Origin of the sequence: Mucilaginibacter myungsuensis (assembly GCF_015222005.1) — a bacterium.
Classification (GTDB): Bacteria; Bacteroidota; Bacteroidia; order Sphingobacteriales; family Sphingobacteriaceae; genus Mucilaginibacter; species Mucilaginibacter myungsuensis.
Window position 1 is genome coordinate 692,058 of record NZ_JADFFL010000001.1, and the last position, 57,671, is coordinate 749,728.

General features: G+C 45.6%; 52 protein-coding genes (2 of these 52 cut by a window edge). 34 read left to right on the forward strand and 18 right to left on the reverse strand.

Going from position 1 to position 57,671, the window contains the following annotated elements; all coding sequences use genetic code 11:
* From asnB to IRJ16_RS03055, 33 genes are all read left to right on the forward strand, one after another.
* A protein-coding gene (gene asnB, locus IRJ16_RS02895; RefSeq protein WP_194110008.1) for an asparagine synthase (glutamine-hydrolyzing) crosses the window boundary here: on the forward strand, positions 1-1,418 show its end. The gene continues 1,513 nt to the left of window position 1, outside the view; the window shows 1,418 of its 2,931 coding nt (coding positions 1,514-2,931); the start codon falls outside the window, past its left edge; its stop codon occupies positions 1,416-1,418.
* A complete protein-coding gene (locus tag IRJ16_RS02900) occupies positions 1,408-2,271 on the forward strand; it encodes an ABC transporter permease (protein WP_194110009.1) in 864 nt (287 codons plus the stop codon). Before asnB ends, IRJ16_RS02900 begins: the two co-directional genes overlap by 11 nt.
* The gene (locus tag IRJ16_RS22820) at positions 2,271-3,521 is read left to right on the forward strand and encodes an ABC transporter ATP-binding protein (protein ID WP_228079761.1); all 1,251 of its coding nucleotides are present in this window, start codon (positions 2,271-2,273) and stop codon (positions 3,519-3,521) included. Before IRJ16_RS02900 ends, IRJ16_RS22820 begins: the two co-directional genes overlap by 1 nt.
* Positions 3,521-4,540, forward strand: a complete 1,020-nt coding sequence (locus tag IRJ16_RS02910) for a class I SAM-dependent methyltransferase (protein WP_194110010.1) — start codon at positions 3,521-3,523, stop codon at positions 4,538-4,540. The genes IRJ16_RS22820 and IRJ16_RS02910 overlap by 1 nt, the downstream gene beginning before the upstream one ends.
* A gap of 16 nt (positions 4,541-4,556) precedes the next feature.
* Positions 4,557-5,453, forward strand: coding sequence for an exostosin domain-containing protein (locus IRJ16_RS02915; protein WP_194110011.1), 897 nt, complete (start codon positions 4,557-4,559; stop codon positions 5,451-5,453).
* Positions 5,454-5,455: 2 nt separating this feature from the next.
* The gene (locus tag IRJ16_RS02920; RefSeq protein WP_194110012.1) at positions 5,456-6,394 is read left to right on the forward strand and encodes a glycosyltransferase family 2 protein; all 939 of its coding nucleotides are present in this window, start codon (positions 5,456-5,458) and stop codon (positions 6,392-6,394) included.
* A complete protein-coding gene (locus tag IRJ16_RS02925) occupies positions 6,391-7,242 on the forward strand; it encodes an alpha-1,2-fucosyltransferase (RefSeq protein WP_194110013.1) in 852 nt (283 codons plus the stop codon). The genes IRJ16_RS02920 and IRJ16_RS02925 overlap by 4 nt, the downstream gene beginning before the upstream one ends.
* Before the next feature lie 4 nt (positions 7,243-7,246).
* Positions 7,247-9,034, forward strand: coding sequence for a methyltransferase, TIGR04325 family (locus tag IRJ16_RS02930; protein WP_194110014.1), 1,788 nt, complete (start codon positions 7,247-7,249; stop codon positions 9,032-9,034).
* 60 nt (positions 9,035-9,094) lie between these two features.
* The gene (locus IRJ16_RS02935; protein ID WP_194110015.1) at positions 9,095-10,030 is read left to right on the forward strand and encodes a glycosyl transferase; all 936 of its coding nucleotides are present in this window, start codon (positions 9,095-9,097) and stop codon (positions 10,028-10,030) included.
* Positions 10,030-10,395 carry a sugar 3,4-ketoisomerase gene (locus tag IRJ16_RS02940; protein ID WP_194110016.1) on the forward strand — a complete coding sequence of 122 codons (366 nt, stop codon included), beginning with the start codon at positions 10,030-10,032 and terminating at the stop codon, positions 10,393-10,395. The genes IRJ16_RS02935 and IRJ16_RS02940 overlap by 1 nt, the downstream gene beginning before the upstream one ends.
* Positions 10,388-11,488: a DegT/DnrJ/EryC1/StrS family aminotransferase gene (locus tag IRJ16_RS02945; protein ID WP_194110017.1), complete on the forward strand. Its 1,101-nt coding sequence runs from the start codon at positions 10,388-10,390 to the stop codon at positions 11,486-11,488. Before IRJ16_RS02940 ends, IRJ16_RS02945 begins: the two co-directional genes overlap by 8 nt.
* Complete coding sequence (locus tag IRJ16_RS02950; RefSeq protein ID WP_194110018.1) at positions 11,489-12,376, forward strand: glycosyltransferase; 888 nt, start codon at positions 11,489-11,491, stop codon at positions 12,374-12,376. It abuts the gene before it with no gap.
* Between the two features lie 17 nt (positions 12,377-12,393).
* Positions 12,394-13,155: a glycosyltransferase family 2 protein gene (locus IRJ16_RS02955; protein ID WP_194110019.1), complete on the forward strand. Its 762-nt coding sequence runs from the start codon at positions 12,394-12,396 to the stop codon at positions 13,153-13,155.
* On the forward strand, positions 13,148-14,197 hold the full coding sequence (locus IRJ16_RS02960; RefSeq protein ID WP_194110020.1) for a glycosyltransferase family 10 domain-containing protein: 1,050 nt from the start codon (positions 13,148-13,150) through the stop codon (positions 14,195-14,197). The genes IRJ16_RS02955 and IRJ16_RS02960 overlap by 8 nt, the downstream gene beginning before the upstream one ends.
* A gap of 13 nt (positions 14,198-14,210) precedes the next feature.
* Complete coding sequence (locus tag IRJ16_RS02965; protein ID WP_194110021.1) at positions 14,211-15,185, forward strand: glycosyltransferase family 2 protein; 975 nt, start codon at positions 14,211-14,213, stop codon at positions 15,183-15,185.
* Between the two features lie 3 nt (positions 15,186-15,188).
* Positions 15,189-16,331 (forward strand): glycosyltransferase family 61 protein, encoded by a 1,143-nt coding sequence (locus IRJ16_RS02970; protein WP_194110022.1) that lies wholly within the window; start codon positions 15,189-15,191, stop codon positions 16,329-16,331.
* Positions 16,332-16,335: 4 nt separating this feature from the next.
* A complete protein-coding gene (locus IRJ16_RS02975) occupies positions 16,336-17,316 on the forward strand; it encodes a hypothetical protein (RefSeq protein WP_194110023.1) in 981 nt (326 codons plus the stop codon).
* On the forward strand, positions 17,313-18,260 hold the full coding sequence (locus IRJ16_RS02980) for a glycosyltransferase family 2 protein (RefSeq protein WP_194110024.1): 948 nt from the start codon (positions 17,313-17,315) through the stop codon (positions 18,258-18,260). Before IRJ16_RS02975 ends, IRJ16_RS02980 begins: the two co-directional genes overlap by 4 nt.
* A gap of 38 nt (positions 18,261-18,298) precedes the next feature.
* Positions 18,299-19,297: a glycosyltransferase gene (locus IRJ16_RS02985; RefSeq protein ID WP_194110025.1), complete on the forward strand. Its 999-nt coding sequence runs from the start codon at positions 18,299-18,301 to the stop codon at positions 19,295-19,297.
* A 12-nt stretch (positions 19,298-19,309) separates the two neighbouring features.
* On the forward strand, positions 19,310-20,536 hold the full coding sequence (locus IRJ16_RS02990; RefSeq protein ID WP_194110026.1) for a glycosyltransferase family protein: 1,227 nt from the start codon (positions 19,310-19,312) through the stop codon (positions 20,534-20,536).
* Positions 20,537-20,541: 5 nt separating this feature from the next.
* The gene (locus tag IRJ16_RS02995; RefSeq protein WP_290246537.1) at positions 20,542-21,807 is read left to right on the forward strand and encodes a glycosyltransferase family protein; all 1,266 of its coding nucleotides are present in this window, start codon (positions 20,542-20,544) and stop codon (positions 21,805-21,807) included.
* Positions 21,804-22,973 carry a glycosyltransferase family 4 protein gene (locus tag IRJ16_RS03000; protein WP_194110028.1) on the forward strand — a complete coding sequence of 390 codons (1,170 nt, stop codon included), beginning with the start codon at positions 21,804-21,806 and terminating at the stop codon, positions 22,971-22,973. Before IRJ16_RS02995 ends, IRJ16_RS03000 begins: the two co-directional genes overlap by 4 nt.
* Positions 22,951-23,811, forward strand: coding sequence for an FkbM family methyltransferase (locus tag IRJ16_RS03005; RefSeq protein WP_194110029.1), 861 nt, complete (start codon positions 22,951-22,953; stop codon positions 23,809-23,811). Before IRJ16_RS03000 ends, IRJ16_RS03005 begins: the two co-directional genes overlap by 23 nt.
* The gene (locus IRJ16_RS03010; protein WP_194110030.1) at positions 23,804-25,213 is read left to right on the forward strand and encodes an exosortase Y-associated Wzy-like protein; all 1,410 of its coding nucleotides are present in this window, start codon (positions 23,804-23,806) and stop codon (positions 25,211-25,213) included. The genes IRJ16_RS03005 and IRJ16_RS03010 overlap by 8 nt, the downstream gene beginning before the upstream one ends.
* Positions 25,210-26,340, forward strand: a complete 1,131-nt coding sequence (locus tag IRJ16_RS03015; protein ID WP_194110031.1) for an XrtY-associated glycosyltransferase XYAG1 — start codon at positions 25,210-25,212, stop codon at positions 26,338-26,340. Before IRJ16_RS03010 ends, IRJ16_RS03015 begins: the two co-directional genes overlap by 4 nt.
* Positions 26,341-26,381: 41 nt before the next feature.
* On the forward strand, positions 26,382-27,254 hold the full coding sequence (locus tag IRJ16_RS03020) for a glycosyltransferase family 2 protein (protein ID WP_228079771.1): 873 nt from the start codon (positions 26,382-26,384) through the stop codon (positions 27,252-27,254).
* On the forward strand, positions 27,235-27,798 hold the full coding sequence (gene xrtY / locus IRJ16_RS03025; protein WP_194110032.1) for an exosortase Y: 564 nt from the start codon (positions 27,235-27,237) through the stop codon (positions 27,796-27,798). Before IRJ16_RS03020 ends, xrtY begins: the two co-directional genes overlap by 20 nt.
* Entirely contained in the window at positions 27,785-28,336 is a 552-nt protein-coding gene (locus IRJ16_RS03030) for a WcaF family extracellular polysaccharide biosynthesis acetyltransferase (protein WP_194110033.1), read from the forward strand. Before xrtY ends, IRJ16_RS03030 begins: the two co-directional genes overlap by 14 nt.
* 46 nt (positions 28,337-28,382) lie before the next feature.
* Complete coding sequence (locus tag IRJ16_RS03035) at positions 28,383-29,330, forward strand: glycoside hydrolase family 43 protein (RefSeq protein WP_194110034.1); 948 nt, start codon at positions 28,383-28,385, stop codon at positions 29,328-29,330.
* Between the two features lie 302 nt (positions 29,331-29,632).
* On the forward strand, positions 29,633-30,271 hold the full coding sequence (locus IRJ16_RS03040; protein WP_194110035.1) for an START domain-containing protein: 639 nt from the start codon (positions 29,633-29,635) through the stop codon (positions 30,269-30,271).
* Positions 30,272-30,345: 74 nt separating this feature from the next.
* Positions 30,346-30,723 (forward strand): transmembrane 220 family protein, encoded by a 378-nt coding sequence (locus tag IRJ16_RS03045; RefSeq protein ID WP_194110036.1) that lies wholly within the window; start codon positions 30,346-30,348, stop codon positions 30,721-30,723.
* 74 nt (positions 30,724-30,797) lie between these two features.
* Complete coding sequence (locus IRJ16_RS03050) at positions 30,798-31,301, forward strand: RICIN domain-containing protein (protein ID WP_194110037.1); 504 nt, start codon at positions 30,798-30,800, stop codon at positions 31,299-31,301.
* A 25-nt stretch (positions 31,302-31,326) separates the two neighbouring features.
* The gene (locus IRJ16_RS03055) at positions 31,327-32,769 is read left to right on the forward strand and encodes a PQQ-dependent sugar dehydrogenase (protein WP_194110038.1); all 1,443 of its coding nucleotides are present in this window, start codon (positions 31,327-31,329) and stop codon (positions 32,767-32,769) included.
* Here IRJ16_RS03055 and IRJ16_RS03060 read toward each other — a convergent pair whose 3' ends face one another.
* The 10 genes from IRJ16_RS03060 to clpB all read right to left on the reverse strand — a co-directional run bounded on the left by IRJ16_RS03060 (position 32,770) and on the right by clpB (position 44,173).
* Entirely contained in the window at positions 32,770-33,273 is a 504-nt protein-coding gene (locus IRJ16_RS03060) for a hypothetical protein (protein WP_194110039.1), read from the reverse strand. It lies immediately after the preceding gene.
* Positions 33,274-33,413: 140 nt separating this feature from the next.
* Positions 33,414-34,751 (reverse strand): RIP metalloprotease RseP, encoded by a 1,338-nt coding sequence (rseP, locus tag IRJ16_RS03065; protein WP_194110040.1) that lies wholly within the window; start codon positions 34,749-34,751, stop codon positions 33,414-33,416.
* Positions 34,752-34,770: 19 nt separating this feature from the next.
* Complete coding sequence (locus IRJ16_RS03070) at positions 34,771-35,940, reverse strand: 1-deoxy-D-xylulose-5-phosphate reductoisomerase (protein ID WP_194110204.1); 1,170 nt, start codon at positions 35,938-35,940, stop codon at positions 34,771-34,773.
* Between the two features lie 19 nt (positions 35,941-35,959).
* Entirely contained in the window at positions 35,960-36,484 is a 525-nt protein-coding gene (locus IRJ16_RS03075; RefSeq protein WP_194110041.1) for a hypothetical protein, read from the reverse strand.
* Between the two features lie 13 nt (positions 36,485-36,497).
* Positions 36,498-37,988 (reverse strand): GH3 auxin-responsive promoter family protein, encoded by a 1,491-nt coding sequence (locus tag IRJ16_RS03080; RefSeq protein WP_194110042.1) that lies wholly within the window; start codon positions 37,986-37,988, stop codon positions 36,498-36,500.
* A gap of 9 nt (positions 37,989-37,997) precedes the next feature.
* Positions 37,998-38,711 (reverse strand): glycerophosphoryl diester phosphodiesterase membrane domain-containing protein, encoded by a 714-nt coding sequence (locus tag IRJ16_RS03085; protein WP_194110043.1) that lies wholly within the window; start codon positions 38,709-38,711, stop codon positions 37,998-38,000.
* 9 nt (positions 38,712-38,720) lie between these two features.
* Positions 38,721-39,692, reverse strand: coding sequence for a glycosyltransferase (locus tag IRJ16_RS03090; RefSeq protein WP_194110044.1), 972 nt, complete (start codon positions 39,690-39,692; stop codon positions 38,721-38,723).
* Positions 39,693-39,795: 103 nt separating this feature from the next.
* On the reverse strand, positions 39,796-40,764 hold the full coding sequence (locus IRJ16_RS03095; protein WP_194110045.1) for a glycosyltransferase family 2 protein: 969 nt from the start codon (positions 40,762-40,764) through the stop codon (positions 39,796-39,798).
* Positions 40,765-41,020: 256 nt separating this feature from the next.
* Complete coding sequence (locus IRJ16_RS03100) at positions 41,021-41,350, reverse strand: Ig-like domain-containing protein (protein WP_194110046.1); 330 nt, start codon at positions 41,348-41,350, stop codon at positions 41,021-41,023.
* Between the two features lie 225 nt (positions 41,351-41,575).
* A complete protein-coding gene (gene clpB / locus IRJ16_RS03105) occupies positions 41,576-44,173 on the reverse strand; it encodes an ATP-dependent chaperone ClpB (RefSeq protein WP_194110047.1) in 2,598 nt (865 codons plus the stop codon).
* Positions 44,174-44,641: 468 nt separating this feature from the next.
* Between clpB and IRJ16_RS03110 the strand changes: the two genes are divergently transcribed.
* The gene (locus IRJ16_RS03110) at positions 44,642-45,703 is read left to right on the forward strand and encodes a sensor histidine kinase (protein ID WP_194110048.1); all 1,062 of its coding nucleotides are present in this window, start codon (positions 44,642-44,644) and stop codon (positions 45,701-45,703) included.
* Here the strand turns inward: IRJ16_RS03110 and IRJ16_RS03115 are convergent.
* From IRJ16_RS03115 to IRJ16_RS03150, 8 genes are all read right to left on the reverse strand, one after another.
* The gene (locus IRJ16_RS03115; protein ID WP_194110049.1) at positions 45,693-46,445 is read right to left on the reverse strand and encodes a YdcF family protein; all 753 of its coding nucleotides are present in this window, start codon (positions 46,443-46,445) and stop codon (positions 45,693-45,695) included. The genes IRJ16_RS03110 and IRJ16_RS03115 overlap by 11 nt on opposite strands.
* Positions 46,446-46,459: 14 nt before the next feature.
* The gene (locus tag IRJ16_RS03120) at positions 46,460-46,660 is read right to left on the reverse strand and encodes a YqaE/Pmp3 family membrane protein (RefSeq protein WP_194110050.1); all 201 of its coding nucleotides are present in this window, start codon (positions 46,658-46,660) and stop codon (positions 46,460-46,462) included.
* 129 nt (positions 46,661-46,789) lie between these two features.
* Positions 46,790-47,713 carry a PepSY-like domain-containing protein gene (locus IRJ16_RS03125; protein ID WP_194110051.1) on the reverse strand — a complete coding sequence of 308 codons (924 nt, stop codon included), beginning with the start codon at positions 47,711-47,713 and terminating at the stop codon, positions 46,790-46,792.
* Positions 47,714-47,901: 188 nt separating this feature from the next.
* The gene (locus tag IRJ16_RS03130) at positions 47,902-48,246 is read right to left on the reverse strand and encodes a hypothetical protein (protein WP_194110052.1); all 345 of its coding nucleotides are present in this window, start codon (positions 48,244-48,246) and stop codon (positions 47,902-47,904) included.
* 33 nt (positions 48,247-48,279) lie between these two features.
* Entirely contained in the window at positions 48,280-48,462 is a 183-nt protein-coding gene (locus tag IRJ16_RS03135) for a hypothetical protein (RefSeq protein ID WP_194110053.1), read from the reverse strand.
* Positions 48,463-48,520: 58 nt separating this feature from the next.
* Positions 48,521-50,512, reverse strand: a complete 1,992-nt coding sequence (locus IRJ16_RS03140) for an OmpA family protein (protein WP_194110054.1) — start codon at positions 50,510-50,512, stop codon at positions 48,521-48,523.
* Between the two features lie 12 nt (positions 50,513-50,524).
* The gene (locus tag IRJ16_RS03145; protein ID WP_194110055.1) at positions 50,525-51,520 is read right to left on the reverse strand and encodes a PorP/SprF family type IX secretion system membrane protein; all 996 of its coding nucleotides are present in this window, start codon (positions 51,518-51,520) and stop codon (positions 50,525-50,527) included.
* Positions 51,517-57,671, reverse strand: the 3' portion of a protein-coding gene (locus tag IRJ16_RS03150; protein ID WP_194110056.1) for a gliding motility-associated C-terminal domain-containing protein. Its footprint extends 4,882 nt past the window's final position; only the last 6,155 of its 11,037 coding nucleotides appear in the window; its start codon lies off the right edge, out of view — the gene reads right to left on this strand; its stop codon occupies positions 51,517-51,519. Before IRJ16_RS03150 ends, IRJ16_RS03145 begins: the two co-directional genes overlap by 4 nt.

Sequence of the window (57,671 nt, forward strand, 5' to 3'; positions counted from 1 at the left end):
TTAATAACCTTTCGCCCGATATCCGCTTCGATAGTGAAAAACCTAAGCGCATTTTGGCCGAAGCATGCGAGGGTTTACTACCCCGCGAGATATGGGACCGCCCAAAAATGGGTTTCTCTTTCCCGCTGCAGCAATGGATGCGATCGCATAAGCAAATAAGCAACCCGGATCACTATAAAGGCGCATTCACACAGAACATCATAAAACAATTTCAGCATAACCCGCGCATACATTGGTCAAAAGTTTACGCGTTGTATCAACTCAATAACTTATCGGCTATCGGTGATAAATACGAGCAAAAAAAGATATCACTTTTATCACTCCAAACATTCAGCGGCACCGGTGGTATCCAAAAAATGACGCGCACCATGGCAAAGGCGATCGGCGAATTGGCGACCAAACGCCGATGGGATCTTACGCTATGGTCGGGATATGATAAGAATGACGACGTTAACACCGCCTACATTAAACCAGGTAATTTTAGAGGGTTCGGAAAGAACAGGGCGTTATTTGCTGCTAAAGCAATAGTGGCCGGCTCATCCGCAGATACGGTTATCCTGACACACATTAATTTAGCGCTGGTAGGTGTGCTTACAAAGCTACTTAGCGGTAAGACAAAGATATGGTTGATAGCACATGGCATTGAGGTGTGGCGTCCGCTTAGCGGTATTAAAAGACAGCTATTGAAAAGCTGCGACAGAATTATTTGTGTAAGCGAATTTACTCGTCAACAATTGATAGACAGACATGGTGTTGATGCAGCCAAATGTGTAGTACTCAACAACGCGTTGGATCCGACCATAAAACTACCTGCCGATCTTAAAAGATCAGAATACCTGATGCAACGATACAGGATATCCCCGACGGATAAAGTGGTATTTACCTTAACAAGGTTAGCTTCGTCTGAGCAATACAAGGGTTACGAGCAGGTGATACATGCGGTAAGCTTGCTAAAGAACAGCTTCCCCGATATAAAGTACATCCTATCGGGCAAATATGACAGCATAGAAGCAGAACGGATAAAACAACTCATAGCCCAACATCATGTGGAGCAAAAGGTGATCCTGACCGGCTATATTGATGAAACCGAACTGGTGGACCATTTTACAATGGCTGATGTGTTTGTTCTGCCCAGCAAAAAAGAAGGTTTCGGTATTGTGTTTATAGAGGCTATGGCTTGTGGCACACCGGTTATCTGCGGTAACGAAGACGGCAGCGTGGACGCCATACGTAATGGCGAATTGGGCAAAGCAGTTAATGTAGATGATGTGGATGAACTAAAAAACGCTATCGCCGATATTTTAGCTTCGCCGATGGATACCAAAGACCGCAAAAAACTACAGCAAAAATGCCTGGAACATTTCAACGCGGCGGCGTATCAAAATAAACTTGAAGAGTTACTGATCAATGACCGATAACAGCGACCACCGGGAGTGGGATATGGAAATAACAGCGAGCAGCAGTCTGCTGGATCTTAAACTGCGCGACGTTTGGCAATACCGGGATCTGCTTTATCTGCTGGTGAGGCGCGATGTAGTTTCGTTTTACAAACAGACGGTGCTTGGGCCGGTGTGGTTTTTTGCCCAGCCTATAATCACTATTATTTTCTACAGTTTTATAGGGAACCTGGCAGGTATATCAACAGGAGGCGTCCCCCGGCCGTTGTTTTACCTTGCGGGTACTATCATTTGGAACTACTTTGCCGATTGCCTTACCAAAACATCAACGGTGTTTAAAGACAACTCGGGACTGCTGGGCAAAGTCTACTTTCCTCGCCTGATCATGCCATTGAGTTTGATCGCATCTAACCTCATCAGGTTCACGGTGCAGCTGATCTTGTTTGTAATATTGCTGGTATTTTACAGCTTTAAAAGCGGGCATATCACCCTGAATATATACGCGCTGATGTTCCCCATACTTGTACTTATTATTGCCGCTCAGGGCTTGGGGATCGGTATGCTGATATCGTCGGTAACTACTAAATATCGAGATCTGGCTTTTGTGGTGAGCTTTGGAGTGCCACTGTTGGTTTATACCACAACCATACTATTTCCATTGAGCGAAGTTTATACAAAATACCCAGCCTACAGTTGGGTGGTGGAGTATAACCCTGTAACGGCGATCATCGAATTTTTTAGATATGGCTTTTTAGGCGAGGGCACCAACGACTGGTGGCTATTGGCCTACAGCGTTGCCTTTACCCTGGTGGTAGCGTTTGCAGGCATTATAGTTTTTAACCGCGTTGAACGAAACTTTGTAGATACCGTTTAATGAGTAAGGTTATTAAAGTAGAGAACCTATCCAAAGCCTATCAATTAGGCAATTTTGGCACAGGTACCATATCACGCGATCTGGAACGTTTTTGGGCACGCCTGCGTGGCAAAGAAGACCCTTTTTTAAAGATCGGCGAAACTAACGACCGAACCACCAAGGGTGAAAGTGATATAGTATGGAGCCTTAAAGACATCAATTTTGATATTGAGCAAGGCGATACAGTAGGCATCATTGGCCGTAACGGTGCAGGCAAAAGCACTTTGTTGAAAGTATTAAGCAGGGTTACCTCTCCTACTTCAGGCTCGGTAAAACTGAAAGGCCGTGTTGCCAGTTTGCTGGAAGTAGGCACCGGTTTCCATCCAGAGCTGACCGGCCGCGAGAACGTTTACCTTAACGGCGCTATATTAGGCATGCGCCGCGCCGAGATCAAACGCAAGTTTGATGAGATAGTAGATTTTTCGGGCGTGGAACGCTATATTGATACACCGGTAAAACGTTATTCGTCGGGTATGTATGTCCGCTTAGCGTTCGCGGTAGCGGCACACTTGGAGTCGGAGATATTGATCGTAGATGAGGTATTAGCCGTTGGAGACTCTGAATTCCAGGCAAAATGCTTAGGCAAAATGGGCGACGTAAGTGTGGGCGAAGGCCGTACCGTATTATTCGTAAGCCATAACATGGGCAGCATCAGGCAGCTTTGCAAAAATGCCATATTGCTGAATAACGGACAGTTACTCACTCATGCCTCTGTCGACGAGACCTTATCGCTTTACTTAAAGTCTAACATTGCAAATGGCTCTTTAAAAGACTACAAGCATCAGGGGCCACTCGCTAACATGATCACTTTTGAAGAGTGTGCCGTTAATAAAATAGTTAATAAAGAAGCGGTATTTGCACCGTCAGAAGAGTTATCTGTATCGATAAAATACCGCTGCACTACAGTCGTACCAAAGTTCAGACTTTCGCTCAATTTTTATAAAGATTCTTTGCTACTGTTCACGCTACACAATAAATCATGGCCGGCAGAATTAAAGGCGAGTGAATACCAGGATGAGTTCACAATTCCTGCCTACCTGTTACGCCCCGGCAACTACACCCTGGGATTAGGCGGGCACGATGGCGACCCTATAAGTGATGGCCGCGAGTGGATATTTATCAACGAAGCTTATTCCTTCGCCATTACCAACGAGTGGAACGAATTGAATGATTTTTCGGGCAAAGGTTTAATAAACATTCACCCGCGTTAATGACATATAGTTACAGCAAGCATACAGCAACCTGCCCTATCTGCGGTAATAGCGACAACAAGTTATTATACAAGATCAGTTCGGATGAGGCGGCTGCCCAATGTATGGTGGTGCAACCGGCATGGAGAAAAGCAGACGCTCAAGTAAAAGCGGCTAAAAGTATTGAGCGGCTTTGGGGAGGTAAAACAGCGTCGGTAGTAGGATGTACAAAATGCGGAGTGGTGTTTGCTGACCCTTTTGTGAGTGGTGATGCCGAATTTTATAACGTGGTCACACATTCGGATAACAGCGTAGACTACAACAAGATCCCGCTGAACTGGAAATGGGAATTTGACAAAACGTTCAATACCTTATCAAGCCTTTACAAGAACGGGCAGAATATTCAATTGTTAGAGATTGGAGCCAGTATTGGGGATTTTGCTATCGGCGCATCAAAATTGATACCCAAAGAGAATATTTTATGCTTGGAATATTCGGAAAAAGCGGTTGAAAGAATTAAAAATGTTGGCATTAAAGCGATGTCTGATGATTTTCGGGAACTAAAAGATCGGCCCGAGCATATCGCAAAATACGATGTGATCTGTCTTTTCCAGGTTTTAGAACACCTGGACCGGATGGACGACACCTTCGAGACCTTTAACAAGCTGATCAAACCCGGCGGGCATTTATTTATAGGGGTGCCTAATGACAAGAACATTAAATTTAACGAACTGAACGGAGGGTTATTGGACATCCCCCCTAATCACCTGATCAGGTTTAATAAACACAGTTTCAAACTTTTGGGTCAAAAGTATAACTGGCAGTTAAAAGAACTGTGCGTGCAACCTTACACCCCGTTGGACGTTATGAAGACGGTGATGTATTCTCAGTCGTTGAAAAGATCCCAATACCCGCCGGTCGAAAGAAGGATGCTGTACCGAACGCGAGAGTATTTGCAGATAAAGAAATTACGTTTACGCTCGTTCCTTTTGCATAAACAATTGGGTGAATGTACGTGGGTACACTACCAAAAACCATAGCCGATCATTTTATAAAATGACCATATATATATTACCTGTTCCCGCCATTCTACAGCCCGAGCCTAAAGGGTTCAGGTATCCGGCCCATAATGATGATTTTGGCATAGAACAGGATATGCTGATCTGGTTACAAAAACAAAAGCATCTGTTAACCAACGACCCGGCTAAAGCCGACCGCCACTATCTGCCGGTCTTTTGGACCCGATGGCATATCAACCATCAGTTTGCAGCAGGCGGTGTTGGTTTGCCCGAACTTCAGGCCGAGGTAGATAAGGTAATTATTGATGATAGCAAAACTTTTACCATAACCCAGTTTGATGGGGGTACTTTGTTAGATATTGGCAAAACGGTAGTGTTTACAGCGGCCCGCACTATTAACTCGGGGATAGACGCCCCGATCATTTGTCGGCCACATCGTAAACCGTTGATACTGCCTTCAAAAAAATACTTGGCATCGTTCAACGGGTCTTTTTATACTCATCCTATCAGGGATGAAATGAACGAAAAGTTGTCCAACCGACCCGGGGTTTATATGGGGGGCATGTTGCCTACCCGGTTTTACAAACGTTGGTTTTGGGCCACCAATTATAACCTCAATACCATGGCATCTTACATCGCCCTGGCTCCCCGGGGTACAAGTTGTAGTTCGTTCCGCTTTTTCGAGGCCATGCAGTTGGGCGTTGCGCCTTGCCTGATCGGAGATGTGGACGTTAGGCCATTCAAAAACTTTATCCCCTGGGACGATATCAGTTACTACTCCCCTACCGTAGAAGCGCTTGAAAAGCTACTCGACACTGTAACTGAAGAGGAAGCGCTTGAAAAAGGTAAAAAAGCCTACCAATTTTGGAAGAACGACCTTTACTATCAAAAATGGTGTAAATACGTGATCAAAGAATTGGAGTTACTGTCTTAAACATGGCTGCAAATCGCATTAGTTTTTTCATCCCAGCCTATAATTGCGCCGCTACTATTGCCGAAAGCGTGGCATCCATCATGGCGGATAATTTTACCGATGGGGATGAACTGATCATTGTGAACGACTACTCAACGGATAACACCGCGCAGGTACTGGCCGAATTGCAAAGTAAATATCCTACCATCAAAGTAATAGCCCATAAGCGCAATAAAGGTGGCTCTGCCGCCCGTAATACCGCGGTAGAAAATGCCGGGCATGACCTGTTATTTTGCCTCGACTCGGATAATGTATTAGCGCCCGGCAGTATAGCGCTATTGAAAACGTATCTACTGAATAACAATGCTGATATAGCAGCCTTTCAGCATCAGCACTTTTTTAAGGACGATAAAACCAAACCGCATTATATTTGGTCTATTCCTCCCGGCGAGTTGCCTTTAGAGAGCTATTTGCGGCGCGATAATACACCGGGGCAACATGGCAATTATCTTTTCACCAAACAGAGTTGGGTTAATGCCAAAGGTTACGCCGAAGGGATAGGCGCGTTAGATACCTGGAGCTTCGGGTTGCGGCAGGCCATCACGGGCGCTAAAACGATGATACTTAGAGATACATTTTACTACCATCGTTTAAGTGACGACTCTTACTGGATGCGGGAGAACGAGACAAAACTTTGGGCAAACTCCACCCGGGCTACTACGGCGCTGTTCCCTTTTTTCGATATTATCGACGAAGGTTTTATTGAATATATGCTTGGCAAAGGCAAGTACACCTGGTTTTATACCATGCAAAGCAAGCCGTTAAAATTAGTGCCGGAAGGGTCCAAACAAGCTTATTACGAAGATCTGCAACAACGTACCCACAATTTTATTTATCCTAAACCCACTTTAACAGCCCGTATAGTTAACAAGCTAAAACGGATGTTGAACATTAGCAAATGATAGCCATACGTTTAGAGGGGCGTTTAGGCAATCAGCTATTTCAGTACGCATTTATATATGCCACTGCAAAAAAATTGGGGGTTAAATTCTATATCGACCAAAGTGTTTGCCGAGTTATGATCGGCGAATACTTTCAGATCCCAACCGACGGCTTTAACTTTTTATCGCAAAAGGTATTTACCATCACGGGGTTTAAGAACTTATTTAGCCATCACTTAAAAAAAGGTTTCTACAAGCTGACCCAAAAGTTGTACCGGTTAAAACCGATTGTGTTCGATAGCAGCATGTCACCCAAACCTCAATTGCAACAGTGTGCTGACAACGGCTTCTATTTTGGCTACTTTCAGTCCGAAGCTTACTTCGAGAACAACGTGGCCGATATCCGCAAACTGTTCTGTATAAAAGAAAAATACCAGCGTATGTATGCCGAAGCCATTAAAGATCTCCCTTCGAATAAAAAAAAGGCAGTAGTACACATTCGTAGGGGCGATTATCTTACTTTAGATATCGGACTTCCGTCGAGTTATTATCATCAGGCCATTGAACGACTGAACGGGCCTGATATCTTGTTTGTTTTTATATCAGACGACCCGGACCATATAGCTACCGAGTTTAAGTATCTGGAGAACAAGTACGTGTCAGATAATTCAGAGATAGTTGATCTTCAACTGCTCATTAATGCTGATCATTTGATCTTATCGAACAGCTCGTACAGTTGGTGGGGTGCCTGGCTGAATACCAAAGATGACAAGACGGTGTACGCGCCAAAAAACTGGATGGCCTTTGGCAAGCAAAATGAATACCCTGTCGGCATATCAGCTAACTTAAATTATAATTGGTTAAGCTAAACCTATGAGTCTCGCCCCTATCGTATTATTCGCTTACGCCCGGCCAACCCATTTGCTTAAAACCTTAACGGCTTTAAAACAGAATGAATTGTTTGATGCGTCCGAGTTTTACATTTATTGCGACGGGCCGAAAGAGACGGCATCAGACATCGACCTGGAAAATATCCGTAAAACGAGAGAGGTCATCACCGATGGAAATTGGGGCGATAAATTGCATATCACTTTACGAGATCAGAATTTCGGGTTGCAAAAGTCTATTATAACCGGCGTCACCGAAGTCACTGCCTTGCACGGCAAGGCTATAGTTTTGGAAGATGATATTATCACGTCACCCTATTTTTTAAGATACATGAACGATGCGCTTGATACCTACTTTAATGATGACCAGGTATTAAGCATTGGCGCATGTAATTTTTTTGCCACCACCGACGATGTGCCCGAAACCTTTTTTGTACCTATCCCCGACTGCTGGGGTTGGGCTACCTGGAAAGACCGCTGGGATCTTTTTGAACCCAATGCTCAACTATTACTTACCAGATTAAGAGAGAATGGTCTCATTAATGATTTTAATTTGGATGGCGCCTACAAATTTGAGAGTATGTTGATAGATCAGATCCGGGGTAACGTAAGCTCATGGGCGATCCGTTGGCAGGCCCTGGCCTATCTGACCGGGAAGCTGGCTTTATATCCCCGCAGGTCTGTAACTTACAATATTGGATTTGATGAAGGGGCAACACACGGCGGGCCCGATATTTTTTCTGACCGGATAAAACTGGCAAAAGAACCCGTAGAGGTGACATTAACCGAGATCAGGGTTTTGCCACATGTCTTAAAAAAAATGTACGAGGGTTACAGCACAGTGGTCGTTCCGCCCATAAAACAGCGAACCAAAAGCGCGATCAAAAAGGTAATACTTGACGTGATGCCGCCAATGGCCAAACGGATCATCAAAAATATCCGCCCTAAATTGGCGCTTGGCTGGTGGCAAGGCAATTATGCTTCGTGGGAAGAAGCCAAGAAGCATTGTGTTGGTTACGACGATGACAGCATTCTAAAAAAAACACTGGATGCTGTGTTGAAAGTAAAGAACGGAGAAGCAGCCTATGAGCGTGATACCGTTCTGTTTGACAAGCCTGACCATAATTGGGCAATGCTGACCTACATGCTTAAAACCGCCACCGAAAACAAGGGTAAACTTAGCGTGCTCGACTTTGGCGGTGCACTCGGTAGCTCCTATTTTCAGAATTTGCCTTTGTTAAAAGGTGTTGATATTTTAGAGTGGAGCATTGTAGAGCAACCGCATTACATTAACGCAGGCAACGAGCATATTGCCGATAGCAACCTGAAATTTTATACCAACGTTGACGGTTGCCTTAAAGAAAGACAACCCAATGTGCTATTACTATCAAGCGTACTGCAGTACCTACCTGACCCGACCGCTATGCTTAAGATGTTACTGGACTTAAAAATAAAATATCTTATTATAGACAGGACACCTATTATCAAAGAAGGTAAGGACAGATTGACGATACAGACGGTGCCTGATTACATTTACAAAGCATCATATCCCGCTTGGTTTTTTAATGAGCGGGAATTAGTGAAAAGGATTGTTCCCCATTACAATTTAATGGCCGAGACAGACCCATACCCAGGTGTTAGTAATGATCTGGGGGATGGGGTACGTTCCTTTTACAAAGGATGGGTTTTTCAATTGAAACCCGATGTTGTTAGATCTGCACCGGTTGACCAAAGTATTATAAGCCGAGAGATAAAACGGTTAAACCCACAATAAAACTAACAGATATTGATCAATATTTGTACATTATTTAATAGCCGTTACCACGCTAAGGGCATGGCGCTTCATCATTCGCTGTTGGAGGTGGGGGCCGACTTTCATTTGTATATCGTAGCGTTTGATGATGCTTGCTTTGAGGCTCTGAAAGAAGCAGGATTAGCGCACACTACCGTAATTTCACTTACCGAACTCGAGAACAATAAATTACTCGCGGTAAAACAAGGCCGATCGGTAGCTGAATATTGCTGGACCTGCACACCATCCACAATTAGATATTGCATAGACAAATTTCAGCTGAATGCCTGCACCTATGTAGATGCCGATCTTTACTTTTATAAAGATCCGCAGCTACTGATCGATGAGATGGATGATAACGATGTGTTGATCACGCCGCATAATTATCATCCAAAATATGACCAGTCGGCTTTAGCAGGGATATATTGCGTACAATTTGTCCCTTTCAAAAATACCCCCAATGGCAACGAGGTGCTTAACTGGTGGGTAAATGCCTGTTTACAATGGTGCTACGCCCGCCACGAGGACGGCAAAATGGGCGATCAGAAATATCTTGATAGCTGGCCCTATATGTTTGATGGTGTTTATATATGTAACAACAAATACGCCGGTTTGGCCCCATGGAATGCTTTGAACTATGCTGAAGAAAAAGATGTAAGAGATAAGGCTATCTTTTACCATTATCACGATCTGCAATACCTATCTAACGGATCTTGGTTTTTAGGGGGATATGATATTCCTGATCACATTGTGGAACAGTTTTATAAACCTTACATCAGCTTATTAAAAGACATAGCCGCCGGATCGTCTGTTGTAAACAGTTTGAATATCGTTGATGCGGAAAAGTTCAACCTTATTACCACAAAGTATAAATTGGGAATATATAAGCTGGAGCTGCAGGCAGCATTTAAAAAATTCATCCATGCACTGTTCTTCATCAACCGAAGGCGGTTCTACAAGAATAATTTTATAAAATAATGGCCGGCATACTGGATCTTAAAACTTTTACCGACGACCGCGGCAACCTTACCGTGATAGAAAAATGTATCCCATTTGATATTAAACGCATTTTTTACATCTATGGCGTAGATGATTCGGTACGGGGCGGGCACCGCCATAAGCAGACCGTGCAAGCAGCTATCTGCATTAAAGGGGCCTGCGCTATCCATAACAACAACGGTATGGACACAGCGGAGTTCATCCTCGATTCGCCGTCAAAATGCCTGATCTTAGAAGCCGAGGACTGGCATAAGATGTACGATTTTACACCCGACGCTATATTAATGGTACTCGCCTCGACCAACTACGATGCCGACGACTATATTTTTGAACCCTATGCCTGAGATAGCTTACGAAGACCTGAAGAAAAGCAACCTGCCATTTATGGACGGGTTCGAGCAAGCGTATCGTGAGGTCGCTGCATCGGGCTGGTATATTTTAGGGCAACAGGTAAAAAAATTTGAAGATGCATTTGCCGCTTATTGCGGTGTCGGGCATTGTGTCGGTGTAGCCTCGGGATTAGATGCTATTATAATTTCACTGAAAGCCCTGGGCATCGAGCCAGGCGCAGAGGTCATTGTGCCATCGAACGCTTACATCGCTTCAATATTAGGGGTCATCAACGCCGGATGCGTACCAGTGCTGGCCGAACCGGATCCGAAGACCTATAATATAGATCCCGATAATTTAGCCAAAGCCATCACCCCAAAAACAAAGGCCATTTTGGCGGTGCATATGTACGGTAAGATGTGCAACATGAGCCGCATCGATCAAATAGCGCAGTCTAACGGTTTAAAAGTGATCGAAGACTGTGCACAAGCCCATGGCGCCATACACAAAGGAAAAAAAGCAGGCAATTGGAGTGACATAGCAGCGTTCAGCTTTTATCCTACAAAAAACCTTGGCGCTTTAGGCGACGGCGGGGCCATTACTACCAACGATGCCGAATTGGCAAAAAAGATCCGGTTCTTGCGTAACTACGGCAGCGATATCAAATATCATAACGAGTATATCGGTTTCAATTCGCGGTTGGATGAATTGCAGGCGGCATTCCTATCGCATAAATTAAAAAGTTTGGATGCCATTAATGCTTATAAAAGAACGTTGGCCGACATCTACAATAAAGAGCTAGACCCGCGTTTTATAAAGCCGGTAACAGAAGCCGACAATTTCGATGTATTCCATATCTACAACGTCCGCCATCCCGAACGGGATAAGTTGAAGGAATATCTGGCCCAACACGGCATTAAGACAGAAACACACTACCCTATTGCGCCCCATCACCAAAATGGATATAAACATTTATGGCCGGGCATGCAATTCCCGCTGTCCGAAGAGATACATGCCACTACCTTAAGTATGCCGGTATCTTACTGCCATACCGCTGATGAAATAAGGTACGTGTGTAAGATCGCTAACTCGTTCCCGTTATTGTAGATGGCTATCCAACTTTCTTATATCATAGCTACCCGCAACCGTCTCCCCTTTTTACAAATAACATTGGGGAGATTGATTAACATCTTACTGCCCGACGAAGAGATAGTTATAGTTGATGGCGACAGCACTGATGGCACACGGGAATATCTGCAACAACTGTTTAACGAGGGTAAGATACATCAGTACTTGTCCGAACCTGACAAGAACCAGGCACACGGCTGGAACAAGGCTTTCCTTATGGCAAAGGGGACGATCATTAAAAAGATCATCGACGATGATGTTTTTTGCTACGCAGCTATCAGGCAATGTAAAGATCACATGTTAGCCAACCCGGATGTAGATGTGGTAATATCTAACGATCTGGACAGTGTAGCTACCAACCATACCCAAATACAAGAAAGATCCCGGCTTAAGCATTTCGAGCAATGGAAAAATGGCATAACGCCGTCGTTCACTTTTAGCGATGTGCATATGCTTATCAAGCGTAGCTCACTACCGTATCTGGGTTTATACTATACCGGTTTTACGATGATGGACTATGAGTATGCTTTGCGCATCAGTTATCTGCAAGCCAATATTGTTTATTATACCGGCTACAACGCGCTTTCGGTCGCTCATCCGCAAACGGTAACTTCACAAGTAGATCAGAGGAAATTCACTGATCAGGGGCTACGCGCCAATCATTATTACGAATACCCCGGTGATGGTGCACAGATATCACTTTGGTCAAAGATCAAAATAGCCATGGGCAAACGTATTTTCAGGGCTAAACCTAATAATAACCCTGAACTAAAGGATATCGACCTGAATTCGGTTTATCAATATCACTACAACTATATCGATCAGTTAGCGGCCAGATCATCAGGCGAGTTTATTCGTAAACAGTAACGATCAGCTCACGTAACATGGGAACCAATATCGATATCATCATCCTCAGCTACGCTAAGACCGAGCAGCTAAAACAGATGACGCAAGATGGTATCAATAGCTTGTTTGCATCAGAAGATAAAGGGGAGATAAAGTTCAATGTAGTTGTTATCGAGTCTGAGAAAAAGTTGGGTAATTACCAATATCCGGGTACTAAGACAATATATCCCGATGTTTCATTCGGTTACAATAAATACTTGAACATCGGCATCAGAGCTACCAACAGCAGGTATGTTTGCCTAAGTAATAATGACCTGATCTACCACCCCGGCTGGGCGACAGCAATGCTAAAGGCTTTTGCTGAGCACCCGCAATTGGCATCTGCCAATCCGTATTCAGAGAATTTTGATTATGATGAACGTATAAAAACCGGACCGGATGTGGCATGGCGCCATAAAACCATGGCGATGAATGGTGTGTTGACCGGGTGGTGTATTTTTGTAAAACGCGACACCTTGCAAAAAATAGGCGAGCTGGATGAGCAATTCACTTTTTGGTATGCCGATAACGATTATGATCTTACATTGCGTAAGCATAAATTGAGGCACGCCCTGATAAAGCCGTCGTTAGTAACACATTTGTTTTGTCAATCGCACGATCTGCTTGATGATAGACACGAGGAGATGACATCGGGGCAACGCGCTGTATTTGAGCATAAATGGGCTAACCGATCAGTCTTAAAAAAGTCGGCAAATTTGGCCAAACGTGTGATCAGCATTGTATTTAAAACAAATGGCTAAGCCGGTCATCCGTTTAAAATTCCTCAACGGTCTTGTTTTCGATGACTTTAAAAAGGAAGTCTTCGACGTTAATGGCGTTTCCGACGTATATGATCTGCAAGAATCAACATCGCCCGACGTGGTGGTATTTGGGCCATATGGTAATGATCTGCCACCCAAAGGCGACTATACCCGTGTAGGCTACTATTGCGAGAATGTTGAACCTGACATGACTATTTGTGAATGGGCTTTTGGTGTACCACACGACGCCAAAGTTGGCCACCCGAAATATAAAAGGATACAATGGCATGGGATAGACCCCGATAGCCTGATAAAGGACAATTTGAATGGCGGAGAAGCATTATTAGCATCAAAAACCAAGTTTTGTAACTTTGTTTACTCCAATCCCGTACCCTATCGCGAGGCTTTTTTTAAGCAGCTATCAAAATACAAAAAAGTTGATGCGCCCGGCAAAAGTATGAACAACATGCCATCCATCGATAGTCAATATCAGGGCGGCAGGTACGACGTAAAAAGACAGTTTCTCACACCATACAAGTTTACCATCGCGTTCGAGAATTATGTATATCCGGGCTATCAGACCGAAAAATTGTACGATGCCATGCTGTGTCAAAGCCTACCGGTGTACTGCGGAGACCCTAACGTCGGCGAAATATTCAATACCAAGAGTTTTTTGAATGTGCCCGACTTTGTTCAGATAAATTATTCGCCCCAGGTACAGGCCTTAGAAAATGTGTCGCAAATGAATTTTATGGACATTTTGCCACAGTATCATCATTCGATGGCAGACAGGGCGAGACGCAAAACCAAGTCTATCGGTCGTTCATTAAAAATGAAATTACAATTCAATAAACTCGATTTTAGCGACCTGATCGATCGGATCATCCTATTAGATAAAGATCCCGAAAAATATATAGCCTATGCGCAGCAGCCATGGTTCCATAACAATACCCCCCCGGCAGATGCTTCGGCCAAAGAACGCTGGATACAAATATTTGAAGAAAGCATCGCGCTACTCGTTCAACTAACACATCAACTTTGATCAGAAACAAGTAATGCCAATTACCGAACCACTCGTTTCTATCATCATACCTGCGCACAATGCTGCTAAACATGTACGAGAGACGGTGCAATGTGCATTAGACCAGACCTGGCCCAATAAAGAAGTGATCGTAGTTAATAATGGCTCTACAGATGCTACTTTAGAAATACTTCAAAATATTCCCGGCATCAAGCTGATCGACAGCAAGGTCACCAGTGCTTCCGCCGCCAGGAACGTCGGGCTTGCAGCAGCCGAGGGCAACTATATCCAATTTTTAGATGCTGACGACCTGTTAAGTCCGGATAAAATAACTTCGCAAATAGCATGTTTGGATGGGACGAACGAGGTATTGAGTTTTTGCCCCGCCGTACTATTTAACGATGGCGAAGATCCCTTATCAATAGCGCCGGACAGCCATTGGTTTTCGGCAAAACAATATGAACCGGCAGATCTTTTAAAAAAGTTATACGCCGGCGAGGACCAGTTGCCGGGCTACGGCGGTTTTATAACGGTACACTCCTGGCTTACACCACGCGCGGTAATCGACAAAGCCGGACCATGGAACGAGGACCTGACCACCGATGATGACGGCGAGTTTTTTTGCAGGGTAGCCCTGGCAAGTAAGGGAATAAAATTTTGCGATAAAGGGGTCAATTATTATCGTAAGCATCAAAACGCAGGTTCGTTATCCACCCAAAAAACTTTAAAGAGTTTTGAAAGCACCGTGTTGGCCACTGATCTGAAGTATAAATGGTTGAAGGCCGCCAATGCCGATCCTATAATTGATAAAATATTTGCCCGTTTTTATTGGTGGACGGGCATCATGGCCTACCCTCGATTTAAAAACCTATCGACCAAATGCATCACTACAGCAAAAGGTTTGGGTTATGAAGGTGATAAATACGTTGGCGGGAAGTCCGGTCATTTGATCAGTAAGTTTTTGGGCTGGCGAATGGCCCGGCTGTTCAGTTATTATAAGCATAGTTAGATCTTGAGCCGTATTAAAGACATACTTAAGCAATTTCCGTTCATCTATCCCTCGGCTATAGTTAAGTCTTGCAAAGACTGGATAGACCGGCAAAATGCTGATGCAGGTGTCTATAAAGGTCTGCGCGGACATCAATACCGATTGGTCATTCCACCCGAAGACCATCAATTTGATCTGCCTGATCTGCAGGATGGTCGCGACGCTACAAAATTCAACGACAACGTTTTTTATAGTACACCTCCCGCCTATCTTTATTCCTTAAAGGACGTTTATTTATATAAACAAATGGGGCTGGTATTAAGCAACCGCAACGCTCTTTTTCAGGAATTCACCCATCATTTCGGGATCAGTTCTTTATCGAAGTTTCTACGGAAAAACCCTTTTTATACTTACGCAACCAATATTAAACGAATAGCTGGGACTGGAGCAGTATTGGTATCGCCCGAAAGCCATAATTATTACCATTGGTTATCTGACGTGCTGCCACGCATTAAACTATACCAGAGTGTGATGGGACATATCGATCACTATTGCATCTCTGCGGCCGTACCCGAAAAATTCCTGGCCATATTGCCGTCCTTTGGGATCCCGATGACCAAGATCTTACTGGTAAATGATCAGGAAAAACTGCATTTCAATACTTTGTATGTGGCATCGTTACCCGGCAGTGAAGGCCGCTCGCCTAAATGGGCGGTCGACCATGTTCGCGATAAGTTGATACCCTTAGGCACGGATCCCGTCATCGCCAATAAAAAGATCTATTTCAAAAGAGGTCCATCGGGTCAACGCAAACTTATTAATGAAGAAAACATTATCGGCCTGCTTCAACAACACGGGTTTGATGTTATCGACCCGGATGATCTAAGCATAACCGAGCAGATCAACTTGATGCAACATGCATCCGTAATTGTTAGCGTACACGGCGCGGCTTTGAGTAATTTGCTATTCGCGAATAAGGGGATATCGGTTATAGAATTCTTCTCGACAGACTATTTCCGTACCGATTGTTATTTTACCTTATCGCGAATGCTCGCGCTTAATTACCATTACATCAAAGGCAATAAACCGGCCAGCGCCAATTGGGGCGATATCGAAGTTGATGAAACTAAGCTTGCCGACATGCTTACTAAGATCGGTATATCATAACAGAATGTCCACGCCACGCAATATACTGACTATCGCTACCGGCAAAATGCTTTATCTGGATATGGCAATAAACCTGGCACGTTCATTCAGATGGTGGAATAAGGATAACGGCATAACTTTTCACCTGGCAACAGATATGCCTGATAATTTACCGGTCGACGTTGAGGATTTCGTCAGCATCATCAAACTCCGGCCGGACGAATTAGGAAAGGGGTTCTCGTCCAAGCTGCATTTAGATAAACTGGCCCCCGCCGGGCAAACACTTTTTATTGATAGCGATTGTTTGGTTTTTGGCGACCTTTCTAAGTTATTCACTTCCTTTAAAGGCAAAGCTGTATCGGTTTTAGGGAACTATATATCATCCGGCGAATGGTTTGGCGATATTGGCGCCATCTGTAAAAAATTTAAGGTAACGCAATTGCCCAAATTTAACGGCGGTCTGTATTACGTCGAAAGCGGGGAGCTTGCCAATACCGTGTACACCACCGCCCGTGAGTTGGAACAACAGTACGATGAGATAGGTTTTGTACGCCTGCGCGATCGACCAAATGATGAGGTGATCATGGCTTTAGCCATGCAGCTGCACGCTCAAACACCATTGATAGATGATGGCACAGTGATGAGCGATCCGCAAGCTTGCCCCGGAGGGTATAACATCGATGTGATAAAAGGCGAACGATGGTTACTTAATCCGCAGGCTCCTCACCCACTCCATCAAGGCTGGTATCCATTTGTAAGAGTAAGTCCGTTGATAGTACATTTCTTAGGATATTACACCATGCGCTATCCCTATCGCCGCGAAGTTTATCGCTTAAGTGCCGCGTCGACAAATAAGTCTTATTTGTTAAGTGGACTGTATGCTTTGCTCACTATAGAATATCCGGAACGGCTTGCCGATAGTTTTAAAACGATATTTCGTTCTACCTATCATAAATTGTTCGGGGTGCGCAAGATCAAAACTTCAGAAAGGGTCATATCTCAATGACAGATCAACAACAGGCAGATGTAACCGTAATTATCCCAACCTATAATAGGCTTTGGAGTTTGCCAAAGGCCATTGATAGCTGCAGAAAAACGACTTGCATCACCGAGATCATTGTAGTTGACGATGGCAGTACCGATGGTACTTGGGAATGGCTGCAACAACAACCGGATGTCAGGTCATTTTATCAGGAAAATCAGGGACAGACCTATGCTGCTAATTTTGGCACCAATTACGCCACCGGTAAATACATCAGATTTTTAGATAGCGACGACTTTTTGGTCGAAGGAGCCATTGATAAGCAATTTTTGAAAGCGGAAGAGACAAATGCAAACCTGGTCTACTCAGCTGTTGATATTTACGTTGAATCGACGGGTGAGGTTATCAACTTGCCCATCAAAGAGGCTTGGGAGGACTTTTTAGAAATACAATTGGGGAACGGTAACGGCAGCCATTATTTAGGGATGCTATTTAGTACCCATCTGGTAAAAAAAGTACCCCGCAGACCCGATCTTTCTTTCAGGGACGACAGGATGTTTTTGCTGGAATATGCTTTACTGGATCCCAAGATCGTGTGGGCCCAAGGTTGTGCAGGCCATTGGGTAAAACATACCGACCAAATGCAGGCCAATTATCAGGGGTTAAAAGCACAGGTCACAAACTGGCAGCATCTATACATTTATAAAAAGATTCTAAGTAAGCTGGCTGCTAACGGCAAACTAACGCAAGCCCGCAAAAATGCTGCCTGCACAGTGCTTTGGCCGCTGGCACATTGGATCGCTAAAGATAATATTAGCGAGGGCGTTGAGGTAGTTAACTGGATCTATGAACTTAACCCTGATTTCCAGATACCGGAGCCGGGCACTCTTGGGTTTATGTACAGATCATTGGGCTTTAAAATGACCGAGAAACTGCTGGGTTTACGAAGGTTAACATTATTCCGGTAAATTCTCAAACACTGCGTCGTCCCTTTTAGCTAACAAAATTGCAAAAGCCCTTAAACCTGTTCTATGCCGAACCCGATCCTGACCGTTGGTTCCTGATGGATCGTTATCTGCGGCAGATCATTCGCAGGATGGTAAGGGGCAAACAACGGCCGGGTGGCGTGATGATGGTTGCACTGAACCTGATGCAGGGTTTGGATAGATTAAAGATTCCCTATCGTTTTAACGATTATCGGTATATAGATAAACATCCTGACGAGATAGCCTGCATCATTGGTAAGCCGCAATTGTTAACGGAGCGTAAATGGAAGAACCCTGTTGTATTCGGTGCCGGCATATTCTCGCACCCTTCCGAAGAACCCGAACTGTTCAGTAAGTATCCGAATGTTAAACGCCTGTTGGTCCCGGGCGAATGGATGCGATCAATGTTCGAACCGTTCTACGGCGATAAAGTGCAGGCCTGGCCCACAGGTATCGATACCAAAAAATGGTCGCCGGTCGGCGCGGCAACTAAGGACACCGACTTCATAGTTTATGATAAGATCCGCTGGGAACGCGATAAACACGTTCCCGAACTGCTTGATCCTATACTTGAACAACTGCAAACAAGATCATTGAGCTATACCGTATTAAAGTATGGAAGTTACGAGCCGGAGCAATTGCTTTCGGCCGTTGGACAGGCAAAAGCCGCCATATTTTTATGCGAGCACGAAACCCAGGGACTGGCCTATCAACAAATATTAGCGGCCGGTCTGCCAATTTTGGCTTGGGACAGGGGCGGCTACTGGCAGGATCCTTATTACTATCCCGCAGTAAAATTTGGCCCGGTAAGCTCTGTCCCTTATTGGGATGACAGGTGCGGGATCAAATTCGGTTCGATAGCTAATTTTGACGAACAATTACAAAAGTTCATCAAATTACAAGATGAGGGAGCATTTTCTCCTCGCAATTTCATTACCGAAAATTTGAGTTTGGAAAAATGCGCGGCAGATTATGTTGACATCATTTCATCTTTAGAACAAGAATTATTGATACAGTAATTAGGATATCCCGTGCATCTGCATAAAAAGGTCAAAGTAGTTTTGGTTACCCCTACTCAACCATCCTTAAACCCAAGGTTGGTAAAAGAAGCCGATGCGCTGAACGAAGCTGGTTACGATGTTACCGTACTTTGCTGCTATTGGAATGCCTGGGGCGCGGCATCAGACGATGAAATATTGGCGACACGGGCCTGGAAAGTCATCCGCGTAGGCGGCGATCCTGTGCAAAAACGGATTACTTACTTTATCAGCAGGGTTTTACATAAGGTGTTCAATATCCTGACAGATAAATTCAGACTAACTGCATTTACGCACCTTGCGGTCGCGCGGGGAAGTTTATTTCTGATGCGCGAAGTGGCAAATCACAAAGCCGATCTTTATATCGGTCATAACTTGGGTGCTTTACCGGCCATTGTAAAAGCTGCTAAAAAGTTCAGTGCTAAATGTGGTTTTGATGCCGAGGATCTGCACCGATATGAGGCTACCTACGATCGTGGCCAGGCATCGTACAACCGTAACCGGTACTTAGAGGATAAATATTTCGGTGAGCTCAACTACCTTACAACAGCCTCGCCATTAATGGCGCAAGAATATGGTGAATTGTACCCGGATAAACGGCCGGTCGCTATTCTTAACGTTTTCCCTAAAGGACCAACTTTCGCCAAAAGTATCAATAATGGCGTGATCCGGTTATTCTGGTTTTCGCAGACCATCGGTCCGCACCGCGGCTTGGAAACTATCATTGAGGCATTGGCACTGTTGCCTGAGGCTCCACTGGAACTACATTTGTTAGGCGAAGGAAATATGTACGCCGACTACATTAAGGAGCTGATAAACGGTCGTCCCAATATCCATTTACATCACCCTATCCCATCAGATCAACTCATCACTTTTGCATCCCAATTTGACATTGGTTTGGCAGCAGAGTTGAATATCCCGCATAACCACGACATCTGCTTAGCCAATAAGATATTTACTTATCTGCAAGCAGGCCTGGCCGTTTTAGCAAGTGATACCGTGGCACAAAAACAATTCATGACCGAACATCCAACGATCGGACAATGCTATAAATTGAACAATGCTGCAGATATTGCATCTAAGCTAAATTTGTGGTTGCAACAAAGAGAACTACTTTTACATAACGCATCGGCAGCTCTCAAACTCGGGCACGGCGAAATGAACTGGGAATCCGAAAGCCAAAAGTTGCTTAAAGTGGTATCAGATACTTTAGCCAATTGAAAAAAGTGTTGATCATATCACCTTACTTCGCTCCTGTTAATGCAGCTGATATGCAGCGGGTGCGAATGAGCCTGCCCTATTTTGCCGATCTTGGCTGGGATGCTGAAGTGGTTACGGTGGATGAGCGATATACAGATGTAAGTAAAGACGAACTGCTGTCACAAACCGTCCCCGATAATATAAAGTTACATAAGTTAAAACCACTCGACAAAAAATGGACAGCGAGGATCGGTTTGGGCAGTATTGCAATACGATCGTTATGGTTTTATAAAAGAACAGTGGACCGCCTGATCAAGGACGGCAATTACCAGCTGATCTATTTTTCTACCACGCAATTCCCGGTTTGTATATTAGGACATTATTGGTACAAAAAATTTGGTGTGCCTTATATAATCGATATGCAGGACCCCTGGCATTCCGACTATTATCTAAATAAACCAAAATCCGAACGCCCACCTAAATATTGGTTCGCGTATCGTCTTAATAAATTCATGGAGCCTATCGCCATGAAAAGTGTTGCGGGCCTGATAAGCGTATCACCAAACTATATTACTACGCTCCGCGAACGATACCCGCATTTAAACGACATACCGGCGGCCACTATTCCGTTCGGCGCTTTCGCCCCTGATACACAGCTAGCGTCCGAAAATAATGATCGCTTTCCAGAATTGCTAAGCAAAGATCATATCAACCTGGTATATATTGGCCGTGGTGGTGCGGATATGCACAAAGCCATTGCTCCACTTTTTAGACATCTGCAAACGAGGGATATATCTGCCGACAAACTTAAAGTATACTTTATAGGTACCAGTTATGCACCTGCAGGACAAGGTAGGCCCAGCATTCTACCATTAGCGGACCAGTATGGTTTAAGCGACAATGTGATCGAACTTACTGATCGCATTAGCTATTATCACGCCCTGATCACCCTGCAGCAAGCCGATGCGTTATTTGTTCCCGGGTCTGATGATGTGAAGTATTCCGCATCAAAGATCTATCCGTACATTCTTACAGGGAAGCCATTGTTGGCTATTTCGAACGCAAAAAGCCCAGGTTACCAGATACTTGCTGAATTTGTTGTGGACCATAACCTTGGTTACGATGATCGGGATGTTGACAATAAAATATCAACGTTTATTGACGGGCTTTTAGCAGGCAATCTATCCAAACCGAAGTATCATACGGAGGCGATACAAAAATATTCGGCCGCCAGTATGACCCAATTGCAATGCGAATTATTTAATGAGTTGCTTAAAACCCGGCGTGTGTGAAAAAACTGGCCATTGTAACTACCCACCCCATTCAATATTACGCGCCGGTCTTCCGTCTGTTGCATCAACGAGAGAACATCTCTGTAAAGATCTTTTATACCTGGGGCGAAGCATCGCTTAAAAAATTTGATCCCGGTTTTGGTAAACAGATCATTTGGGATGTACCGTTATTAGATGGCTACGAATATGAATGGGCTACAAATACGTCGCAAGCCCCCGGTTCGCATCATTTTAAAGGTATCGTTACCCCCGACCTTATCGAACAAATAGAAAACTATCAGCCTGATGCGGTTTTGATCTTTGGCTGGGCGTACCAAAGCCATTTAAAAGTGATGCGCTATTTTAAAGGGAAATTGCCTGTGTACTTTCGTGGCGACTCTACCTTGCTCGATCAGCAAAGCGGTTTTAAGGCACTTTTTAGGTCGATAACCCTTCGGTGGGTATATCGCCATATCGATCATGCCTTTTATGTAGGCCGCGCAAACCGGGATTATTTTTTACGTTATGGTCTAAAAGCACACCAGCTAAATTTTGCCCCTCACGCAATTGATAACGAACGTTTTGCTAACTCACGTAAAGAGGAGGTTGCCGAGTTTCGAAAAAAATTGGGCATTGCCGAAGACCAGCAATTGATACTGTTTGTGGGTAAGTTAGAAGATAAGAAATCCCCCGACCTGTTGCTGCGTGCTTTCACAGGAATAGATAACGCCGATAAACACCTGCTTTTTGTAGGTAACGGTAACTTAGAGCCAAGTTTAAAGGAACAAGCAGCAGATAACAATAAAGTTCACTTTGTCGATCTTGTCAATCAAAGCGATATCCCGGTAGTGTATCAGGCCTGCGATCTGTTCTGCCTTCCATCCAAAGGTCCCGCCGAGACTTGGGGCCTGGCCGTGAATGAGGCTATGGCTTGTGGCAAGGCCGTTCTGGTGTCCGACAAATGCGGTTGCGCTAACGACTTGGTTACCGACAAACATAACGGCGCTATTGTTAAAGCTGGCAACGTTGACGATCTTGCCGAAAAATTAGCCGAACTTACCCGATCAAAAGACACACTAAAAAATTACGGCCGCCATTCGGCAGTAAAAATAGCGGGATGGAACTTTGCCGCTATCGCGCAAGCGATCGAAGATAAATTACTAAATGAAAAGAGCCGACCGAATTAAGATCAACTTTATACGTAACTGGGACCTGCCGGGCAAAGAACGCCTTGCGCATTTGTTAAAACCGTCGGCAGGTTTTAAAACCAATTTTAAGGATGGCATTGTTTGGCTAAGGCACGAGGATATCGCTATCCACACCTCGGCCGATAATTACATCGAGCACATGGTGCTTACTACCGGCACTTACGAGGACGAGATAAACAAGCTGATACGCGTATCCTTGAAACCCGGTTTTGCAGCTTTAGATATTGGCGCCAATATTGGCCTGCAAAGCATCCGCATGTCGCAAAGCTGTGGTGCAGATGGCAAGGTTTATTCTTTTGAGCCATTGCAACATATCCACCAAAAATTCAGCAGGAATATCGCGCTTAACAATTGCCAAAATATTCAGCTGTTCCCCTTTGCATTATCAGACAGTGATGGCGAGACCACCGTTAATATCGACGAACAGACTTGGAACCAAGGGGCGTTCAGCCTTAACCAAGAGAGCAATGGCAAGTCCCAACAAACCATCACTATAAAGGCCGGCGATACCTTATCGGAGATAGCGGCGCTACAGCGGTTAGACCTGATCAAGATAGATGTAGAAGGCTATGAGTTTCAGGTATTACGCGGGCTGAAAGACACACTCCGTAAACACCGGCCAAGGATCATTTTTGAATACGACGATAACTATTGGCAGCGCACCGGCCAGCAAATGGCGGATTGTTATCCGTTCTTAATTGAAACCGGTTACACCCTTTACCAGATCACTCAAGTTGGCTGCGAACTGATCAGCAACGCCGCAGACGCCATTGGCGGAAACATTTTTTGTATCCCGTTAACCATAAACAATGGATAGCGAATTACGGATAGAACGTTTTGCGATGCTGTATATCCCTTACGCATTGGCGCTGCTGTTGGCTGATGATCCTTATTGGTCTTACCTGATCGCCTGGCTGGGGTCGTTCTACATTTTTTTCCTTACCCTATCAGGCTCTATAAGGCCGCTCCCAGATGATCATCCTTTGGGCGAGCAATTAATGCGTCCTATCTTTTTGGTCCAGATCGTTTTTGCAGGATATATGGCCTGCACCTCTATTTTTTATTTTATGGATCTTGTGGGCTATGTTAATTTTGAGGAGGTAGATAATTTCTTTTTCACTAATACCGAAAAACTTAAATACACCGCCGAAGCGCAACGATATTACTGCCTTGGCCACGCCGCGTTTGTTACCGGGATACTGATGTTTATGAAATACCCGACCGAACAGCGATATATTTACGCCGAGGGTACCGTGAGCGCCATACTTTTTTACTCAGCCTTGTTATCCTTTCCTATTGCAAAAGCTTTTGAGTTCGTTCCCGGGTTGTCGCAATTCACTAATCAGTTCAATTCGTTAAGTTTTATCGCGTGTTCGCTGGCGCTGGCATTTGCCATTCCCGAAAGAAAGATGATCAATACGGCTATCTGTGTGGTACTGTACGGGATAAATTTTTATTCCGCTTTATTGTCGGGATTTAAAGAACCTATCATCATCAGCGTAATGGTTTTGGGGATATTTTTGTATCCAAGTTATAAAAAACTGGTGCTTGCTACCTTTATCCCTGCGCTATTATTATTGTTTTTGGTTTTACCTACCTATGCCACCGTATTCAGAAGCAACGCCTGGACCGGCGATGCTGATAGCGAAGAAGCATCGCAATTGGCCTTACAGGCGGCTATTGGACAGGTTAGCGATTCGGGCGAATCATCTAACTGGAGTTTTTTGGTGGGCCGGTTTTCCGAGATCAGCATGTTCACCATGTACCTTGAATCTACCCCAAAAAAGATAGATTTTTACGACTTTCAACTACTCGAGCAATCAGCCATGGTATTGGTACCACGTATATTCTGGCCGGCCAAACCCTTTACCGAAACTTTGGTGATGCAGCGGGTTTATGATGCCGGCGTTGTGGCGCGTGGTTCAGTGGTATCTGCTAAGCCTGCTTACATCGTTGATGGATATTTGTCGTTCGGCACCCTGGGGGTTATCATATCGCTATTTGTTTATGGCATGGTAGCCCAGCTTATCTCTCAGAAAGCCGAAGTGCTATTCGGCGGTTATTTATTAGGCACGGCACTCATGTTCTCAGGGCTTTTTCAGATCCTATGGCGTGGGCTAAGTTTCGAGTTCATCATTAACTCAGTGTTCTATTCCTACGTCACCATGCTAATGTTGCACAAAGTGTTTTTGGCCCGTAACATTATTCAACCAGCTTGAGGATATTACAGATCAATGCTTCTTATAAACCGGCTTACATTTACGGCGGGCCTACCATGTCGGTCTCTAAACTGGCCGAGCAATTGGTAAACGCGGGTTGCGATGTAAAGGTGTTCACAACTACCGCTAATGGCGATAATGAACTGGATGTTACACCTAATGAGGTCATCATCGTAGATTCTGTCCCTGTAACTTATTTCAGCAGGATACTTAAAGGTCATATCCATTTTTCACCCAAATTGTTGGCGGCAGTATGGCGTAATTGCTGGCAGTACGATGTAGTACATATCCATGCCTGGTGGAATACGGTTTCGGTACTATCATGCTTTATTGCCATGGCGCGCGGCGTTAAAGTGGTGGTATCTCCACGTGGGACTTTAAGCGCTTATTCGTTTGCCCATAAGAATAGTTTTTTAAAGCAGGCCATACATAATTTAATAGGCCGACCTTTGCTGAACCGAACCCATATCCACACTACATCAACTTACGAGGAAACGAAACTAACACGCGTCATTGAACCCGTAAAGTACTTTGTCCTTCCTAATTTTGTCGCTTTGTCTGATGCCAATTCAAACGCTGCTTTTGTCCAGAGCGATAAACTGAAGCTGGTGTTCTTTTCGCGCATAGATGATAAAAAAGGTCTCGATGTCCTGTTCAAAGCTTTAGCCTTGGTTAAGCGCCCATACGCTTTGACCATCGCCGGTGGTGGTGATCCTATCTTTATAGATACTTTAAAAAAACAAGCACAAAACCTTAACATATTGGCTCATATCAATTGGATAGGTGTGCAAAATGAAAATAAATTTGATATGCTTGCCGGACACGATATCATGATACTACCATCGCGCGACGAGAATTTTGGCAATGTGGTAATAGAAAGTTTGAGTGTCGGTACCGCAGTGATCGTGAGTCCGAATGTTGGTTTGTCCGATTATGTAATCGAGAATAGTTTGGGCTGGGTGACACCTAATCAACCTGTAATGATAGCCGAGCTTATTGCTAAGCTACAATATCAGGATCTGGCACTGATCAGGCAACAAGCTCCCGTGGTCATACGTGATCACTTCGATGAGAAAGCACTGACCGCGAAATACCTGGCAATGTATCAACAAGTAATTAAAGGTTAACCGGATTATCTATTAAATTTGAGGTCCTTTAAACTAAAATATTGAACCCGCATTTTTCCATCATACTGATAACCTACAACGAGCAGATACACCTGCCCGCTACACTCGACGCGGTTGCCGGGCTGGGTGCGCCGTTGTTCATTTTGGATTCGGGCAGTACCGATGATACCATCAAGATCGCTGAAGACCACGGTGCGACCGTAGCGCAAAACATGTTCGTTAATCATCCTCAGCAGTGGCACCATGCATTATCGACGTTTAAAATAGATACCCCATGGGTTATTTGTTTAGATGCTGACCAGCAAGTAACACCGGAATTATTTGAGTTACTTAGAACGTTTAATGATACCGATCACAAAGACACTAATGGCATCTATTTTAACCGGAAGAATTATTTTAAAGGGCGGTGGATCAAACACGGCGGCTATTTTCCGTTTTACTTGCTAAAGATGTTCAGGACAGATGTTGGTTATTCTGATCTGAACGAAATGATGGACCATCGGTTCATTGTCCCCGGCAAGACCGAAATCTGGAAAAAAGGCTATTTAAAAGAAGAGAACCTGAAAGAGAACGAGATCAACTTTTGGCTTGAAAAGCATCTGCGGTATAGTGATCAGGTAGCCTACGAAGAAGTGGAACGGATGAGGGGCGCCCGCTCGCAAACCATCGAGCCCCGTTTTTGGGGTTCTCCCGATGAGCGTACGGCCTGGCTAAAACGCCTCTGGTGGAAAATGCCGAGATACAGTCGCTCTTTAATATACTTTAGTTATCGCTTTTTATTCAAATTAGGATTTTTGGACGGGCGTACAGGTGTCATATTCCATTTCCTGCAAGGTTTTTGGTTTAGGCTTATCGTAGATGTTAAGATAGATGAGTTACTAAAAAAAGCTAAAGATGATAGGCAGCAAGTTTGATACTCCGCAAAATCGCTTCATCGTCCTTTTTGTTGGGCTATTCCTCATATTTTACTATGGCAATTTGATGGTCTGGAGTTTGGTATCACCTAACGGCAAGCACTACAACGAATTTGTTGATGCACATTTAAACTACATAGGTGGTATGCGTTCAATTTTAGTGAACCTTACAGTAAACTCACTTAAATTACTCGGATATAAAGTGATATATAATCAGGATTCGATCAGAGTTATTGGTCGCAATGGCATACTAATCGCTTATGATTGTATTGGTATGGGGGTAATGAGCTTTTTTACCGCATTCACTATCGCCTATCCAAAACCAATTAAGATCAAGGTTATTTTTCTGATCGCGGGTATCGTTGTCATCCAAGTACTGAATATTTGTCGCATGTGTCTTTTAGCCTTATATTGGCATAAACCGCAGGTGCGCAGTATAGATCACCATCTTGTTTTTAACGTGGTTATCTATGCCGTTATCGGCGTTAGCATTTACTTTTATACCAAGGGCAGCAGAGCCAATACCAGAAATGCAAAAGACTGACCTTTCTAATTACAATAACTCACATTACTATACCGGCGCAAATGCACTTAAACGCGCTACGTGGTACATAGCCAATGCCTGTATATTTAAAAGCAGTCTGGTGCCGTCAGCGGGCTTAAAAAGGGCCTTATTGCGATCATTCGGTGCCAGTATAGGTAAAGGTGTGGTTATAAAGCCGTGCGTAAACGTTAAATACCCCTGGAACCTAGCGGTAGGGGAGAATACCTGGATAGGCGAAAACGTGTGGATAGATAGTTTGGTCAATGTCACTATAGGTGCCAATGTTTGCCTATCGCAAGGCGCGGTATTGATCACCGGCAGCCACAACTATAAACTTAAAACATTTGATCTTATCCTTGGCGAAGTAACACTTGAAGATGGTGTTTGGATAGGTGCTGGTGCGATGGTGAATCAGGGGGTGACCGCTCATTCCCATTCGGTACTCACCGCCGGATCTATCGCCACCAAAGATATGGATGCTTATACTATTTACCAGGGAAACCCTGCAATGGCAATAAGAAAAAGATCTATAGAGTAATTATTTACAGATTATTAAATATGAAAATTAAACTTAAACATTAATTATGAAGCATATTTACTCGATACTTATTGGCTGCTTAATTGCGTTGTCATTGCACGCGCAAACAAAGCCCGCCGATACCTTAACACTGGCCGACCCGACCATTTTTTATGATAAAGGCCAATACTACTTATATGGCACAGGCAGCAACCGCGGCTTCGAAGTTTATCGATCTGCAGACCTTAATAATTGGAAAGGCCCCGTCGGTAAGATCGAAGGGCATGCCATGCTAAAGGGACAAAGCTACGGTAGGCGCGGCTTTTGGGCGCCCCAGATATTTAAGCACAAAGACAAATACTACATGGCTTATACTGCCGATGAGCAGGTAGCGATCGCGGAGAGTGATAGTCCATTAGGACCATTCACGCAAAAGACCGTCAAAGCCATATCCGGCCCGGGTAAACAGATAGACCCTTATATTTTTAAAGATACCGATGGCAAGCTATACCTCTATCACGTAAGGTTACAAAAAGGCAATAGGATCTTTGTAGCGCGTTTAAAAGACGACCTGAGCGACATAGACACCACAACAACAAAAGAATGCATTAGCGCGCAGCTGAGATGGGAAAATGAGGCTAAGAGTGACTGGCCGGTAAGCGAAGGCCCGACCGTGGTTAAACACAACGGCCTTTATTACATGCTATACTCTTGTAACGATTTTCGTAACATCAATTACTCGATAGGTTACGCTACTGCCACCTCACCCATGGGGCCGTGGGTCAAAAGCAAAAGCAACCCTATCCTGACCCGACAAATGACCGGTGTTAATGGGACGGGGCACGGCGATCTGTTTGCCGATGGCTCGGGGCAATTGTTCTACGTATTCCACACTCATCAAAATAACCTTACTACGGGGCGCAGAAAAACGGCTATTATCAAAATGGCCTTCAGTAAAGATAAACCCTCACAACTTAATGCCGACCAAACAAGTTTCCGCTTTTTGTTCAAATAGATATATAAATCGAAACTAAAAATAAAAGCCTGTATCCTTGGATAACAGGCTTTTATTTTATCTATAATTTCAGTTGTATTTCGATTTCGCTATCGTTTTCAATAATATCACAACGAAAATTCAGGCAGATCTCAAACGAATTTCATCAAAATATCATCTGAGACCGATAAATTATCTAATGTTAATATGGCTTGTTAAAACAATTCAGATCTTTGTAAAAGATGATACTGGTTCGGTAATTTATATCGTTAAACATTATCTAAGTCAATGCCAATTTCAACAGCATCTTTAAACAGCATCTCATGTATAAATTCTTCCCGTTTTTATTACTGATCATTATTACAACTAACACGTCAGCACAAAACTGGAAACTAACCACCGATGCCGATGGTATGAAAATATACATGGCCGAGGTTGCGGGATCTAAAATAAAAGCCATTAAGGTGGAGCTTGAACTTAACGCCACCCAGTCGCAATTGGTAGCCGTGCTAATGGATGCCAACACTTGTGTGGAGTGGGTTTACGGATTCAAGTCGAGCAAGCTGATCAGGCAGGTTTCCCCTTCCGAATCGTATTACTACGCAGAGGTGAACCTCCCTTGGCCTGCCGAAAACCGCGATTATGTTGCCCATCTCACTGCCACCCAGAATCCGGATACTAAAGTGGTGACCATCGACGCGCCTGCCGTGCTCGGGTTTGTTCCGATAAAGAAAGGTATCGTCCGTGTAGAACGTTCGGTGGGTAAATGGGTGATCAGTCCGCTATCGGCAGATAAGATACATGTTGTTTATACCCTGCAATTAGATCCCGGCGGCAATATCCCTGCCTGGTTAGTTAACACTTTTGCTACGCAGGCTCCCACTAACAGTTTCAAAAAACTGAAAGAACAATTGAAAAAGCCGGCGTACAGAGATGCCTCGCTCCCATTCATTAAAGACTGAACAATTGTATTTCAAGCTCTCCGTTGATCCTGTATATTTGGCGTAGGCTTACCCCTATTTAACCGTTATACTTTATGAAGATCTTTAACTGGATATTTATCGTGCTGTTCGCCATTTCAGCCGGATTGCAATACAACGACCCCGACCCTTATATCTGGGCACCCATTTATCTTTACGCTGCTTACTTGTGTTACGAGGCGAGCCGCGGGCGCTATAACAGCAAATTATACATCGCCGGCCTGCTGGTTTACGGTAGCTATGCACTATATCTGTTTCTCGATAAAAATGGCGTTGTTGATTGGTTTAACGAGCACCATGCCGAAAGCATTGTGCAGACCATGAAGGCCGAAAAGCCATGGATAGAAGAGACCCGCGAGTTTGGCGGCTTGGCTATCTGTATCGTCGTGCTTATTGCTAACATGATCTGGTTTAAAGGCAAACGCCAACCCTGATCAAAAACATATCGATGCATCTTTTTGTAAAACAAATGGTTAACTTAGGTTGACCATTTGTTTTATATACCGATATGAAAAAGCCGATCTTCGCTACCATCATTTTGCTGAACATTGCCACTATCGCCTTAGCACAAACCATTAAGGGTACGTATGCGATCAAAAATGTGCAAACCGGCATGTTACTGCGCGTTAAAGATGCCAGCGGCAAGAACGGTACGCCATTAGTTGCCTACTACCCCGAGAACTGGAAATGCATGACCTGGGATTTTAAGAATACCGGCGAGAACACCTATCAATTGCAAAACCTTTTTACCCATAAAACATTCCAGCCGATCACAGCGGCCGCTGCCGACGTAGCATTTGAAGAGCAACCTTTAGCCGGCAGTACCAGCAACCAGCAATACGAATTCATTGCCGTTAAAGAAGACACCTACCTGATCAAACTAAAAGGAACCGACCTATATATTACTCCTGCCGATAAGAAGGGCAGCGTTAACTCAGCCATTATTTTAGCAGCTAAAAGCGATAGTCCCGAGCAATTGTGGACCATTTATCAGCAATCCCCAACCATGTAATAACGAAATAAGTATTCATTACATCATGAAAAAAGCTTTACCGGGTATCTTTCTGCTTGCGTTTATTGCAAGTGCTTTTGTTTATAATAACCACATCAGGGAGTCGCAGGCGCCGGAAGGTTATATCGTTGATACTCTGGCTACCGATCTGGTAGTACCTTGGCAACTTGTTTTCCTCGCCGATAACACATTAATATTTACCGAGCGGGCAGGACGTGTGCGTATTTACCGCGACGGTAAGTTGCAACCCAAAGCGGCTTTTGTGGTGTCAGACATTCCGTTACGTAATAAAACAGGAATGCTGGGTATGTGTATCCATCCCGATTTTGCTACTAACCGTTACATCTACCTTGCCCATAATTACATGCAGGATAATAACCGAATGCGGTCAAAGGTGATCCGCTATAAATTCAGGAACGATACACTGGTAGAACCATTCAAGATCATTGACGGTATCCCGGCCAATCAAAACCATACCGGTTGCAGACTGGTATTTAGCCCGGATAAAAAACTGTTCATCACTACCGGAGATGCTGATCAGCCCGCGCTATCGCAAGATCTGAAAGCTTACAATGGCAAGATACTTCGGGTGAACGACGACGGCACTATCCCGACTGACAACCCTTTATTCAATAACGATACCGCCCGTAAAGAGATCTGGACCTATGGCCACCGTAATCCGCAAGGCTTCGCGTTCAATCCTGCTACGGGCACTATATTCGAGTCCGAACACGGCCCTACCGGCGGCGACGAGATCAACATCATCCGCAAAGGCGAAAATTACGGCTGGCCTGTGATCCATCATTGGGATACTAAGGAAGGAATGAACTCGCCATTGTCCGAATACAGCCCCTCTATCGGTCCGAGCGAGATGATGTTCTACACCGCCAATAAATTACCTCAACTGCAAGGGCACCTGCTAATGGGCTGCTTACGTGGCGAATCTATCCTGAAAATTAAGTTAGATGGGGATAGGATCGTGGATCAGGAGATATTGTTCAAGAAAACTTACGGCCGCATCCGTTCGATAGTTACCGGACCAGATGGGTTTATCTATTTCTCCACCTCGATGGTAGACCCGGGCGAGGGAAAACCACGCCCTAAAGACGACATGATACTGCGCTTAAGACCGTCAGGCAGCAGCAATACCACTGTCGCATCGCAAAAGTTAGCTGCGAGTACGGCCACCTCCACAGGCAGTAAAAAACAAACACCGGCAGCGCTTTTCCAACAACTGTGTGCTGCCTGCCATGGCAATAAACTACAAGGCATGGACGGCAAGACGCATGATCTTACCGCCGGTATGTTCAAATACGGATCTGATAAAGCTGCTATCCTTAAAAACATCACCAACGGAATTACCGACAAAGGCATGCCAGCCTGGGCCGGCGCGATCAGCACGACCGATATTGACGGGATAGCGAACTACATTTATCAGAACATGCGCAAAAAAGTAAAGACCAAATAACTACTTAGCTTGCGCACCTGCGAACGGCACGTACTCCACACTATAGTTAGCGACGGCATCAGTTTGCTGGCGACCTGTTTTAGTGTTCAGTTTTAGGGGGCGTTGCCATAGTTTATCACCTGCCATTTTAAAATGCAGGGCCATAGTATCGGTCATACCCTCTTGCATAAAGGTCCACACCACTTTGATGCTATCGCCACTTAGCGAGCCTGATAACAAGCCTTTACGGGCATCTTTCTCGTGCGGCAGCCACATCATTTCGCCTGTCACCTTCTCCCCTTTTACCACCAGGTTAACTGTAGTGCTATCCTGATGCTTAGTGCCCTCGGTGCGCACAAAGCACATCGATGTTAGCGCCGCGGTATCATTAGGGTGAGTTAACTGGGTATGTTCAGTTTTAGCGCTATCAGCAGCAAGGGTATCAGTCTGTTCAGCTTTATTTTCGGGGGATGAGCAAGCTACCGCTACAGCGGCTATCGTTGCTATTAATATCAATCTTCTCATAATTGATGGAACGTTTTTAGGGCAATAAGGTTTTTCAGGGGGTGTATACGCCGCGCGTGTAGATAGGGCGTATATACTTGAGTGACTAAAAACAAAAAAGCCGCTGACGCGGCTTTCCTTTTATCAAATACGTTCAGTTATTATTTCTTGAATAACTTCGTAATATCGTTTCCAAATACAAATACCATCAGCGATATCAGGATCACAAAGCCAACCAATTGGGCACGCTCCAAAAACTTATCGCTTAATGGTTTGCCTTTGATCATCTCAATGATCAGGAACAGGGCATGGCCACCGTCCAATGCAGGGATCGGCAACAAATTCATCAAAGCTAAAGCCATACTCAGCAAGCCTACCAAGCTCCAGAATTTCACCCAGTCGATAGTAGAGCCGAACATTTGCGCCATTGCAACAGGGCCGCTCAATGCTTTATCAGCCCTTACTTCGCCTTTAAATAGCTTGCCTAAGCCTTGTGCATTTGCAGAAAAAGTACCCCAGGCACGTGAAGCACCAACAGGTAACGATTCGGCAAAGCCATATTTCTCCGTCTTGGTACCAGGGGTTTCCGGCGCTATACCAAAGCCACCATCAGCAAAACCTAACACGCCAAACTTGTTTACCTGGGTATTCAACTGTATTGGTTGGCCACTACGGTTGACAGTAAGCGTAGCCGACTTATTTTTAAACTGGCCCAGTTGCGCTTGTAACTGATCCAAAAATTGCACAGGTTTTCCGTTAACCGCCGTTACTGCGTCACCTTTTTTAAGGCCTGCTTTATGAGCGTAACTACCTGCGTTTACCGAATCTATCACTGTGCTTAAACGCGGGGTGACGAATGCTGAGATACCCAGGTCGGATATATCATTTAAGATGTTACCGGGTACCTGAATGATCTTTTCTTCGCCATTACGGTTAACCGTTAATTGCGAGTTACCCATCAGCACCTTAGGACTGATGATATCCTCGTAATGCTCTATCTTTTTGCCGTTAACAGCAACGATCTTATCGCCTGCCACCAAGCCAATGCGTGTACCGATCTTACCGGGAACAATTCCGTACTTCACATTGTCGTTAGGTACATAGGTCTCGCCGTATTTCAGGGTCAGCATCCAAAAGATGAAGATACCAAGAATGACGTTGACGATGATACCGCCCATCATCACGATCAAACGCTGCCAGGCCGGTTTAGAGCGGAACTCCCAGGACTGTGGTTCGCCGGCCAACTGGTCAGTATCCATAGATTCGTCTATCATGCCGGCTATCTTCACATAACCACCCAAAGGCAGCCAGCCAATGCCGTACTCAACCCCTTTAAAATTGAACTTTACTAAGCTAAAGTTCCATGCGTCGAAGAAAAGATAGAACTTTTCTACCTTGATACCGAAGGCACGGGCGGCCAAAAAGTGGCCCAATTCGTGTAAAATTACCAATATCGACAGGCCCAGTAACAGTTGGCCCACCATGATCACTATATTCATCCCTTGTTTTTAGTCTTTTTTATGCCTTAACAGCGCCGTATGCCGCTATCAAATTATCTGCTAATATGCGTGTTTCTTTGTCAGTATTCAAATGGTCATCTAAAGTAGGCGACGGAATGTGCGGCATACGTTCCATGCAGGTCTCTATCACATCGCTCATTCCTAAAAAGCCAACCTTATCCTTCAAAAATCCGGCGACCGCGACCTCATTGGCCGCGTTGATGATGCAAGGCATATTGCCGCCCATATCTAAAGCCTTGTACGCTAAAGATAAGTTACGGAAATTGGCCATGTCCGGTTGTTCGAAGGTAAGATTCGGGTAATCGGTAAAGCTAAAACGCTTAAAGTCCGTTTTTATGCGGTCGGGGTAAGTTAAGGCGTATTGGATAGGTAGTTTCATATCCGGCAAGCCCAATTGCGCCTTAATAGAACCATCGGTAAACTGCACCAGCGAGTGAATTATGGATTGCGGATGCACGATCACCTCTATCTGATCGGCCGACAGATCAAATAGCCATTTAGCTTCGATCACTTCCAAACCCTTATTCATCAACGAAGCCGAATCGATGGTGATCTTGGCCCCCATCACCCAGTTAGGATGTTTTAAAGCGGCCTCGCGGGTAACGTTGGCCAAAAACTGAGCATCCTTACCGCGGAACGGTCCGCCAGACGCAGTCAGGATGATCTTCTCTATGGGATTATGGTCTTCACCAGCCAGGCATTGAAAGATGGCAGAATGTTCAGAATCGACCGGTAGGATCTTTACGTTATGTTGCTTGGCCAAAGAGGTGACAATATCACCTGCGACTACCAAAGTTTCTTTGTTCGCCAAGGCTATGTCCTTACCTGCCTTAATGGCGGCTATGGTCGGCTCCAGTCCGGAAAACCCTACCATAGCTGTTAGGACGACATCGATGTGCTCGTCGCTTACCGCATTACAAATGGCTTGGTTGCCCGCAAGCACTTGCACATCTGTGTTGCTTAGCGCTTCTTTTACGATTTGATATTTCTGCTCGTCGCAAATAATAGCATAGGCCGGCTTAAATTTAAGTGACTGTGCGATCAGCAGATCGGCATTACTGTAGGCGGTAAGCACATAGGCACGGAACAGCGAAGGGTTCTCTTCGATCACCTCCAGCGTTTGCGTACCAATGCTCCCGGTGGAGCCTAAAATGGCTATATTCTTTATCAATTTATTTCCTATTCTATTACTTTATCGTAAGCAAGCTACGTTTAAATATGCCCGACCACTTGCTTAAAAATGCAACCGGCAATTGTTTTTGCTTAATGGCCACAAAGTTAACGAACAACGCCGACTTGCCCTGTACCACATAATACAATTGCGACTCGGGTTTGGGATTGCCCACAAACGATGGCGACTCTATTTTGAACAGCACCCATTTGTAACCCATAGTGGTGTTTTGTTCCAACACCGTCAGCTTAGGGTTCATCGCCCTTTTTTGTGTCTGCAGATATAGCTTGTTAGGCGCATCCGTAATCGGCATTTGCACACCTTTCATCACAAGCATTGACCCAATTATACTCCAGTTATTAATGGTCTCGTTACCCGGGACTATCTCTACCAATTGCTGGGTTCCGCTTTGCTGGTTGGATCCTATCTTCCATTTATACTCTTCGGGCCAAAATATCTTCAGCGTTTCGTTTTTCGGTTGTGCCGATACGCCGGATACCCCGGCCATCAGTATCAGGATAGATGCAAAAATGTTTTTCATGCATCAAACACCGCTATAACCTTGCCAATTCCTCCGCTATCTTTCTGTCGTTACTTAAGCGCGGCATTTTGTTCTGTCCGCCAAGCTTGCCCTGGCTACGCATGTAGTTAATAAAGGTATCCTTTTTTAAGGATGAGACTACCAAAGGGCGTAATATGTTACCAGTGATGAGGTCGGCGTAGTAAATATTTTTTTGTTGAAGAGCGGTATCGACCTTTAGCGCAAAGGCATCCATATCGGCGGGTTCGTTACCAAACTCGATGAACCACTCGTGATAAGGCAGACCTTCAGCTGGCGTCACTTGTGGGGCGACAGTGAACTCTACCACATCCACACCTTCGGCTTTGGCTACGCTCATCAGTGCATGCTCCACCTCCTCGCCTATCACATGTTCGCCAAAGGCGGAAATGTAATGCTTGATGCGGCCTGTCACCAGGATGCGGTATGGATCTTTAGATACGAACTTGATCATGTCGCCAATACTATATCCCCATAGGCCTGCGTTGGTATTCAGGATCAGCGCGTAGTTCTGATTCAACTCCACCTCGGCAAGGCTTAGGCGGGTCGGCTTTTCGTTATGATATTCATCCGCCGGGATAAATTCGTAGAACATGCCTGCATCACAAAGTAAAAGCAAGCTTTTATCTTTCTGCGAATCCTGAAAGGCAATGAACCCTTCGGATGCCGGGTAGGTCTCGATCGTGTCGATACCAAAACCGATACTTTCCTCTATTCGCGCACGATAAGGTTCGTAATTCACCCCGCCGTAAACGAACAATTTGAAATTCGGAAAAATATCTTTGATCTTTTTACCACCAGCCTTAGCTGAAAGCCTGTCAAAATACATTTGGCACCAGGGTGGTATTCCGCTAATTAGGCGCATATCTTCGGTAAAGGTCTCGTTCACGATCGCGTCTACCTTTTCTTCCCAATCCTCGATACAGTTGACATCATAACTTGGCAAACGGTTCTTTTGCAGATAAGCAGGGACGTGATGCGCTACAATACCCGACAATCGACCGACTTTAATGCCTGCTTTCTGACTTAACACCGGACTACCCTGAAGGAAAATAAGTTTGCCATCTACAAAGTCGGCTTTGCCGGTCTCGTGAATGTAATTTAAAAGAGCATTACGGGCAGCTTTGATATGCTCGGGCATGCTCTCTTTACTGAGCGGTATATATTTAACTCCCGATGTGGTGCCCGAAGTTTTAGCTAAATATTCAGGCTTACCAGGCCAGATTACACCAGCTTCTCCGCCTACCATACGGTCAATGTACGGGCGAAGATCTTCGTAATCGCGGATAGGGACGTGTTGCTTAAAATCTTGATAAGAACTGATGTTCCCGAATTGATGATCCTGGCCGAAGGCAGTATGTTTAGCTTGCGATATCAGTTTTTTGAAGGTGGCTTGTTGCAGGTTAACGGCGTTCTTACGCAAGTGGTTAAGCTCTCTGCTCACCACCGCCGCAAATACCTTACTCAAAAAAGCCTTCAGTCCCATAACAGATATTTAGTTGGTCTCTGAAAGGTCGTCGTCCACATCCTGGTGACTGTAAACCAATTTGCGGTAAGTGACCACCAAGATGATGTTCACCAGCGGATAAGTAATGATCAAACCAACAAATAGTGCTGCCAGCCCTAAAAATATTAGGCCGATGCTAATAAGCAAGATCAGGATGATCTTGGTTATGTTGCCTTTTGTGATGACGAAACTTTGCCCCAATGATTCGAACGGACCCGAGTCTTCGTCGACGATAAAACAGACGCAGAACATGAAACGTAGCGCCAAATAAAGCAAGGTCACTACACCTACAAATTGGGCTACAGCTTGTGTGGCCGGGTAATTGATCAGCTTATCTACTACAAAGAAATTATAGGTTGTGACAATAAAAGCAAATATCAAACTGATAGCGATATAGCTAAGTACCATTCTTATTTTGGGGATAAGCTGAGAGAACTCGAATTCGTAGTATTCGCTATCGATCAACGTAAATATCAATTTGTAAAGCCCGAGTGTGGTATAACCCTGCATGAGCAGCAGCAAGAAAAACAGTATCAATTGCAGCGTCAAGTCCGAAGTGGCACTGTAGATAAAGTTGACCGCTTGGATAACACCCAACAGCACTACCACCAATGTAGAGTAAACGATGATGGTGACAAAGTTCCTTTTTATGATACTCCAGGCAGTAGATATCGTATCTGCAATGGAAAAGGGGTGATACATAGATAATATTTAGTTTCTTTTCAGTACGATGCGTTTCCAAAAGTCTTGCATAAAGCCCAGACCGTAAGCTACCAACTGTATATATGATGCTATTATACTCAAAAATGCGATTTTTAACGACTTGTTTTTGACCAAAGCGTGAAAAAATATCAACAAGGTGATAAGAATTAAGAAAGCATTGGCTAACAAAGCTATTTGCCACCTAAATATGTTAGCAACTATACTAAATATCAGCCCCACGGTAAATGCCGCCGGGAAAAAGTGTACCGCCTTTAGCGTATCCGGGAAAAATTTAGTGATGTTGACCCTTGCCCTGCCAAAAAAATGCAGTTGTTTATAGAACTGAAAAAAGCTGGTGCGGCGTTTATGGTAAACCTTGGCATCAGGTATCAGACCGATCTTAAAACCATGGCTGTGGATACGGATACTGTACTCGATATCCTCGCCCAAACGGGTAATGATAAATCCACCGACTGTCTCCCATACCTTGCGCGATAAGCCCATATTAAAGCTACGCGGATGGAACTGCCCACCTATCTTTTGCTTATTACCGCGTATTCCGCCCGTAGTGAACGGCGATGTCATCGCATAGCTGATCGCTTTCTGCACCGGCGTGAAAGATGAGTGCGCGGCATCAGGCCCACCAAAAGCATCGAGGTAATTTGCAGCAAGATTGTCGGCAACGATCTCCAGGTAGTGTTTCGGGATCAGGCAGTCCGAATCGAAGATGATAAAATAATCGCCCATGGCCCGCTCAAAGCCAAAATTGCGACTAAAGCCCTGGCCTGAATTGGGCTTTACAAAATATTTAACGTCGAGCTGGTTGGCAAAGCTCTCTACAATATCCTTAGCGTCATTGGTGGATCCATCCTCTATCACCAATACCTCAAAACGGGTATAGGTCTGCCTGGTCAAGCTGTAAAGTAATTCCTTTATCTCTTGCGGGCGGTTATATAGTGGTATGATGATGGAGAAAAACATTCTTGTATTAGATGTGAGACTTGAGATATGAGATATGAGACACTTTGTTAGTTATGAGATAGGACATTTCGCAAATCTCATATCTAACGTCTCGTATCTAAATTCAAACTTCCTCGGCTATTTGATAATTATTGCGGTCGTTGCCGTTGCGGGCTACCAGTTCGGCTACAAAGCCGGTCAGGAATAACATAAAGCCGATCACTACAGCCACTAACGCTATGTAGAATAATGGCTGTTCGGTCACTTCACGATATTGTACGGACAGATGATATTTTTCATTACGGTAGATAATGACCTTTTTCTCTGCTATCACCCATATCATACTCACAAATCCGGTCAGGAAACTCAATACCCCCATCGCACCAAAAAAATGCATAGGGCGTTTGCCAAATTTACCGACAAAGAATATCGACAACAGATCCAGGAAACCGTTAACGAATCTGGCCATACCAAACTTGGTTGTTCCATATTTACGGGCGCGGTGTTCTACCACCTGCTCGCCTATTTTGGTGAAGCCCGCCCATTTAGCCAGCACGGGAATGTAGCGGTGCATTTCGCCATACACTTCTATATTCTTCACCACAGCGTGACGATAGGCTTTAAGGCCGCAATTAAAATCGTGCAGGTTATCTATACCGCTCATTTTGCGGGTAGCGGCATTAAATAATTTTGTAGGGATGGTTTTAGTAAGCGGATCATAGCGTTTAGCCTTCCAGCCCGATACCAGATCGTATTTATCGTTAACAATGCTGCTATACAGGGCAGGTATCTCGTCGGGGCTATCTTGCAGGTCGGCATCCATGGTTATCACCACATTGCCCCGCGCTGCCGCGAAACCTGTATTTAAGGCCGCAGATTTACCATAGTTGCGCCTAAAACGTATACCGACAAGAAAAGGGTTACTTTCTTTCAGCTCAACTATTTTTTCCCAAGAACCATCTTTGCTGCCATCGTCAACCAGGATAACTTCATAACTATAACCGTTATCCTGCATTACGCGGGCTATCCATGCGGTAAGTTCGGGCAATGATTCAACCTCGTTAAATAAAGGTACTACTACAGATATATCCATTTAAACACAAATGGGTGGCTCAGGTCAAACTCCTCCACCTTGGGGCAAAAATATAAAAAAACCTGCTATATTATCATAGCAGGTTGTATAACGGGATACGCAATGTTTAATTATTAGTGTTATTGACCGGCCTTCTTTTGATCAAGGTGATCTTAAAAATAAAAAAATAAAAAAATTAAATTTTAACGAACCTTTTTAAAAACCTGCCGTAAAAAGAGATAGAACAAAAGAAACAAACAGGGGAATGGGAACTCAACTATTGAACGATAACGCAAAGCTTACCACCGGTAGCGCTGTTTTTATCTTTGATAGAGACCCAAGCCTTACCGGTTTTTTTAGCGGCAAGATAACCATCGGAGGTAACAGAGGCAACAGATGTGTCGGTCGACTTCCAATCAACAGCGATAGAGCTAAAAACAGCCGGGGCAAATACGGGATCAAGCTGGACAGAACGGCCTGCTTCAACTTTTAAAGTGTCCGACTTAAAAGATATACTTTTAAGCACAACTTCTGTACCATCTTCTTTTGTGCAACCTATAATAAGGGCACAAGAAAGGATCAAGATCCCCAAAATTCCGTTCTTCACTGTGATGTTGGCGTTATAATTGGTAATTATTATAACATATTTTAATACGTAAAAATGGAGCTTTTACGTGAACTTGCCAATATAAGTTCAAAAATAATCATTCCTAAAAGTTTTAATCACTCATTATCAACCTTTTAAATAATAAAGCGGGGCATCAATTGATGCCCTGCTTTTGACTTACTCATTTAAGTAAGATATTTTATTGCTTAATATGTAATAATTTAATTAGATATGTTCGTTCAAAAACACAAATTGATGGTCGAACATATCCAATTTGATCTTACTTTCCTTATCTACCTTACCCGCAAGGATCTGTTTCGACAATTCGTTCAGAATCTTTTTCTGGATCACACGTTTTAATGGACGCGCGCCAAATTGCGGATCGTAACCTAACTGGGCCAGCCAATCCAACGCTTCTTCCGACGCTTCTATCGTGATACCCATCTCCTGCAAAGTATCCTGCACATGGCGGAATTGTAATTTTACGATATCCCCTATCTCGTCCCTACTCAGCGGGGTAAACATGATGATCTCATCTATCCGGTTCAAAAATTCCGGGCGGATGGTAGCACGTAGTACCTCGAACAGTTGGTTCTTTGTCCTTGCCAATACTTCTTCTTTATCACTATCCTCGTATCCCTGAAAGTTTTCCTGGATAACATGGGCGCCAATGTTCGAGGTCATGATGATGATCGTATTCTTAAAGTTCACCACGCGACCTTTGTTATCGGTCAGGCGGCCATCATCAAGCACTTGCAGCAGGATATTGAACACATCCGGATGCGCTTTTTCGATCTCGTCCAACAACACCACGCTATATGGTTTGCGCCTTACGGCCTCGGTCAGCTGACCGCCTTCATCGTAACCCACGTAGCCCGGAGGCGCGCCGATCAATCTTGATACTGCGTGGCGTTCCTGATACTCCGACATATCTATCCGCACCAGCGCACCTTCATCATTGAACAGGAACTCGGCCAATGCCTTGGCCAACTCCGTTTTACCAACACCGGTAGTACCTAAAAATATGAAAGAGCCTATCGGTTTACGTTTATCTTGCAAGCCAGCACGGCTCCGGCGGATGGCATCGCTGATCGCCTCGATAGCCTCAGCCTGACCGGCCACACGTTTGTGCAACTCTTCTTCCAGGTTAAGCAACTTCTCGCGCTCGCTTTGGATCATTTTACTTACCGGGATACCTGTCCAGCGCGAAACAACGCCGGCAATATCGTCGGCAGTAACTTCCTCTTTCAGCATCCGGCTATCCTTTTGGTTAGTCAGCAGGTCGGCTTTTAGTTTCTCAACCTCCTGCTCGGCTTCTTTAATACGGCCGTATTCCAGTTCGGCCACTTTACCGTAATCACCGGCGCGTTTAGCCTGATCAGCTTCAAGTTTATAATTCTCTATCTGCTCCAGCTTTTGATTGATGCCGTCGACCATATCTTTTTCGCCCTGCCATTTGGCACGTAACGAATCGCGCTCGGCAGAAAGGTTGGCTATCTCTTCGCTTAGTTCTTTGACACGGTTATCGTCTTTCTCGCGTTTGATCGCTTCGCGCTCTATCTCTAACTGCATTATCCGGCGGTCCAACTCGTCAACCACTTCAGGAACCGAATCCATTTCCATACGGAGTTTGGATGCTGCCTCGTCCATCAGATCGATCGCTTTATCAGGCAGGAACCTGTCCGAAATATAGCGTTGCGACATCTCGACAGCGGCTATGATAGCCTCGTCTTTAATATGCACTTTATGATGCGTTTCGTAACGCTCCTTCAAGCCACGCAAGATTGATATCGCGTCAGCGGTATCCGGTTCGCCCACCAATACCATCTGGAAACGGCGCTCTAAGGCTTTATCCTTTTCCAGGTATTTCTGGTATTCGTTCAGCGTGGTCGCGCCAATGGCACGCAATTCGCCACGGGCTAAGGCAGGTTTAAGAATATTAGCCGCATCCATTGCGCCTTCTCCCCCGCCGGCACCAACCAGGGTATGTATCTCATCTATAAAAAGGATGATCTCACCATCGGCCTGGGTAACTTCTTTTATAACTGCTTTCAGGCGCTCTTCAAACTCGCCTTTGTATTTGGCGCCTGCTATCAAAGCGCCCATATCTAAGGAGTAAACAGTTTTTGTCTTCAAATTCTCAGGCACATCGCCTTTAATGATCCTGAACGCGATGCCTTCGGCGATGGCGGTTTTACCTACGCCCGGCTCACCAACCAGGATCGGGTTGTTTTTAGTACGGCGCGACAGGATCTGGATCACCCGGCGTATCTCGTCGTCGCGACCGATCACAGGATCTAACTTGCCCGACTCCGCATACTCGTTAAGATCACGGGCATATTTATTTAATGCGTTATAAGTAGCTTCGGCATTCTGATCGGTCACCTTGCTATCGCCGCGTAAGGCGACTATAGCTTTCTTCAGGTCCTTTTCGTTCACGCCCATATCTTTAAGGGCGGTGCTGGCTTTATCGCTAATGGCCAGAATGCCTAACAGGATATGCTCTACCGAAACAAACTCGTCCTTAAACTCTTTAAGATAGCTTTGCGCCTTTTGCAGCGCGCTGTTAGCGTTTGATGATAAATAAACATTACTACCGCTCACCTTTGGGTAAGATGCGATCTGCTGATCCAGCTGCTCATTTAGGCGGTTTAAATTAACGTTAAGTTTTTTTAACAGGTAGGCGATCACATTCTCGTCTACCAAAAGCAACCCTTTTAACAGGTGCGCATTCTCAATGGCCTGCTGCTGGTTGCCTGTTGTTATTTCAGAGGCCTTTTGTACGGCCTCCTGTGCTTTTATGGTAAAATTGTTAAAATTCATAGTATCAATATCTGGTCAAAACTATTGCCGATCGCTTGTTAACTGAAAAAAAGTCAGCTAAAACTAATTCCTTAGGACATTTTGTCTTCACATGGTGATCAACCATTCCTAAAATGAGTAATTAATAACAGATGAACCGCCAATTTGTGTACTTTTAGGCATCATAGTTAAGTACTCTTGAATATTTACCTTTTTAATAATGTGCCTCGGGGTGGCCAGTCCGGCTTCCAAAGGCATTTCACGCTTCAGAATCTGAAGTCGATGCAGATCCTTTGCAGTATATTTTTTATACTGAATGTAACGGTTAGATTATTCTATACCTTCACTCCAAACGGTGTTACCAAAGCCAGCAATTTCCCCGAATTTAAATACTCTAACTGGGCATATATCATAATAACACCGGTATTCTACCTAATAAGCGATCGGCTGTTAAAAAAGTTCGGTGATCTAAAAAAACCAACTGGCACGATGTCCGTAACGGTCATTGCTTTTTCAGCCTATATCTTGCTGGCAGGCATCCTGTCCAGCTTTATTGCCATGTACAGCTTGCGCGATAATCTAACCATGTACCTGGTTGCACTGGTGACCGTAAGTGTGATCTTTGTGTTCGACTACGAGGATACCATCATGCTCACTATCCTTACGGCTTTGCTGTTCACCATCGTACTTTTTTTATGCGAGGCCGACCCGATACAGATCATCTATGACCAACTGACATCCGTTGTGCTCCTTTGCGGGTTTTATTTTATATCTCGCTATGCCTACTCCTACAAAGCCAGCCATTACATGCAGCTTACGGAGATCCGCCGCAAGAACATTGAGATAGAACGCGCCAGCGACTTTAAGAATGATGTGTTAGGCATTGTTGCGCACGACTTGCGTAACCCGATAGCTGCAATAGAATCCATAGCCATGATCATGCAGTTGGATCAGAATATCGATGACGATACCGAGGATAACCTGCGGATGATCAAGACATCCTGCACTAAGGCGCGCACCATAGTTAACGACTTGTTAGAGGTAGCCAAAAACGAAAGCGACCGCCCGTTCGAGACCGAGCTAACGGACATGAACGCGCTGATGAAACTCACAGTAGCAGCCTGGAAAGCTACCGGAGAGACCAAACAGCCGATCATCCTTACCGAACATGCCCGGCAGATATACGCCAACATCAATAAAGATAAATTTAACCGTGTGTTGGATAACCTGATCAGCAATGCGCTAAAATTCTCTAAAGAACGCGACCAGTTAGATCTGATCATTGGCGTGCACGATAAACAAGTACTGTTGCAGGTTCAGGACCATGGCATGGGCATACCACAAGATATGCTGCCGCATATTTTTGAGCGTTTTACCAAGGCCGGCCGCCAAGGTATGCGTGGCGAAACATCCACGGGACTGGGCTTAAGTATTGCCAAGCAGATCATAGAAAAACATGGCGGGGACATCACTGTAGATAGCGAAGAAGGTAAAGGATCCACATTCAGTATTAGTTTACCTTTAGATACTAATGTACCGGCTATTTCATGAACCTGTTGACACCATAGCCAATTAATTCTTTTAAAAATCCACCCCAAGCCATAATAATATAAGGTTCGGGGATGATATCGCTAAAAACAGGCCAGCCTATTTTAACCGTTTGGATATTGCTTGGGTAGGGTTGCACATCGATATTGTTCTTTTTAAATATCATGACCGATCGCCGCATATGGTTCGCTGAAGTAACTAAGAGATAAGGTGGCTTTAAACCTTTTTGTTGTAAAACGACCGCCGATAGTTTGGCATTTTCCATCGTGTTGCGTGCCTTGCCTTCTATCAACACCGCGCTATCTGGTACACCAAAACGTTTCATCTGCCCACGGGTCCACTCCCCTTCCGAAAAACCGTTGGGTAGTAACAAACTACTTCCTCCTGTGACCAATACGTGCGATGCTTTACCGGCCCTGTACAATTTTACCCCCTGAAAAAAGCGATCGAACGACTCGTTGAAATGCCCTTCTTTGCCATCGCTGGTAGATACAAAACCGCCCAACACTATCGCGCAGCTATAACGGGCGCTATCGGGCAGCTTTACGGCGCGGTACTCCCAAGATCGGGCCACAATGTTGAACAGCCACGCGTTGGAGAACAGCAACAACATTACCGCCCCTGCTATTGCAGTACAACGCCTTAATTTTGCCCGTTTGGTGAAAGCCGCTATCAGCAACAATACCAATATCCAATAAATTGGGTTGATTAGGAATAGCAATAACTTGGATAAGATGAAGTACATTTTTGTAAAGGTATCTAAAACCCGTAGCGTTTAACTGTCCGCATCATTTGCCTGTGGCGTTTGGCGGCATAATAGTCGTTAGTGACCAATACGGCGTGTATAATGCCCGGAACCCAAAAACAAATAGTGAGGATAATACTCAATATAAAAGCGCCTATACGACCGGTAGTAAGCACAGCCAAAGGTGGAAATATGAAGCAAAGGAAGTAACGCATAATGATAATGTCTTTGCTAATATAGATAGAAATTGCAGCTATTTGTTACTACAACATCAGCAAAAACCCTGTGCAACATCGCGCTGCACAGGGCTCCTTAATTAAAACTATAGTAAATATAGGCAGTGGTTATTTTATGGTGATGCTTTTTACAAATGCACCCGAGGCATCAAAATGCACCGCATAGCGGGTTCCACTGACATCTATCAAGACCACATATCTTGCAACCACGCCGTTAACTTTTTCGGTAAAAGCTTTACCAAATACGTAGCCTGCGTAAGTGGTATTAAGATAGGTAGTAATGGCCGCTGGCAAAGCCGCCTGTGCCACTGCCGACTTAATTGGCCTTGGATGTAACTGGATACGCTTAACAAAAGCCAGTTTTGAGGTGAACGACGTTGCGAACAGACCTTTGTTAGCACTCAGTACAATATAGCCGCTATCGCGGGTCATCACGGCGTGCAGCAAAGTGTCCGTTGCATAGTTAGCAGTAAAATAGGTTTTGATAGTGAACGGCAGCGCGCTCAAAGCGATGGTATCTTTTTGCAGACCATTGCGATTCTCGAAACGGCCGCCCGGATGCCAGCCCGGTCCGGCGTGGTCGCGTGGTTCGCGTTGTTCCAGTATGTTCACAAATGTGCCGGCCGCATCAAATTTTAAACCAACCGCTTTGCTGTTGTAGTTGATGGCCACCACGTAGCCTGTTAAAGAGCCCGATCTATCAGCGATCTTAAAGGCTTTTTGCGCCGTATAACCCGAATAGTTAGCTGTTAAATAAGTGGCGATAGCAGCAGGCAAAGCACTGAACGCAATGGTATCCGGCCGTTTACCCGGAGGGCAGGCTTTCATTAAATAAACAGAGTCTTTTGTTGCCGATAATGTTGACACGGACCCTGCCGATATCAGGATATCGCCGTTAGTGGTCGCCGCTGTTGACGAGGCCGCAGCCTTTAGGTCCGATACTTCATTCTGCTTGTTGCACGATGACAGCATAGCAAAAGCCAGTAGCCCCGATACAGACAAGGCGCAGTAGATGATGGTAAGTCTTTTCATTTCCTTGGTTATTAATGGTTTGTATTTACTGAAATGAAAGTACAGCAGGTAACAGAAATATGACAGGATGTATCGGCGAATGCCGCGCGTGTGTCGATAAGTGGCCCATCTACAAATAAAAATGGCCGACAATTGCTTGCCGACCACGGGTTTACTTAATAGTTATGATCAGTTAAAAGCTATGCTGCCTAATTATGCGGCTCGTAATATTCAGGCTTAATGGCCATACGGTTAAGGGCCTCGTTGTGGGTATCCAAAACCTTCTTCCACCAAAAGCAATACTGGCGCGGGTAGGTCACCCTATCCATATTATCCCTGCGGCAAAGGCCCTCTAATGCCAGCAGTTTGTACATTACCTTGCGGCTGTGATCTACCACCGCGTGCGATCGTTGGGTGTAGCCGTAGGCTTTGTTAATATCGCGATTGGTTTTGCCCATCAATATCTGCTCGAATAATTCGATATGCAGGTTTGAAAATTTCTTTGTCTTTAACAACGGACGGGCTGCGCTGTGTATGCTCATTATCTCGTTCATGGCTATCTGTTTTAGGTTTATCAGAGAGATGTGTTATTTATCTAGGTAAAATGCAAGCCCGATACAAATGATGTTCACCACCAGGTATCCTACACTTTTGATCCTAACCTCCATCGGGTCGGGTTCTCCCCTGCGGCGGTCCTTCCTGTTAAGCCTGCCAATAAAAAAACAAGCGTTGATCAGTAATAATGCAATTACAATTTCGCGTATGTACATGGGTCGGTAGTTTAGCTTTAGCGTTATAATGGTTTTACTTAGTAGTCTTAATTTGGATCTATTGGTCGTTCACTTTGGTGATGGTGTTCTCTAACTTCAGCACCATAAATTCGGTACGGCGGTTCAATTGGCGGCCTTCGGGGTTGTCGGCACCATTAGGTAGCGAGTTTGGCGCTGTAGGCTTGGTCTTGCCGTAACCTTTCGCAAATATCCGGGTGCTATCTACCCCGCTGGATACGATGTAGTCCACACAAGATTGTGCCCTGGCTTGTGATAGATTATTATTGTAGGCATCACTGCCAACAGAATCCGTATGTGCTGATAACTCGACTTTAATGTTAGGGTTATCTTTCATAATGGTCACCAAACCGTTAAGCACTTCTTTCGACTCTTGGCGAAGATCTGCCTTTGCATAATCATACAACACGTTGGCGATCACTATCGGCCTGTTCACCTCGAAAGGCTGCAAGCATACTTCCGGACTCATTAATGTATCATTCAACATCTGCCCTTTTGGACGGGTGACAGGTAATACCTTGCTGAAGTATTTTTCTTTCTCCAGCCTCATTTGGAACGGGCGGGTAGTGGCTACCCTGAAGTTATATTTCGCGCCCTTACCGGTGGTCATTTCGGCAACAACGTCTTTAGATATTGAATCAATAAAAGATACCTTTACGCCCGGCAATGGCTTTTTGGCATCGCAATCGGTAACCAACCCGGCCAGGATGTAGCGTTTATCGGTCATCTGAAACAGTTCTAAACAGCAATCTGATTCCCGGTCCGAACTCATGTAAAACTGAGTATCATTATTTTTATCAGGCTGATAATACAGATCATCCTTAGCTGAATTGATCGGATAGCCCATATTTTTAGGCTTAGAGAAATAGCCCATATCGCCCTGACTTTCGTACAGGTCAAAACCGCCTAAGCCTACCATGCCTTTACTGGCGTAAACAAGGCGTTTGTTGGCCAGATCGTAATAAGGTGATTGTTCATCCTTATCGGTATTAATACTTGCCCCCACATTGGTAGAGTTGATCGGCTCGCCGTTACCATCCAATTCAGCAAACCAAATATCCTGGCCGCCTTGGCCGCCCGGTTTGTCCGACACAAAATATAGGCGCTTGCCGTCTATGGTCACAAAGGGCTGCAAAGCGTTAAATCCTTGCAGGTTAATATTCGAGTTCAATGCTTTAGCTGTACCCCATACACCGCCCGTCATCTCCATCTTAAAGATATTGCAGACGGTTTTTGCGCCCTCTTTATACCAGCGGGTAAAGTACATTTTGCTACCATCGGGGTTTAAGGCCGGGGTACCGTATTCCTCGTTCTTCTTTTCGTCTTCGATCTTCAGGTCAATGATCTGCGGCACGCCTTTGCCTGTGCTTTTGTAAAGTTTATTCAGGCGGCGTTTATCATCTTTGACCAAACGCGACGAGGTGAAGTAGAAATTGTCGTCGCGAGTGATCATAGCGTAATTGGACCCGTCCGAATTCCACTCCCCTTTCAATTTCATGCTCTCCATCAGCATAGGGTATTTATACTGATCGATAGCGAATTTGCAATTGGCTATCTCTTTGTTGGCGTTGGCTACATAATCGCCCTCGCCACGATAACCATCTTTAAACTGAGTAAGTTGCTTAATGGCATTATCAAAATGCTGATTAGCCCTCAGGCATACCCCATACCAGTATCGCGCCAGCGGATGATCGCCCTCGGCGTTAGAGTTAAGCACTTTATAATACCAGCCCTCTGCCTCCAAATAATTCTCGTACCCGCGATACGATTCTGCCAATTGAAAGGTGAGATAATTAACATCGGCCGGGCTGGGCGTAGCCACCTTTTTGGTGGTACGTGCCTGATAAGGTATTTCTTGCCCTTGCGGAGCGATGTTCATTTGGTCGGCGGCTTTGCGGTAGTAATAGGCAGCTTCGTAAAAATTCTTCACCTTAAAGGCTTTGTCGCCAAGTGCTTTAAAGTTTTGATCGTATTGTGCCGAAGCGAATTGGCAGCAAAACAATAGCAACAGTGTGTAAAGTGTGACTTTCATAAGTTCAAGGTTTTATAGGCGCGGACAAATCGGTTCCGGTTCGGATAAGTGCCTGCGGAATACGTAACTGATGGATAACTCTAAACCACCTGCCCCAGCCGTTGCCCTGCTGAACGACGAGGTGTTAAAATCATAACTCACCCCCACAATAGCATTATTAAAACGGTAACCCACGTTAGCGATAGCCGCATCTTTAAAACGATACATAGCGCCTGCTATCAAGCCGTTATCATTTTGCATTTTAAACTCAGAGTAAAGGCCCAAACCTTTGATCTGCGCGGTACGCTGATCAATAAATATGGCATTCGGTGTCAGGTCGATATTTTGCGCAGCTTTGATACGTACACCGCCATGCAGCGCGAAGCGGATAGGTAGCTTACCATCTGCCGTGGTTGTGAACGGATCGCGCGGACGGGATAAGTGCGATACACTGGCACCGCCGAACAGGTTGACGGTCTTTAGCGGATCCCCATCGTAATAGAACACGCCAGCATTGGCATCAAACACGGTAGTGTTACTGCTTGATAAGCCCTCAAAGCTCGGCAGCATAGGGTTGTAACCGTTCACCGGATCGTATTGGCTACCGAATTGCAGCTTGCTCATATCAAAACTGCGGTTGATGATACCGGCCTGCACGCCAAAACTTAGCTTTTGGTTACCATCGGCAGATACAGCTATCGAGTACCCGAAAGAGCCCAAAGCCGAAAAGTAGTTATAGCCTGCATCGCCGGCCGCCTGATTAAGGATGGTCAGGCCAACGCCTATCTTATCCGTCGGGCGCATGTCGGCAGATATCGCTCCCGTTTTGTAGCCATTGCCTACGTTGGCCCATTGGTTCTTGTAGTTACCGCCAACCCTAAGGTCGCCGTTCATTACGCCGGTCAGGGCCGGGTTAAGCCATAATGGGTAGGCATAATATTGTGAAAAATGCGGGTCTACCTGAGCTTTAACCCTGCCTGCCGCTCCCATCAGGAGCAGCAGGGCTATCATCATTATTTTATTTTTCATTTTAGTAGTGTTACTGAGCCGTTCTTTTTAACTGTAGTTCCATCATTCATCACTGCCTCTACGCTGTACATGTACACCGCTACCGGCTGTTTAGCGCCTCGGTAGGTACCATCCCACCCGCTGGCCTGCGAGGTTGAGCGGAACATCATCTCGCCGTACTGGTTCACCACCATAAAGGTGAGCGAGCGGATGTTGCTGCCATACACATAAAGCACATCGTTATTGCCGTCGCCGTTTGGCGTAAAGGCATTAGGAACGAAGATGCTATTGCCTTGCGGATTGGTAGTTCTGCCGGTCACCGCGGTAGACAGGGCCGGTACCTGGCAAGCGATGCTGCCGTTAGCTCTCACCACAATGATCACGTTGGTATTCACCGGCAGGCCGCTCACGGTATGGGTAACCCCATTAGCACCCGAACTTGGTGTAAAGAATGATCCGCCGTTGATGCTGACCTCGTAGCTGGCCGCACCCGGCACCGCATTCCACTGGAATACCACGCTTGATACCGTTACTCCCGATACGGTCACTACCGGTGTTGCCAAAGGCTGACGGACCACCACCGCAACCGGTGTACGTGTTGCAGATACGCAACCTGCAGGATTAGCGGCTTCTGCGTAGAAAGTGGTGTTAGTGGTCAAAGCTGGTGTAGTAAAGCTATTACCAGTACCCAAAGCGGTACCGCCTGTAGCTGCCGCGTACCACCTGATGGTGATATTAGGATCGGCATTGTTAGCTGTAAGCGTTGCTGTTGCACCTGAGCATATTTCGGCAGCTGCGTTAACTGTCGGCGCTGTTGGCGGGGCCGACATTACTACATTTACCGCGGTACGTGTTGCCGATGGGCAACCACCTGCGTTAACAGCCTCTACATAATAGGTCACGTTGGCAGTAACCGCTGGCGTAGTAAAGTTTGTTCCTGCAAAGATCGATGCGCCTCCTGTGGCCGATATGTACCAGTTATAAGTAAAGCCTGCCTGCGGGTTACCCACCGTAAGTACTGCCGGGGTATTTACACAAGCATTTACCGTATTGGCTGCCACTGTAGGTGCGCCCGGGATAGCCGTAACGTTTACCTGAACGCTTGCCGCTGTTGGGCTGCTGCAAGACCCGTTGGCTGCTTCTACATAATAGGTAGCGTTAGCTGTAACAGGGCCGGTAATATAACTTGGACCGGTGAATACCAAATTGGTACGGGCCGCGTCGCTATACCAGCGGTAGGTCACTCCTGCTATTGGCGATGCCACTGCTAATGTTGCAGGGCTGCCCGCGCAAGCGTTAACAGTTGCTGCTACCGGTACTGGTGTAGTTGGCACCGGAGAAACGGTCACTGAAATAGCTGTACGGCTTGATGACGAGCATCCGCTTACATTGCTTACTGCCTCTACGTAATACATCGCGTTAGCAGAAAGCACGCCTGTAGGGAAATTAGCACCCGTAAATATCGCGGTGCCACCTGTTGCCGCGGTGTACCAGTTAAAGGTAACGTTAGCGGTAGTACTGGCAGCGGTCAAGGTTGTACCTGTGCCCGCGCAAATATTTGGCGATGTTGAACCGCCTGTTGCGGTAATAGTTGGATTAGCCGGACGAGGGTTAACGTTGATCACCACCGCGGCACGCGTAGCCGAGCTGCAACCTGTCGCGTTCACCGCTGCTGCGTAGTAGGTAGTTGTAGCGTTCAGCGTAGGCGTAGTGAAGCTGGTACCGACCGCTATTGGTAAACCGCCTGTTGCAGTGGTGTACCAGTTGTAGGTCAGCCCTGCTTGCGGTGCAGCTATTGTTAAGGTAACTGTTGTGCCTGCACAGGTTTGTACCGTTGCGCCATTGGCGATGGTCGGTGTACCCGGCAAAGCGTTCACGTTAACCTGAACCCCGGCCGCTGTAGCGCTGCTGCAAGATCCGCTGGTAGCATCCACATAGAAGATTGTGTTAGCCGTGATCGGGCCGGTAGTGTAGCTTGGACCAGTGAACACCAAACTGGTGCGGGCCGCGTCGCTATACCATCTGTAAGTGATACCTAATAACGGTGAAGCAACAGCCACAGTAGCCGGGCTACCCGAGCAAACGGTAACCGTGTTGGCGGCCACTGTCGGCGTAGCCGGAGGTGTGGTTACCGATACTGCTATCGATGTACGTGTTGATGACACGCATCCGGCAGCACTTACTGCCTCTACGTAATAGATAGTATTAACAGTTGGACTAACCAGGTAAGCTGCACCGGTAAATACCATGGTACCGCCTGTTGGTACAGTATACCATCTAAAGGTTACACCAGGAGTAGCGCTGGTAGCGGTCAACGTTGTCGAACTGCCTGCACAAATACTTGGCGCTGTTGAACCGCCTGTAGCTGTTACCGTTGGCGATACCGGAAGCGGGTTAACTGTGATGTTGATACCCGCACGTGTTGGCGAAGTACAGCCTGTCGCGTTAACGGCTTCTACAAAGTATGATACATTGCTTGTCAAAGCCGCAGTAGTAAAGCTGGTGCCTGTTGATACCATCACACCGCCAACAGCAGCATTATACCAGTTATAAGTGATGCCTGCCTGAGGGCTGGTTACGCTTAGTGTTACCTGAGAACCGGCGCAGGTTGATGTTGTAGCACCTTGCGCGATCACCGGAGTTGTTGGTGCCGGAGCAACGTTCACCTGCACATTCACCAATGGCGAGCTGCAAGATCCGCTTGCCGATTCTACATAGAATGTAGTATTAGCCGCAATAGGACCTGTTACATAAGTTGGGCCAGTGAATACCAGGTTGGTACGGGCTGCATCGGTATACCAGCGGTAGCTAACACCTGCAACAGGTGCCGAGATACCCAAAGTAGCCGGGCTACCTGCGCAAACGGTAACATTGGTAGCCGTTGGTACCGGGGTTGCCGGCGGAGCGGTAACACTTACAGACACAGCTGTGCGTGTAGGCGATACGCAACCACTGCCATTGCTTGTTGCCGATACATAGAATGTACGGTTAGCGCTCAACGTTGGCGTGGTGTAAGTAGCACCGGTGAATAATAAAGTACCGCCGGTAGCTGCATCGTACCAGTTAAAGGTAACGTTGGCAGTTGTGCTGGTGGCTGTTAACACAGCTGAAGTACCCGAGCACACGGTCGGCGTAGTAGATCCGCTTGCATCGGCCACAACGGGTGATGCAGGCAGGTTATTTACATTGATGGTCACCTGGGTACGGGTTGCCGAAGTACAACCTGTACTATTGGTAGCCTGTACATAATAAGTAGCGTTGGCGGTCAGCACACCTGTGGTGTAGCTGGTTCCTGTCGCGATAGCGGCGCCACCTGTGGCGGTTGTGTACCAGCTGTAAGTAAAGCCCGCCTGCGGACTCGCGATGGTCAACGTTACAGTAGAACCAGAGCAGGTTTGTACCGTACTGCCATTGGCAACTGTTGGCGCACCAGGCAAGGCGTTCACGTTAACCTGAACTGGTGCCAAGTTAGATGGACATGAACCATTGGTTGCCTCTACATAGAAAGTAGTATTGGCATTAACAGCACCGGTCACATAAATTGCACCTGTAGATAATAGCGTGGTGCGACCTGCATCGGCATACCAATTATAGGTGATACCGGCCACAGGCGATGCCACACTTAAAGTAGCAGGGCTGCCTGCGCAAACCGTAACTGTAGCCCCTGTTGGTACCGGAGTTGTTGGCGGGGCGGTCACTGTGATAGTGATCGCGGTACGTGCTGATGATGAACATCCGCTTACAGAACTTACAGCCTCTACATAGTAAGTAGTATTAGCCGATAAAGTGCCGGTAGTGAAAGTTGGACCAGTGAATACCGAAGCACCGCCGGTAGGCACAGTGTACCAGTTAAAGATCACGTTAGCGCTCGAGCTGGTAGCTGTAAGCGTAGCGGTGTTGCCCGAACAAACGGTCGGTGTGGTAGAGCCGTTGGCCGTTACCACAGGCGGCGGCAATGTTGGGTTAATGGTGATCGCTACAGAAGTACGGCTGGTCGATATACAACCAGTCGCACTTACAGCCTCGGCGTAATAAGTTACGTTAGTGGTCAGCGCGCCGGTAGTGAAGTTAGCACCTGTAAATACAGGGGTACCCCCCGTAGCTGCGGTATACCAATTGTAAGTAAAGCCTGCCTGCGGGTTGCTGATGCTTAAAGTAACCTGTGTACCGGTACAAGTTTGTATGGTATTGCCGTTGGCAATGATCGGCGCAGGAGGCGGAGCGGTCACGTTAACCTGCGCGGTGGCTAAGTTAGTGGCTGAACATCCGCCGGCATTAGTTGCCGATACATAATAGGTTTTGTTTGCGGTAAGCGCGGCGGTAGTATAAGTACTGCCCGTAAACAACACGGTGGTCATTGCCGGAGAATCATACCAACGATAGGTTACACCTGCCACCGGTGAAGCAATGCTTAACGTAGCGGTACTACCCGAGCAAATAGTTTGCGTAGGCGTGGTCAACGTTGGATCGGTTGGCAACGGTGTTACCGTAACGGTCACCGTTGTACGGGCCGACGCGTTACAGTTACCGGCGCTTGCAGCCTCTATATAATAAGTAGTATTAGCAGTTAAAGCAGGGGTATTGAATTGCGTACCGGTAAAGAGTAAGGTACCGCCTGTTGCAGCGTTGTACCAGCGGTAAACCAGTGTAGGTTGCGGACTAACGATATTCAGCGTAGCAGATCCGCCCGCGCAAACGGTCAGGCTGCCTGATGCGGCAGTAACGGTTGGCGAAGTTGGAAGTGGCTGAACAGTGATATTCGTTTGCGTACGTGTAGCGCTGGTACAGCCTGCTGCGCTAACAGCCTCTACATAGTACGATGCGTTAGCAGTTAAATTATTAACGGTGAAAGCAGTACCAGTAAATACAGGCACTCCACCTGTCGCGGCAGCATACCAGTTGTAAGTGATACCACTAACCGGATTCACCACGCTGATCGTAGCCGAACCACCGAAGCACACCGAAGTATTGGTAGCGCTCAATGTGGCGTTGGCGATCACACCGTTGGTGGTCACGTTCACTGCGGTACGGCCGCCGTTGTTGATACAGCTTCCTGTGTTACTTGCGGCCTCTACATAATAAGTGGTATTAGCGGTAATGGCCGGGGTAGTAAATGTAGTACCGGTAAATACCGATGTGCCACCTGTTGCGGCAGTGTACCAGTTGTAGGTAACGTTAGCCTCAGGATTTTGAACAGCTAAGGTAGCCGGACTGCCCGAGCAAACACTCACATTGGCAGCTACAACACCCGGTTTTGCCGGACGAGGATTTACAATGATGGTAGCTACTGCACGGCTTGGGCTGGTACAAGTACCGTTGCTTAACTCGGCATAGTAGATCACATTAGCGATAGGCGCAACATTAAAGTTAGCACCGGTGAACACCGGGGTACCGCCTGTTGCTGATGTATACCAATTCACAGTATTAGTACCGGCGTTGGTAACCGCTAAGGTCACATTATCTCCGGCGCATAATTGAACGCTGCTTTGTGCCAATGTAGGCACTACCGGCGATGGCGTTACGTTCACTGTAGCTGCTACCCTGTTAGGGTTAGGGCAGCTATTGGCGCTGCGCACGCTTTGTACGTAGTAAGTGGTAGTAGCATTCAACACCGGGGTAGTGAATGTAGAGCCGGTGAATACCAAGGTACCACCTGTTGGAGCGTCATACCATTGGTAGATCACTCCTGCCCTTGCGTTGCTCACTGTGAATGTGGCGGTATTGCCCGAGCAAATGCTCACGTTATTGGTGGTCAGCTGCGGTGCTTCGACCTGCTTGCTGGCGTAGCCAACGTCTACAGAATTTAATACCGATGCTAAAGCACCATTTAAGCGAACCTCTACCCTATCAAAGGCAGCCTGAGGCGCAAATCTTACAATGGCTACGGTATTACCTGTCAGTAACTGCACTCTCAGCAAGTTGCTGTTCAGCAAGATACCATCGTTGTTATAGGTCGAACCATTGTACGATCCGATACGGATATTGTTCAACACACTTACAGATGCAAGGGCCGATGGGAATTGTAAACGGATGCTGATCGAATCGCCAATGGCACCTGCTTCGCTGAAGATAAGGCGCTGGGCTACGTATGAACCTACAAGCCCTACCGGGATAGAAAGGTTGGTGTAGTTGGTCTGATCGTTATCGATAGAATTATTAGGGTTGTTAACCG

Bases quoted from the DNA above. Each gene is read 5' to 3' on its own strand.
- IRJ16_RS02900 (WP_194110009.1), top strand. From the start codon at position 1,408: ATGACCGATAACAGCGACCACCGGGAGTGGGATATGGAAATAACAGCG.
- IRJ16_RS22820 (WP_228079761.1), top strand. From the start codon at position 2,271: ATGAGTAAGGTTATTAAAGTAGAGAACCTATCCAAAGCCTATCAATTA.
- IRJ16_RS02910 (WP_194110010.1), top strand. From the start codon at position 3,521: ATGACATATAGTTACAGCAAGCATACAGCAACCTGCCCTATCTGCGGT.
- IRJ16_RS02915 (WP_194110011.1), top strand. From the start codon at position 4,557: ATGACCATATATATATTACCTGTTCCCGCCATTCTACAGCCCGAGCCT.
- IRJ16_RS02920 (WP_194110012.1), top strand. From the start codon at position 5,456: ATGGCTGCAAATCGCATTAGTTTTTTCATCCCAGCCTATAATTGCGCC.
- IRJ16_RS02925 (WP_194110013.1), top strand. From the start codon at position 6,391: ATGATAGCCATACGTTTAGAGGGGCGTTTAGGCAATCAGCTATTTCAG.
- IRJ16_RS02930 (WP_194110014.1), top strand. From the start codon at position 7,247: ATGAGTCTCGCCCCTATCGTATTATTCGCTTACGCCCGGCCAACCCAT.
- IRJ16_RS02935 (WP_194110015.1), top strand. From the start codon at position 9,095: ATGGCGCTTCATCATTCGCTGTTGGAGGTGGGGGCCGACTTTCATTTG.
- IRJ16_RS02940 (WP_194110016.1), top strand. From the start codon at position 10,030: ATGGCCGGCATACTGGATCTTAAAACTTTTACCGACGACCGCGGCAAC.
- IRJ16_RS02945 (WP_194110017.1), top strand. From the start codon at position 10,388: ATGCCTGAGATAGCTTACGAAGACCTGAAGAAAAGCAACCTGCCATTT.
- IRJ16_RS02950 (WP_194110018.1), top strand. From the start codon at position 11,489: ATGGCTATCCAACTTTCTTATATCATAGCTACCCGCAACCGTCTCCCC.
- IRJ16_RS02955 (WP_194110019.1), top strand. From the start codon at position 12,394: ATGGGAACCAATATCGATATCATCATCCTCAGCTACGCTAAGACCGAG.
- IRJ16_RS02960 (WP_194110020.1), top strand. From the start codon at position 13,148: ATGGCTAAGCCGGTCATCCGTTTAAAATTCCTCAACGGTCTTGTTTTC.
- IRJ16_RS02965 (WP_194110021.1), top strand. From the start codon at position 14,211: ATGCCAATTACCGAACCACTCGTTTCTATCATCATACCTGCGCACAAT.
- IRJ16_RS02975 (WP_194110023.1), top strand. From the start codon at position 16,336: ATGTCCACGCCACGCAATATACTGACTATCGCTACCGGCAAAATGCTT.
- IRJ16_RS02980 (WP_194110024.1), top strand. From the start codon at position 17,313: ATGACAGATCAACAACAGGCAGATGTAACCGTAATTATCCCAACCTAT.
- IRJ16_RS03005 (WP_194110029.1), top strand. From the start codon at position 22,951: ATGAAAAGAGCCGACCGAATTAAGATCAACTTTATACGTAACTGGGAC.
- IRJ16_RS03010 (WP_194110030.1), top strand. From the start codon at position 23,804: ATGGATAGCGAATTACGGATAGAACGTTTTGCGATGCTGTATATCCCT.
- xrtY (WP_194110032.1), top strand. From the start codon at position 27,235: ATGATAGGCAGCAAGTTTGATACTCCGCAAAATCGCTTCATCGTCCTT.
- IRJ16_RS03030 (WP_194110033.1), top strand. From the start codon at position 27,785: ATGCAAAAGACTGACCTTTCTAATTACAATAACTCACATTACTATACC.
- IRJ16_RS03035 (WP_194110034.1), top strand. From the start codon at position 28,383: ATGAAGCATATTTACTCGATACTTATTGGCTGCTTAATTGCGTTGTCA.
- IRJ16_RS03040 (WP_194110035.1), top strand. From the start codon at position 29,633: ATGTATAAATTCTTCCCGTTTTTATTACTGATCATTATTACAACTAAC.
- IRJ16_RS03045 (WP_194110036.1), top strand. From the start codon at position 30,346: ATGAAGATCTTTAACTGGATATTTATCGTGCTGTTCGCCATTTCAGCC.
- IRJ16_RS03050 (WP_194110037.1), top strand. From the start codon at position 30,798: ATGAAAAAGCCGATCTTCGCTACCATCATTTTGCTGAACATTGCCACT.
- IRJ16_RS03055 (WP_194110038.1), top strand. From the start codon at position 31,327: ATGAAAAAAGCTTTACCGGGTATCTTTCTGCTTGCGTTTATTGCAAGT.
- IRJ16_RS03060 (WP_194110039.1), bottom strand. From the start codon at position 33,273: ATGAGAAGATTGATATTAATAGCAACGATAGCCGCTGTAGCGGTAGCT.
- rseP (WP_194110040.1), bottom strand. From the start codon at position 34,751: ATGAATATAGTGATCATGGTGGGCCAACTGTTACTGGGCCTGTCGATA.
- IRJ16_RS03075 (WP_194110041.1), bottom strand. From the start codon at position 36,484: ATGAAAAACATTTTTGCATCTATCCTGATACTGATGGCCGGGGTATCC.
- IRJ16_RS03080 (WP_194110042.1), bottom strand. From the start codon at position 37,988: ATGGGACTGAAGGCTTTTTTGAGTAAGGTATTTGCGGCGGTGGTGAGC.
- IRJ16_RS03085 (WP_194110043.1), bottom strand. From the start codon at position 38,711: ATGTATCACCCCTTTTCCATTGCAGATACGATATCTACTGCCTGGAGT.
- IRJ16_RS03090 (WP_194110044.1), bottom strand. From the start codon at position 39,692: ATGTTTTTCTCCATCATCATACCACTATATAACCGCCCGCAAGAGATA.
- IRJ16_RS03095 (WP_194110045.1), bottom strand. From the start codon at position 40,764: ATGGATATATCTGTAGTAGTACCTTTATTTAACGAGGTTGAATCATTG.
- clpB (WP_194110047.1), bottom strand. From the start codon at position 44,173: ATGAATTTTAACAATTTTACCATAAAAGCACAGGAGGCCGTACAAAAG.
- IRJ16_RS03110 (WP_194110048.1), top strand. From the start codon at position 44,642: ATGTCCGTAACGGTCATTGCTTTTTCAGCCTATATCTTGCTGGCAGGC.
- IRJ16_RS03115 (WP_194110049.1), bottom strand. From the start codon at position 46,445: ATGTACTTCATCTTATCCAAGTTATTGCTATTCCTAATCAACCCAATT.
- IRJ16_RS03120 (WP_194110050.1), bottom strand. From the start codon at position 46,660: ATGCGTTACTTCCTTTGCTTCATATTTCCACCTTTGGCTGTGCTTACT.
- IRJ16_RS03125 (WP_194110051.1), bottom strand. From the start codon at position 47,713: ATGAAAAGACTTACCATCATCTACTGCGCCTTGTCTGTATCGGGGCTA.
- IRJ16_RS03130 (WP_194110052.1), bottom strand. From the start codon at position 48,246: ATGAACGAGATAATGAGCATACACAGCGCAGCCCGTCCGTTGTTAAAG.
- IRJ16_RS03135 (WP_194110053.1), bottom strand. From the start codon at position 48,462: ATGTACATACGCGAAATTGTAATTGCATTATTACTGATCAACGCTTGT.
- IRJ16_RS03140 (WP_194110054.1), bottom strand. From the start codon at position 50,512: ATGAAAGTCACACTTTACACACTGTTGCTATTGTTTTGCTGCCAATTC.
- IRJ16_RS03145 (WP_194110055.1), bottom strand. From the start codon at position 51,520: ATGAAAAATAAAATAATGATGATAGCCCTGCTGCTCCTGATGGGAGCG.